Source organism: Acinetobacter sp. YH12046 (assembly GCF_013419905.1).
Classification (GTDB): domain Bacteria; phylum Pseudomonadota; class Gammaproteobacteria; order Pseudomonadales; family Moraxellaceae; genus Acinetobacter.
The window spans coordinates 1-57,671 of sequence record NZ_VOZF01000018.1; the positions used below are offsets into that span (position 1 = coordinate 1).

Genomic DNA, 57,671 nt, shown 5'->3' on the forward strand with positions numbered 1-57,671 from the left:
GCCGAGTCGTAAAGCTCAGAAAGCTAGCAATGAACAAAGAAATTTAAATCCTGTTCTTGACTCTTGCAGTTAAAAACAGGACATTTTAAATGGTTTATCGCATAGACATTTTAATTGGTGAATAACACACAAAAATCAAAAATGGGAGCCTTAAGCTCGCATTTTTATTGTATTTTTTTGAAAATTTCGTATAACGCCCATTATGTTAAATAGAATAGAATTTGAACGATAAAAAATTAACAGTCATACATTATCATTAACAAATAATAGGGGACATTTTTTATGGGTGATAAATTGAAAGAAATACCAGCACTTACTGGGTGTTTTATTGCGGGTACTCTAGTGCGTGTACAGAGGGATCTAAATTTACCACGGAGAATTTGGAAAAAAATCGAAGATATACAGGTAGGTGATCTAGTTTTTGATCCTAGACAGTATCGTGGACAACAAATCCCTCTAAATTCTTGAAATATTTCTGTTCAAAGGCTTCTGGGCTTAAACAGCCGTTTGCAGAATGTCTTCTGATTCGATTGTAATAAATCTCAATATAGTCAAACAAGACAGCATTCGCTTCTTTTCGAGTGGCAAATACACTGCCATGGACCACATGAACTTTCAATGTATGAAAGAAGCTTTCGGTCACTGCATTATCCCAGCAGTTTCCCCTGCGTGACATACTTTGAACGCAGTTATTCGTCAATAATAGCGCCCTAAAATCACGACTACAGTACTGTGAGCCTTGGTCCGAATGTACCATGACACCCATTGGATACCCCTGACGAGCCATTGCATAATGAAACGCATCACATACCAATTGACGGTCTATTCGATAGCTGGTTTGCCAACCGACAATACGACGGCTGAATAGATCCAGCATCACACATAAATACAGCCAACCTTGCTTAGTACGGATATAGGTAATATCTGTTGTCCAGATCTTATTGGGTTCATTGACCGTAAATTGACGATCTAACAAGTTAGGTGCTGTAGGCAAACGATGGTTTGAATCAGTCGTATGCTTGTATTTACGTGCAATCCTGCTACGTAAACCAAGCTTTTTAAGCATTCTTCCAACGGTTCGTTCGCTCATGCTGTAACCTAAATCATGCATGTCATGTACCAATGAAGGTGCACCCAATCGTGCATGATGCTGCCAATATACGGCTTTTAAATCATTATATTTCTGCGCTAGATTGGTCTGGCGCTTTCGCCAGGCATAATAGCCTGAAGTGCTGACACCCAGGCATTTACAGACAGAAGATACAGTGACTTCATTCACATCCAGATCTTGAATTACCGTGTACTTTTCTTGGCATGATCTGTCAGAAAGTACACATGCGCTTTTTTTAAGATGTCATTGACTTCCCTAAGCTGTTTGACTTCTTTCTCTAATTCCAATATCCGCTGTTGTTCTGGTGAAAGTTGACGTTTGCTTGAACCCACTGGATTGGCTTCACGAATCCATTTGTCTAAAGTTGAATAACCCACACCTAATTTCTGGGCGATTGCAGCTGTAGGCTCGTGTGAGTTTGAAAGTGCATAATCAATTGCTTGCTGTTTAAATTTGGGATTAAAACGTTTGGCCATTTCTTGGATCTCCAAAGTTAACGTTACGTTATCTTTAGAGGGAAGTACTGTCCATTATTTTGGCTAGGATCAACATGATGAAATAGCTCTCTTAAAATCAAAGGTTCAGCTTGATCAAATGCAATATCCCTAGTCTGAACGATCTGCTTCAAGAATTTATTCACATTGTTGTCGATATGAGTGACTGTGATCTCCTGCCAGATACTAGGCACAATCAGGGCTAAAGGACGTATTTTATAAAAATGAGAGGCAATATTAATCCCATACGGATCAAGATCACCATAAAATGCCAACAAGCAGTTATCCGATACTTGTTCTAATAATTTAACTACTGTTTTAATGTTGGCCCCATGCCCACGATAGACAAACAGGCTCGACTGCCACTCAAGAGGCAACTGCATATACCAATCAAATACCCTATTCATCATGGCACCATTTTCAATAATAATGATGCGCTGTATCGATTGTATGTCATCCCTGGATGAATTTGGTCAAAAGTGAGACGATAAATATCCTCAAATCAGTAAATCATGGCTTGCCAACTGGTCGAATCTCAACACGTTCTTTGCCTATCCAATGGACATTCGCAAGGCGATTTATACCACCAATGCAATTGAATCCTTGAACAGTGTCATTCGCCATGCCACCAAGAAAAGAAAAATCTTCCCAACCGATGAATCTGTGAAAAAAGTGGTATATTTAGCGATTATGGCAGCAAGCAAAAAATGGACGATGCCCATTCAGAATTGGAAAGCTGCCATGAATCGTTTTAGTATCATGTTTGATGAACGTGTAACCAAGTATTTTTAAAACCACATTTACACAGAATTATTTACACCCTCATTAAATAGTGTAATTATCAGTAGATACCAAATTTACAATCTTCAATGGCTTGCATTTTTTTAGTAGTTGACTCAGCCAACGTTTTACGTTGCTCTTGAATTGCAGGGTCACGAGTAAAAATAGGTAGTTCTTTAACTTTAGTCCGATATTCTGTTTCAATTTCATGACACACTTTAATATTTTCTATTGTTTTATTGACAAAATTTTCATCTACTTTTTTGTACTGATTTTTAGAAATACGTAATGTTTGACCATCATCAGATAAATGTAAGGGCATAGCAGCTAAACCATTATTAACCGCTAAAGTATCATCTTTTTTTTCCAATACGAGAGAACTTCCCTCTTTACCATTCACCACATTACTACGAGCAACCACATTTTCTTTAAGAATATAACTATCTTTACCCTCTTTAAAAATTTGCATAATGCGCTTTCCTTGCACATTTTCTAATTGCCAGTAGCCAACCATTTTGTCATGTTTATTACCACAAGCTGATAAAAAAACCGTCGACATTGATAATAAGATTACTAACTTTTTCATAAGTAAACCTCTGAAAATAATAAAGATTCTTCTAAGCACAACTTTTTATAACTATCACTAGTCGTTTTTAGGTTAAACTGAAATATATCAAAAAATAAATAAAATACATACATTTATTTTTAATTGAATTATTTCAAGTGGAAACTACACCCCAAATTTGCTAAATAGGTTTTCCAGCGTTTCAGTTATACAATGTTTTATGAGATCTGGACTAAATTCAACAGCATCATGAAAAGTTAGAACAACAAAATATCCGAAACTATTCCCAAAAGATGTCAAACAGGAAGCCCATTTGAAACTTTACTTAATGGAAAACGAATTTGGGCTGATAAGAATTTAGCCCAAATTTAACCTGACAGGCACAATAAAAAACGGGGAACTGTCAGATCAGTTTTGAGCTAGTATAAGTGAAGGGTTGTCCTTGTTAGCAGCAGTGTAAAAATGCCCCCTTGGTTATGGTTAATATAGCGGTCTTTTTGAACACTATCTGTACCCTATTCTTTTGAACTGGAAAGCTCTTCAGCCAACTGCTCAGCCTGTTCCAATACAGTTTCTGTAGCCAATAAAGCCATATCAGGTGGATAGCCATACTTCTTCAGCAATCTCTTCACGATGACTCTTAACTTTGCTCTAGCAGCTTCCTTGATCGTCCAATCCAAAGTCACATTCTTACGAATAGAATCAGTGAGTACGACTGCAAGTTCTCTCAATATGTCTTTCTGCATCAATTCTCGAGCACTGTCATTGTCTGCTACTGCTGAGTAGAACGCATATTCGTATTCAGTCAGGTTGAGTTCTTCAGCCAGTTTGTCTGACTCCTGAATTGTCTTAGCTAACTTGATCAGTTCATCAATGACTTCTGCTGCAGTAAGTACCTTGTTCTGATAACCCTTAATTGCTGAAATCAACATATCCATGAGCTTCTTACCTTGGGTGACACTGCGTTGCTCTCGTACCTTAATCTCATCACCAAGTAACTTCTTAAGTGTTTCAAGCGCAATGTTCTTATGCTTATAGTCTTTCATCTCCTGCATAAACTCATCAGAGAGAATCGAGATATCTGGTTTCTGAATCCCTGCAGCATCGAAGATATCTACCACTTGCTCTGTGACTAGAGCTTGGTCAATGGTTTGCTTTACCTTGGCTTCAAGCTCAGCATTACTTAAGCCAGAAATCTTGCCTGTACCATCACTAAACTTAGCAAGACGTGCTTTGACTGCTTGGAAGAATGCCACCACTGGTGCAGCTTCCATAGCATGTGGATGAGGTACAGCTAATGCGAATGCCTGTGACATCGCTGTGACTGCTGTCAGGAAGCGAGTCTTCCCTTCTCCTTGATCTACACCAAGGATATGCTCTTCCGCTTCTAAAATGATGTTGAGCTTACGAGAAGTATCTGCAGTGAAGTACTCTTGGTAGTTGAAGCCATGCAAAATGCCATCAAGCACTTCTAGCTTTTCTTGCAGGATCGTTGCAGCTTCATCCTGCACCAATGCAGGATCACCTTTACCACCTGCTTCTGAGTAAAACGATAAGGCTTCTTTCAAGTCAGATGCGATACCAAGATAGTCCACAACCAAGCCACCAGCCTTGTCTTTGTAGACACGGTTGACTCGTGCAATCGCTTGCATGAGGTTGTGACCTTTCATTGGTTTGTCGATGTAAAGGGTGTGCATACTTGGGGCATCGAAACCAGTCAGCCACATATCACGAACAATAACGAGTTTGAGCTTATCATCATTGTCTTTCATACGATCTGCTAAGCGTTGGCGCTGTTGCTTGGTAGTGTGATGTTTAGCAATCACCTCACCATCTGAAGCTGAGGCAGTCATCACAACTTTGATTACACCATCATTCAGATCATCACTGTGCCACTCTGGTTTGATCTTTACAATCTCGTTGTAAAGGTCTACAGCGATCCTGCGAGACATGCTGACGATCATGCCTTTGCCTTGGTTTGCATTGGCTTTAAGACGCTGCTCAAAGTGTTCTACGATGTCCTTTGCAATGGCTTTGATACGTTCTTTACTGCCGATCAAACCTTCGACTCTTGCCCACTTCGCACGTTCTTTTTGAGTTTGGTTTAAGTCATCTTCAGTAAACTGGTCATCAAAGTCTTCAATCAGCTCTTTGCCTTCCTCACTGATGGCAATCTTAGCTAGGCGGCTTTCATAGAAGATACGAACAGTTGCACCATCCTCCACTGCTTGCGAGATGTCATAGATATCTACATAGTTCCCGAAGACTGCAGGTGTGTTTACATCCGTCTTCTCAATTGGTGTTCCTGTGAAACCAAGGTAAGTAGCATTAGGAAGTGCATCACGCATGTACTTGGCAAAACCATAGACAGTACGTTTACCGACAACCTTGCCATCTTCATCTTTGACATCGACTTCCTTGGCATTAAAGCCATACTGAGAACGATGTGCTTCATCTGCAATCACGACAATGTTGGTTCGGTCTGACAGTTGCTCGTAGACGCTAGTGCCATCATCCGGTTGGAACTTTTGGATGGTGGTGAAGATCACGCCACCTGAACCCACCTTGAGTAACTCTTTGAGTTCTTCTCGGCTGTCTGCTTGTCGTGGTGTTTGTCTAAGGAGTTGGCTTGATGCAGCGAATGTACCAAAGAGCTGATCATCTAGATCATTACGATCTGTGATCACAACGACTGTTGGATTATCCAAAGCCAAGACAATCTTGCCTGTGTAGAAAACCATAGACAAAGACTTACCTGAGCCTTGGGTATGCCATACCACACCGGCTTTCTTGTCACCGACTGCTTGTTGCTGTACCAATTCGAGCTTACTTCTACCTTGATGTTGCATGGCAACTTCTGCTGATTTCGAGTCCGAGTTCACTGCAGACGCACGAATAGTCGAGAGGACTGCTGCATTCACTGCATAGTACTGATGATATGCAGCCATCTTCTTGATGGTCTTAATGGTGATTAAGCCATTGGTATCCTCGTGCTTCGTTGATTCATAGACAATGAAGTGTCGAATCATGTCGAGTAGTGTGACTGGATTCAGTAAACCATGAATCAGGACTTCTAGCTGTGCTTGTGTCTTCTTGGCTTTGGTTTGACCATTGTTTGTCTTCCACGCCATGTAGCGACTGTAGTCTGCTGAGACAGTACCTGCTTTCGCCTCTAAACCATCAGAGATGACGTTGAAAGCATTGTAGGTAAACAAGCTAGGGATTTGGCTTTGATAGGTCTGTATTTGCTTGTATGCGCCTTCTACAGTGGCATTCTCGTCTGTTGCATTCTTGAGTTCAATGACCACCAAGGGTAAGCCATTCACATACAAGATAATGTCTGGTCGTCTTGTCCAGCGATCTTCTTTGATGGTTACTTGATTGACGACAAGGAATTCGTTATTGGTTGGATTCTCAAAGTCAATCAACCAAGCATACTCACCTTGAGTGTTACCCTCTTTGCTCACCTCAATGTTAATGCCCTCAGTGAGCAGTCGGTGGAATGCTTGGTTATTACTGAGTAGATCAGGGGATTGAATATTGGTGACTTGCTTTAGTGCTTCAGTACATTTGTCTTGGCTTAAATGAGGATTTAAGCGTTGTAATGCATCAAGCACTTTGTCTTCCAAGATGACCTGCTTATAGCTTCGTAGAGGGTTAGTGCCCTTCGATTCAATCTCAGGTCCATACACATAGGTATAGCCCAATCCCTCTAGTTGCTCTATCGCCATCAGCTCAATGTCTGATTCGGTCATCTTAGTCACTTGATTATTTCCCCCTAAACTTATCCATATAACCTGGACTCATTAATTTTTTATATGATGTAAAGCTAAGAAACCTTATTCATCGTCCTGCACGTTATAGCCATACTTCTGCACAGCATTCTCAATAGCGCCCTCAAACTTATGGCAAACATATAGATAGAGTTCAGCATCTACCATCAGTACTCCAGGAACACCTAAACCATCATTGAGTGGAATCAGAGTCTTTTGTGAACCAATCTGAACTGTTGGTCGTTGGTATGAGCAATTCACAGTGACTTTATGTGGCGATCTATTCCAGTCAATTTTCTTGGCTTCCCACTCACGACTACCGCCCAGCAAGGTGACTTGAATCTTGGATTCAGTCGCTGTCTTATTCAGTTGTTTGTAAGAGACAAACTTGGCGACTGAACAAGGAGAGTGATAACAGGTTTCTATGACTTTACCTTTTTGTATGCCGCTATGATTGAATTTAGCCGGTGCTGCTTGAACGGTTGCAGCAAAGCTAACTACAGCAATCAAGCCAAATCCCATTTGAATCATGCGCTTTATCATTCTGTTTTTCCTCTTTGTTCTCTTTTACTTAATCCATCGGCACAGCGATCTTATTCACTTTCCAACTCAAACCATCACGAACCATTTTGACAGTGACGGCTTTGGAATCATTTGGATGTTGGATCACAACCTCAAAGTCACTGAATGAGGTATAGCGAGTTTTGTACTCTGCTTGATCTTCTTCTTTGGTTTCTGTTGTTGATGCTCCCTGTGATGAATGTGCTGCATCTTTAAGGTCTTTGCCTTGCATCATCATGGTCATCCCTTCAGGTGTGACAAAACCATCAATCATCTTGTCTACCATGGTAGATGCAAGCATGGCACCTAGTGCTGCGAAACCATCATCTTTATGGGTTGCCATCTCTTTCATCATCATGGCATTCATTTGATCTTTGAAGCTCTGACGCACACTTGGATAGTCGATGTACTTGGACACCTTTTCGCTATCACCTACTTGTGCAGCATTCTTGATGTTATTGATGGCAATGTATGGCGAAGCATACAAGTAGCCACAGATCACTACGACTAAGGCAATGATTGCCCCTATAATTTTTTTATTCAATTCAGCCCCCTGAATGTAAAAAAGGTGAAGCCATCAAATGACTTCACCTCAAATGTTATGCAACTTCTTCTGTTTGGTATTGGACTCTGACTTCGCCGCTCATCAGCTTAGGAAGCAAGGTATCTCGTAGTTGTTCAAGTGTTTGGATTTGCTTCTTGTTAGATGAAACCTTTTGCATCGAAGGAGTAATCAACAGCGAATACTCTTCAAGGTAGTCTAAACTTGGAGTCTTAAAAGAGATATTTAACATATCTTCTGGCTTAACCCTTTGATGACTGCCACTGGTTCCCGAAGCACTCATTGCTAATTCATCAATAACATCTCTTGAATTGAATAAGCTATACAAGAACATTAAATGAGATCCTACTTTAGGCTTCAAATTCTGAAACTCTGTTGAACATACATAATTATCTTTGACATCAGTTAATAACCATATACGAGGCACTCTTGGATTCAGCTTTGAGACTAAAATTGAGTTCTCACATACTCTGTACTTATTACTCAGAATTTCCGCACCCAATTCAATAGTAGGCTTTTCTCCTGAATCAAAAGCAGGCAAACTAAAATGATAGTATGTCTTAAGAGGATCTTTTGATGGGTTCACATTGTCTTTGATATGAGTAGCTATATCACTTACTAGTAAATCATCCCAATCCTCTTTCGCTTCCTCAATAAACCATTGACGAAACAGTGTTTCAGCCATGGCTTCCAAAGTCTTGTTCTGACAGTGCAGTAAGTCGATCTTGTCATCTAATGATGAAAGGATTGAGGCTATGGCTTTTTGTTCAGGGAGAGACGGAAAGCATATCTCTTCTTGATGAACATCATTACGGTTAACTCCAGGCACCGCACTTTTGTCACTAAATTTTTCCCAATCCAATGTTTGCAAAAAGTAGTAGATGAACTTTTTGTCATTCCCCTTAAAGTCGTTTACATAAAGAGATGTGTTTAATGGCCAAAATGGTACATCACTGAAAAAAACTGAACCAATGGTTCCATATCGGCCCGTCACAACACCTGATTCATTTACTTTGGCTTCATTATGAAAATCAGCAAAACCTGAAGAAGCAATGATGGGAACACTACCAGAAACACGAGATTGCTTTGGTAAGTCATAACCACGTTTTAGGGTAAAGAAGCTATCTAATCGCCCAACCTGCCACTCACTCATACAACCACCTTTGCTAAGTTCTCAGCAATGGCTTGGTTTAGCTTGGCTTCCTCAGCAAGCTGTGCTTCAAACTCTGCCTTTAAGCTTGTAAAGCGTACCTTGAAGTCGAACTCATCTTCATCATCAGCTAAACCAACATAACGACCTGGCGTCAGTACATAATCAAGCTCAGCGACTTTCTCAAGTGGTACAGATGCACAGAAGCCTGCAACATCCTCATACTCACCACCCTTGTTACGCCAATTGTGGTAAGTGTCTGTGATGAGCTTAATATCTTCATCAGACAAGACTTTGGTTCTGCGGTTAATCAGATGACCTAGGTTACGAGCATCAATGAACAGAATCTCATTGCTACGATCTTGGTATTGGCTTGAGTTAACACGGTCACGACGCATAAACCATAAAGCAGCAGGAATCTGTGTGTTCAGGAACAGCTTGGCAGGTAGGTTCACAATACAGTCGATGACATTGGCTTCTGAAACCAAGGCTTTACGAATCTCACCTTCACCACTGGTCTTAGAGGTTAATGCACCTTTAGCAAGCACAACGCCTGCCTGACCTTTAGGACTCATGTGATACAAGAAGTGTTGCATCCATGCGAAGTTCGCATTGCCTGCAGGTGGTGTACCTAGAGACCAACGAGCATCACCCACTAACTGCTCACCGCTCCAATCAGAGACGTTGAATGGTGGATTAGCAATGATGTAATCCGCTTTCAGGTCTTTGTGTGCATCATTCAGGAATGAACCCTCAGAGTTCCATTTCACATGCTCTGAGTTAATGCCACGAATGGCTAAGTTCATCTTGGCCAAACGCCAAGTTGTCTGGTTACTTTCTTGACCATAGATGGAGATGTCGTCCACTAAACCCTGATGCGATTCTACGAATTTCTCAGACTGTACGAACATACCACCTGAACCACAGCAAGGATCGAATACACGTCCTTTGTATGGCTCTAGCATTTCAACCAATAAGCTCACGATGGATTTAGGCGTGTAGAACTGCCCACCTTGCTTACCTTCAGCTAAAGCGAACTCACCTAGGAAGTACTCGAATACGTGTCCTAAAACGTCGGCAGAGCGATCTTTTGCATCACCTAGGGCAATGTTACCAATGAGGTCTATCAGCTCACCTAGGCTCGTAGGATCGAGATTTTGACGTGCATAGACTTTAGGTAGTACACCTTTGAGCTGAGGGTTCTCATTCTCAATGGCTTCCATTGCATCGTCTACAATCTTACCAATGGTGACTTGCTTTGCTTGGTTTAACAGGTATGACCAACGTGCGATCTCAGGAACGAAGAAGACGTTGTATGCAGTGTATTCATCACGATCTTCAGGATCAGCTCCTGCAAACTCTCCCTCACCTTCAACCAATAGGTTGTAGTGAGCTTCAAATGAGTCAGAGATGTACTTGAGGAAGATCAAACCAAGGACTACATGCTTGTACTCAGCAGCATCAATGTTCTTACGAAGTTTGTCTGCAGCTTTCCAAAGAATGACCTCAATGGGTTCTTGTTTGGTTTGCTTTGGAGTACGTGCCATGGAATTGTCCTGCAATGAATAGGTTATCTAGTTTTAGTTAAACCAATAGTACCCAATAATACGCTCGTGTGTAAGTATTGATACGTCATTTCTTGTCGTACAATTTAAGTATTAAAAAAGTGTAGCAAGTTGCTACACTTTTCAGACTAATCACAAACCCCACTTTAGCGATCGTTAAAGTGGGGGTATTTTCTAAACTTCTATCGCTTATTCATAGTGATTTATTTTTAAGCGTATTGATGGCTAAAAAATACAATAAAAATTAACTTCGATAAGTGCAAGGCGATTTTCTTCAAGTTTTGTGCTGTAACTGACAGTAAACATTGCTGCGTTACTTGCATAACAGAGACCCTGTAATTATTTTGCAACGGCAAAATTCGTTCAACAGTCTCCTTATCGGGACAATATAGATGCGCGACACGTTCATGAATGATATTGAGATCAATCGCTTTGTCTATTTTACGTATAAGATAATTTTTAGGAATAAACTCTTCTAGCGTAACCATATCAATTTCAGTTTGGGTGGTATAATTTTTCGCATGTGATAATTATAAAAAATTCTCACGTAAGTGTGAGAGTTTTATGAGCAAACTGAAAAGTGTAGCAAGTTGCTACACTTTTTCACTTTTCTGAATAAGCTGTTTTAAAAAATCTTCTAGTTGTAAAAGACTAGCTTCATCAATTTCTGAAATTTTAAGAGAGATATTGAGCTGTTTTTGATTCAGTTTGATATTTCCAGCAACCTTACCATCATATTCGATTTTTCTTACCACTGATGTCGTGGTTACTTTTTCTGGATCTTGACTCAATAGTTTTTCAGCATAAGAAGTAACTTTGCTTTGCTCCAGTTTTTTTTCTTTTAATTTCTCCCAAGCACCGAGTAAAGCTGTTTCCGCCTCCGAAAGTTGCTCTATATGATCCGATAAAAATTTCTTGAACGCTGTTGCAGCAGTACGACCGACTAGACCTGGCTCCAAATCCAGGTCATTCAACATTGCTTTAGGCAGCTTTTCATACGATAGATATTTGTACATATCTTCGCGATTTAAACCCAATGAATTAGCTAAACGTTGCTTGTTCTTCTTCAACTTTTCATCAAGTGAGTTCAAACCAATAAAAATTTCATAATCTGTCAGATCTTGACGCTTTAAATTTTCAGCTAGGGTTAACAAAGATGCTTCTTCATCATTAGCATCAATGATAATGGCTTCAATCACCGACTTGCCGAGTAATTGATGCGCCCGTAAGCGTCGCTCGCCTGCAATCAGTTCATATTTCAGATTATCAAGTTTACGCACTGTAATGGGCTGCAAAAGGCCGATTTCATTAATAGAATCCGCCAGTTCTTTTAATTGAGAATCTTCAAATACTTTACGCGGTTGGTTGGGACTGCGACTGATATCCTCAATAGGAACATTACGTCTAAATTCTTTTAGCTCTTTAATATTGTCTTTCTGTGCTTGCTGATGTTTTTCTGTATTTTGTTTCAATTTTTGAGCTAAAAGCTCTTTAGTGCTTGCCATAATACTCTCAGGTTTAAACTTTCGCTACAATTTCATAAGCAAGGCTTTCAAAAGCCTTACGTACTTTTGAATTTTTTTCTACTTTCAAAAGTGGCTGTTGCAGAATTGCTGCTTGATTAACTTTAGTACTTTGAGGAATGGTAGTTTGTAAAATTTTTCCAACCTGTTTTAAAGCTTCATCCCGAATCAATTTACAAACATTCTGACGTTCATCATGTTTAATCAGTAAAGCGCCTAAAAGCTCTAAATCTGGATTAATACGTTTTATCTTTTCAAGATGGTTTAAAAGATCTGTTACCCCATACAGTCCATATTGTGATCCAGATTCGATAGGGATAATGACATGTGTTGATGATGCTAAGGCATTACTGGTTAATAGTTTAAGACTAGGTGGGCAATCAATTAATATGAAGTCGTAAAGATCTTTTAACAGTTCTAGCTTGATGCTTAATTCTTCTGAAGGACGAGGAGCTTCTTCTTTAAGCTGGTCTTCAGTTTTTCCTAAATTTAATGAGCCATAAATTAATGATACTTTTTCAAAGTTTGTTTCTTCTTGTAATGCATCAGCTAATAATGAAATATCACCAACGAGTAATTCTGCTGAAGTAACAACAATTTCGCTTGGATGTTGGATCCCAATGTGTAAACTTGCGTTTGCTTGAGGATCTAAATCAATGACTAAAACTTTATTGCCAAGATTTGCAAGTTCAGAGGCTAGATGTACAACGGTCGTTGTTTTGCCACATCCACCTTTGTGGTTAGCAACCGTAATAATTTTTGCAGACATACGTGTCAGATGCTTCCGTATTTGAATGTTTAACAATATAAATAACTTTCACTCATCATACTATAGTTTTTAAATTTATAAATCTTATTTATTTAGGTGTAAAACAACTTAAAAAACTAATTTTTAAATAAGCTAGCTTAATTAATAATTAGTATAATTATTTATTTAGCTAATTAATAATTAAGACTGTTTTTTTGCTATATAAAACAAATGCTTATAAGTTTAAAAGTGGAGGGCTTGTCACCGTAAAGTGGAAGGTTTGTCACTCAAAGGTGGAAGGTCTGTCACTCAAAGGTGGAAGGTCTGTCACTCAAAGGTGGAAGGTCTGTCACCGTAAAGTGGAAAGTTTGTCACAAGAGTGGAAGGTTTGTCACTACTATTTTTAAAAAGGTTATATTTTTTAAAAAACTCTTGCAAAAATAAATACTTAATTTGTTGATAAAGTTGGCTAAACAATCTTTAAGGGTGGAAGGTTTGTCACTATGTGTTAGCACCCTGTGGATAAATTTTTTTTATTGGATATTTCCTGATGATTATCTATTCATTTATACCTTTCAAATCTAATGAAAGGTGGAAGCCTTGTCACATCTAGGTTTCTATCTGACATAGCATACCTAAATTTGGAAGAAATAAGTGAAAATGGGTATTTTGAACTGTTAGTTTAGAGCTAAAGGTGGAAGGTCTGTCACTATATGGTGGAAATAATATATTTCATTCCACTTTAAGGACAATAAATCGTCAAAAATGCATATTTCTGATGACAAGCCTTCCACTCTTAGATTCTTGTGGTGAAAGTCTTGAAAGTTTTTCCACTTTTGTATATAAAAATAGAATTAAATATATAAATATCACGGTTATGACAGAATCAGAATCATTGCAAGAAGAATTGAATCATATTCCTTACTGTATAGGCAATATTCGTCATAATGGCGTTGTTAGCACTAGTAACCGCTTAATTCGCCCAATTGAGTTATCAGCCAATGAATATAAGGCGCTCCTATATGCAATGGCTGTTGCAAATTATAGTGAGAAAAATAGGGTAAATGGTGAAATCACAGAACAAACCTATATTTATCTGTATAAGGATGATTTGGCAGATTTACTAGGATTGAATAAACGCAATTCGATTAATGTTGCAATAGACCGGATTTATAAAGAACTTTCATCTAGGGTGGCTCATTTTATTATTGAGGAACCTACTGATGATGGTAAGAGAAAGACTAAAAAAGTACATTCTGTCGTTCCTATTATCCGTGAGTTAAGATGGGAAGATGATTCTAAAAATGCCATTCAGATTCGTTTTACCAGTGAGGTGTTACCGTATTTCACGCAGTTGGCTGGGGGGAATTTCACCACCTATCAATTGAAACATCTGTTTGCCTTGGATTCTGTTGCTAGTATGAGTCTTTATACGTATTTCATTAAAAATGAATTCAAGTACGCAAGCCAAAAGAGTTATGAAGTCCCAATGCTTTTAGAAAACTTGAAAGCTCTGATTGATATTAATGAAACTAAATATGATCGCTGGGTAGATTTTAGACGCTATGTATTAGATAAAATAGTTGCAGAAATTAACGAAAATACAGATCTACAACTAGAGTATGAAACCATAAAAAAAGGGCGCCCAATTGTGGGGGTGAATTTTAAACTGCATCAGCGTATTACTGATAAAACACTAAATGAAACTGCTGTAATTGAAAAAATTTATCTTGATGTTCCATTTGAAGAGAATGCATTAGTAAAAGAATTGGGGGCAAAATTCGATACGAATGTACGTTCCTGGTACATTTTTAATAATGATGAAAAGTATTCGCAGTTCAAGAAGTGGTTTAAAAAAATTGGTTGTCTCACTGACTCTCAAGCAAATATTGTTATTAATGACACTTTATTCCAAATGGATTTTGCTGAAGTTGGTATGAGCTTGAATGACTTTAAACGTAATATGAAGCATAAACTAAAAAATAATCCGGAATTTGTACAAAGTATTCGTGATAGGCTGAATGATATTTTTGGTAAAGAGCTTGTCTAAGGAAAAGTGTAGCAACTTGCTACACATTTTTTAATGTATCACTGAAGAATTCAAGTACTAAGAAAATTGGATACAAAATATCTGTGTGTATAGCTGAATGAAAAATAGTTAAAAGAATAGATATTATTTTTAGATTTTACACTTTTGTTGTTCCTCATATATTTTTGCAGAAAAAAGTTTTTCAGTGCTCAAAAAATGGTGTGGTTAAGATAGGGAGATCAACCAAGTTTTAAGTATATAGAGTAATTTAGATAAAAAATTACTAAATATTTTTATAGCCTTTGTATAAAGCAGCGGATCATGAAAACTATTAAAATAGCCTAAGCTTATTAGCTTTGTTGTAAAAATTTACTCTGAGATGCTTCTTAAGCTAGATATTTGATGCTGTTGCGTCTAGCCACAAATGATAAGCTAAAGACCGTTTTAGCTAAAGATGATGACGATCAACTTGGCGATACCATTGATTTGTAAGTATCCTCTAAACTCTATGCCAATCTTTTAATTTGGATCACTTTGTATGTCGGCAACTTTTGCAGTACACCATTTAAATAGGCATACAGATCTAGACCATTCAACTTTGCTGACTGGATCAATGTCATGATGTTAGCAACTCGCTGACCACTGCGCAGTGATCCAACATACAACCAGTTCTTACGACTTAAAGCCCAAGGGTGCATTTGGTTCTCCACCAAATCATTGTAAATAGATAGATTACCATCATCTGAATAGCGGCTTAAGGCTTGCCAGCGCTTTAGAGTGTAATTGATTGCCTTAGCGGTGGTAGAACTTGATGGCACCATCAGATGATGTTGGTTGAGCAATTCATATAGTTGTTGCATCACTGGTTGACTATGCCGTTGCCGGTATTCGCAGCGTTGTTGCGCTGTACCGTCGGTCTTGTGCCTTAACTCTGCTTCTATCGCATACAATTTCTGAATCAGCACCAGTGCCTGTTCAGCAATCTGACTTTTCCCAGTGATATGCAGTTCATGGAATTTACGACATGCATGTGCCATGCAACCTACTTCAATGATCTGACCTGATTTGAAATGTGCTTTATAACCACTGTAATCATCACAGACCAGATGTCCCTGCCAGCCATTCAGGAATTCTTCTGCATGCAGACCTGAACGGTTTCTTGAAAGTCATAGATCACCCCCTTGCTGCAGCACCACCTGTTTTAAGGCATTGACCAGAGGTTCAAGTGTCTACACCACAGCGACCAATCCAATCTGACAGGGTGGATCTAGATAGATCTACACCTGCGCGCAGAAAGATCTGTCGCTGACGATACAGCGGTAAGTGATCAGCATATTTGGATACCAGCACATGGCTAAGTAACTCAAGTGTCGCAATACATTTATCGATCACATAGGCAGGCATCGTTTGCTGAGTCAGGGTGTCACATTGATCACAAACCCATTTACCACGCACATGCTGTTCTTTATAGAACTGCGCTGGTCTGAAATTCAATTTTTCACTGATATTCGCCGATACGACGCAGTGTGCACCCACAGATGTATTGCGTTGATGCAGATTCATGCTCAATACGTACGGTTGCTAAATGATCTGGGAGTAGTCGACGTTTATGTTTATTTATCCAATGAGCCGTAAAACACCCTCATTTATGGAGGTGATATAAGGCTCGATTTTTAATTCTAATGAGGTGATTGTTGTTGCTCGATGTATTGTTTAATAATTTCTAATGGCGCACCACCGCAACTTGAAGCAAAGTAACTTGGCGACCATAAAGAATCACCCCAAAGTTTGTTTTTAATTTCAGGAAAGTCTTTTCTAAGGTGGCGACTAGATAGACCTTTTAAGCTATTCACTAAATTTGAAATAGCAACTTTTGGTGGGTAATTAATTAATAAATGAACATGATCATCCTCCCCATTAAATTCAATCAATACAGCATCAAAATCCAAAGCCCGATATTGGCAATAGTCACCAACATAATATACATTAAATTGTATAAATTGCTGTGTATATAAGTACAATGAAATAAACAACTTACGTTTTCAAATATTTTTTATTGGAATTAATTTTTATTAAGATCGTTTAATTGTGGTCACATAAGTTTTTAAAAATTTACCAAATTATCACCAACATAATTTTGTGATGATTAATTAGGTAAACCGAATGGTAAAAAATCAGGTTGATGGAATTATATATGGCCAGCCTAGGCTTTTATCAGCATTAATTAACTGTATAACCCCCAAAAAAAATTAAAACAGACACTCACCATTAAAACTTAGGTGTAGCACGAGAGTTAAGCAGTATCCGTTACGATGATTTATTGAAGTCATTTTATTTCTAACTGCAATTGAGCAGGCCTACCAATGCAAGCCAGATGTAAACAAAATTTAAAAGCCGGTAGTGCTTTGCCTTGTTTTAAGGAATATAGCTGTAAGCGTGCATTATTTTCTTTTGTTGTTGGGTAACCTTCTAGTTTCTGATTTGCCTTGGCAAGTTTGAGTAGATTCGGCGTAATTTCTTTGTTTAAAAAATTAACCATATCTATTCCAAGTAAATGCCACATGTTGGCAGGAAACAGATCTTTGGCCGCATAGTAGAATTTTTCCAGATTCTGAATATTTTTCCGCGTTGAATGTAAACCTGTATGTGAAGCAGTTACGTGATTAATAAAGAATTCTAAGACATACCTAATATTTTCAGGTGACTTTTGATAGCAGGCTTGTAGATAGTTAAAAAAATGTGTGACCAATAAAAGGTCCTCATTAGTATCAATCATTGACGGTTTGATGTATTGCAGTTCGGTTATATGAAAAAGTCTTGGATTGTTTTTTCTAGATTTAAGTTGTTTGAGTTGGATTGCATTGTCATACCAATACTTGATGAGCTCATGAGATAGGCAAAGTTCTTGTGCTACGCGCTCCGTATCATATTTGTATAACTCTAATAAGCAGAGTGCCTTATAAAATAGATCAAGATCGATTTTAGATTCTGGAGTCGCGACAAAATAGTCAAAAATACAATGTTCTTGCGTTTGATTTACCTCTAATTCTGCATGTAGTGTGTGAGCATTGCTCGCTATCCATTTTTCTTGATTGTTTAGAAGGAGTTTACAGAGCGTTGTAGCATGCATTTCAAAATTGAATTCAGACTGATCATTGAGCGATTTTAGAAAATGTAACTCTTGTGTTGAATTGCTTATCCCCAGCATTTTCTTAACCAAACCATTGCTTAGTAATGGGCGATATTTGGAAAATTGATAACCTGCAATAAAGTAAGCTACATGAATATAACTTTTAAAGGTCTCGATGGGTTCGAGATGCCCCAAAAGATGTGCGATGATAATCCAATGATTTTGATCAATTGAATTACGTAATAACTCAGCCCTGAGCTGATTATATTCAACTTCCGTATAGTCTGTGAGGCTATCAGACAAAAAATGATAATCACATTTAAAAATTAATGCTAAATGATTTGCTGCAGAATGTCTAAATGAATGAAATGTATAGTGATGTTGCTTGAATAACTGATCCATAAAATTTTTAAAGGGTGCAGTCAGCATGTGCTGGCTGAGTTTCTTATTCTCATTGAACTGACTGAATAAATAATCATTCGGTTTTTTTGTTAACCGCTGTTTGACAACATATTGATGAAATTGTTGATACTCAGATGCTTTGAGTAAGCAATACACGGGCACGCTACGTTGCGCGCTGTCAGTCTTTAATCTGTGTTCATTGCCTATTTTTTCTGACCCATATGGCTTGACCAATAATGATATTCTGTTTAATCCTTCAGTATCTTTGATACGTAAACCAATCATTTCATTAATTCGCATCCCAGTTCTGTAAGCAAGCGTATAAATAAGACTAAGATTTTCATAGTCATGTTGAGAGATGATATTTTGTAGATGTGCTTGTTGAAGTTTTTTGATTAACAGTTGAAATGTGACTGGGCTGATAATACGTGTGCGTGGTCTGGTTTGTTGATCCAGCGTCTCTAAAGTGAATGCTGGGGCATCGAATAGTTGTTCTTGAAATTGATGAAAACGTTTGAGTGTTTTTACAATTTGAGCAGCCGATTTTTTAACAGTATCTTCGAGCAGACTTTCAGCAATACAGTTATTTTGATAAATCTGTGCATATATTTTTTGCAGGCGTGTTTCTTCATCGTCCTCAGAAAATTGATATTGTAAAGAATAGATTAGCCAAGGCTCACCAATTCGAGTGTAGTATGTGTAAATTGAGCTTTTGGCTAACTGGCTATTGTTGGAAATGATTTTAGCAAAAATTGTAGCGCAAAAATCAAATCTCTGAGCTAGCAGATCTATATCTTCTTGAGGTGGTTTAAAGAGACTAATTAACCACAGGGTGATTCGTTTACTGTATTCATTAAAGAGTTTTGCATTCTCCATACAATAATCGATCATGAGTTGATAGATTGGGGCATCTGTTTGGCGAAGACGAATAATTTTTAATAAGTCTTTATGAATTTTTAGTACATCTTTTAGTGCATCTTGCTCATGATGCAAATAAACAGTTTGTGGAGGTAAATTCTTAGACTGATGAATGACTTCAGTAGTGAGCTCATGCTTATATTTAAATTTTGGTTGCACAAAACGCTCAAACTCTTGTTCGGGTAAACCACAACTGAGTAAATTCCCGATGAGGCATTCAGAGAGCGCCGGATCTATATCTACGTTGGGAAGCTGTAACCAGTTGTAGCGAGCATGCTGAAGTAAATGCGATAAGCTATTTTTTTTAAACTTTTTCTTTATTTTTCGAAAGATATACTCAAGATAGCCCTCTACGGGAAGATGAACATGTCGAATATCTCTCAGATTAAAATGTATTAGCCACAGACGTGTGACGGGGTCTGGAATAAAATTTCTAGATTTTCGAACAGTATATTCATCAATAAAAATATCGCCATAATGATTAGAATGGGATTCTAAAAAAAGAATATTAAGGTCTTTATAATGGCGTACTTTTACTGGATTTCTGAGGTGTTCAAGCAAGGCATTAAGTTCAGCTTTTTCATTTAAGCCACCAAATAGAATGGCAGACAATATAATATTGCCCACGATTTCCTCATTTGAGAATGAGTCACAGCTTTCAGCCAATTCCCAATAATTATAAAGCTGTTGTACGAGGTCATTTATTTCATGACCATCGGCATTCCAGCTCATGGTCACGATAGGCTTATCTCTTTTAATATCTAAAACAGCATGAGGCAGCTCTAAATCCAAGCGATGCTGAGCATTTAACTCTTTGATGTAATCTTCAAAAAAATCATATGCAAACTTGATCCACTTTTTACTCGTAGAGTTTTTCTTGATGTGGCTATAAACCTCGCCGTAATCACCTAGCAAATGTGGATTCTGATCAAACTGCTGTTCTGAAAAATATTTGCGGAGTGAAGCATGAACTTCATTTTGAATTTTTTGTTCATTTAATTGTCGAGTAAGTTCTCGTTTCTTTTCGGCAAACAGTTGATCTGCTTTTTTAAGCGATGAGGACATTTAAATTCACTCCAATAATTTCAAAATATTCCTGCATTTCATTTAAATGTGTTGCGAGCGCGCGATATTGGTTCAGAGACAAACTAGAAAATGGATGTGCGGCTTCCTGTTGGAAGGCTTCATGTCCAAAAAGTGCAAGTATTAAAGGCTCGGGGATTTGTTTGTTGGTGAGAAAGGCACGTGTTGTATGGCGGTGCCAGTTGGGATGTGCTAACCCAACTTCAGGATGAAAGTCACGCACATTGGAAGGTGTAAGCGGAGTGAGTGTGCCATTTTGTAAAAGATTTAACAGAGGCTGTTCATTATTAAATATGGCATCAATTTGGGCTGAGATTTCGCGGTTAATCGCCATGTAATGTTGTTGGATATGTTCGAGGAAACGAAGATATTTCTTTAATTCACCGATGAGAAATGCACAAAGTGGAATCAAGCGTCCAAAGCCACGTCTACCACCGACCTCTTTGTCAGACAGCATAATTGTCTGTTGCTGAAAACTTATATTATTCAAAAAACCTGGAAAGTCCCGAACAGGTCGTGCAGCGGTAAACAAAAGTAGGATATGCCACATCCAAATGCTATAAGCATTAAAACTTTCTACCCAGTCGTTATCTGAAGTCGTATAAATTTTGGTGTAAAGATAGAAAAGGATGTCCTTTATGACATTTTTACTTGGTGCTTTTTGGCTACCAAAGCAGATGGACTGATCACTATAGACAATATCACCGTAGTCATTTTCAGCGAGCTGTGTACATAGTTCAGATAAAACTTTGACATAATTTTTTTGTAATTTATTTACATTGTAATGGCAGTAAGAGCTTGAAGAAGAGTGACTTGCATCTACACCAGTGATGATGTCAGCAAGTTGCCTATTGCCTGTTTTTTGCAAAATAACATGATGCAGTAATGAGCTAGTTTTTGATAAGTTCAGCTGAGGAATTTTGACTTCATCTTTTATTATTCTAATTTTTTTCTTTAGCTCATCTTCAGTGATGATTGGTTCTGCTTTGATACGATCAATAAAGTGATTTGGGATAGGGATATCTAAATGAACGGTGTTATTGATCAGTGACTCCGGATATTCAAACGTTGCATCTTCAAAAATGCTGAATTTGGTTGAGAGATAGTATTGGTCACTTTGCAATTTAATGACTTGGCGATGATTTAATCTTTTTACACGCCTTTTTTGAAAATTTAACCAGTCTTTAAAGCCAACGCCTGTGATTAAGCAAAGTAATACAACGAGCACGCTTTTATCATTATGTTTTTTATCATCATGATACAGGTATGTAATTAGGTCAGAAATAGTATAAACACTTGGGAGTAAACAACTTGCAGTGAGCAAATGATCTTGTCGTTGCATATGTTTTGGAATTAACGAAAGTGCCATACGTTGGGCATTTTTAGAATGTCTGGCAAGTGGTGTAATCTGATCTGCTTGAACAATAACAGAGGGGTCTTCTTGCTCGTCAAGGGCTTGCTCATTAGCTAAACCTCTATTACTTTTTTTAGTCTCAATGATTTCGTTAATAGTTCCATCGGTATCCCATGTACGATATTGCAGTTTACTATCTACACTTGATTTGGCAATTTTTGGACGGCTTTTTAGTACATAATTGAATGCAATACGTAATTCATCACAGAAATTTTTCTGAAAATCATTTAGTTCTTGATCTGCTTCAGGTTGAAGAGCAGACTCTACAAATTGCTCTAATGATAGAAATAAAGCAGGGAATTTAAGAGTTAAGAATGCTTGATAATCTAATGCGTGAGCATCTTTTTTTTTTGCAAAAAAAGACTTGTTTGCAACGCGGAAACGCTGAAATAAGCGCTTAATCGTATTGAGATGCTCTGTATGTTGTTTTTCAAATAAATCTGGTTTGATCTGCGGCAATGCTAATAAATATAGTGCTGCTTTAAGGACGAGCACATTCCAGGTGAGTAGTTCCGTGTGCGCATGATAAATGCTGGCAATACTGTTGATGTAATACGTGATTGGGGAATCACCAATTTTAGATTTTCTAGACGCTTGGAGAGTAGCGGGAATGCGAGGTGGTGAACTTGTAGAAATATCAGATTCAATCTCACTGAGAACAAGCCCCTTAAGATAATCTGAGCAGTCATGGTAAACCAATAGATCTGCGATAAAGTTAATATGTGCATGAAGACACAAATCCTCTGCATTAAAAAGCTTTTTTAATAAGTCTGATAATAAAATTTTGGGTTGAGGAAGGGGCTTAGTTTCACTTTCGTGCATATGAACAATTCCAAAAATCTGTTGGATTTGGTGAAAAATCATTTTGATTTAAATAATGATCGACGACTTTTGATTGCTTGCTGACTTCGTCAAGTAGATGCTGGCGACGTGCATGGATTTTTCTGTTTCTATTGTGGAGTTGTGTATGGCTAAAATTGAGTAACTTACCAAGCCCCTCAAGACTGAGCGTTTTATGTGCTTTGAATGAATGTAAGCGATTAAAGTCGAGTAAAACTTCAGTCGAAATATATCGGTTGATCGCTTGCTGAAGATGCTGCGGATTTAAATTGTGTATATCAAAAGTATTTGCTTGCAAAAAACTTAAGAATTCAAAGCTTGCATAGTGTTTGAGTTGTTGTTGTAAGTTGGCATCAGGTGGGAACGTATATACATGTAATTCCTGAGGTGAAGGCGGAAGCTTCATGTGATGCAGGTACAAATCAAAATTATCAGCGATCCAGAAATTGGATATTCCTGCTATAGACCAAACATTGAGTTTGTTTGATGCTAAACGAAAATGAGAAGTTAATCGTAGAGCTCGAAAGGCCATGTGATAGCAGTGATGAATGCCAGCAAAATCTGGATGAGTGTTTAATGCGAGTTTAGAAAGATCTCGCTTGAAGATAATTTTGGGGTTATCAAAATTAAATGAACATTCAGAAGTTACTTGTTTACGCGTTCCACGGCACATATTTAGATTATTAAAATATAACTATGATACATTTCTACTATTTAACTGTTTACTTTTCAAGTAATCTAACGGTATTTATTGTGTAAGTGTAGAAAAGTAGACACAATTTATAGTTTTGGTGTGCATAATTTAATTTGGTTCTATTTTTATTAGTAATATTTTTAAGCTATTACCGAGGTTGGGATTGATTGATTGTATGGCTGTGATTCCTGCTACAAAGTAGTAAAAGTTAGATCATAAAAATACCCCAACCTTGGCAAGGTCACCGAGATTTATTCCATTAAATGACCTTAATTATAAGTATATGATTTGATTACTGGTATATAGTTTTTGGTGGAGTAAAATTTTGATCAATTTAGATCATTTAATGTGGTTTTGGTCACTTCATTTTAGACATTTTAGTTTATAAAAGTCACCTATGTTTTGATGCTGATTTTCGTGAGAAATAATAACAATATATAGTTTAATATAATGATTATTAATAATTTATAAATCGACTACAACATGTAGTAGCGAAGATGCTCAAAATGCACTTACTACGTAACATCAGTTAAATAAAAGTCTCCCACAAACCCAATACGGTTCACTTGGGCCTATGCAGTCTGAAATAGGTTTATAAACTTAATCTGATCTTAAGAACTTAATCTTAGCTTTGTAGAGAAAATCTCTTGAAGGATGAAACGAGTGGATCAGCGAGTAGATGTACTAAATTTTAAAAAACTATTATATCTAATGAGCGTCTTGATCTTGATTAGCCTTGGGCTATGGTGGGGAAGTAAGCTGCTCTCGAATAAAAATATAGAGGCTAAAGTAGAGAGACAGGTTTCAGAGGCTGAGAGGAGTCCTGAAGTCTCAGAGCAACAAATCTTAATTTCTTCAAAACAAATTGAGCAAGTTGTGATCCTAGACAGTATCGTGGACAACAAATCCCTCTAAATTCTTAAAATATTTCTGTTCAAAGGCTTCTGGGCTTAACCAGCCGTTTGCGGAATGTCTTCTGACCCGATTGTAATAAATCTCAATATAGTCAAACAAGACTGTATTCGCTTCTTTTCGAGTGGCAAACACACTGCCATGGACCACATGACCTTTCAATGTATGAAAGAAGCTTTCGGTCACTGCATTATCCCAACAGTTTCCCCTGCGTGACATACTTTGAACGCAGTTATTCGTCAATAATAGCGCCCTAAAATCACGACTACAGTACTGTGAGCCTTGGTCCGAATGCACCATGACACCCATTGGATACCCCTGACGAGCCATTGCATAATGAAACGCATCACACACCAATTGACGGTCTATTCGATGGCTGGTTTGCCAACCGACAATACGACGGCTGAATAGATCCAGCATCACACACAAATACAGCCAACCTTGCTTAGTACGGATATAGGTAATATCCGTTGTCCAGATCTTATTGGGTTCATTGACCGTAAATTGACGATCCAACAAGTTAGGCGCTGTAGGCAAACGATGGTTTGAATCAGTCGTATACTTGTATTTACGTGCAATCCTGCTACGTAAACCAAGCTTTTTAAGCATTCTTCCAACGGTTCGTTCGCTCATGCTGTAACCTAAATCATGCATGTCATGTACCAATGAAGGTGCACCCAATCGTGCATGATGCTGCCAATATACGGCTTTTAAATCATTATATTTCTGCGCTGGATTGGCCTGGCGTTTTCGCCAGGCATAATAGCCTGAAGTGCTGACACCCAGGCATTGACAGGCAGAAGATACAGTGACTTCATTCACATCCAGATCTTGAATTACCGTGTACTTTTCTTGGCATGATCTGTCAGAAAGTACACATGCGCTTTTTTTAAGATGTCATTGGCTTCCCTGAGCTGTTTGACTTCTTTCTCTAATTCTAAGATCCGCTGTTGTTCTGGTGAAAGTTGACGTTTGCTTGAACCTACTGGATTGGCTTCACGAATCCATTTGTCTAAAGTTGAATAACCCACACCTAATTTCTGGGCGATTGCAGCTATAGGTTCGTGGGAGTTTGAAAGTGCATAATCAATCGCTTGCTGTTTAAATTCAGGACTAAAACGTTTAGCCATTTCTTGAATCTCCAAAGATTAAAGTTACGTTATCTTTAGAGGGACGTGCTGTCCATTATTTTGGCTAGGATCATTGGGATCAAATTACACACATTAGGTGCTTCTTCTACTAACATACAAAAACAAATTATTTTACAAGGGCAAGTACAGTGGTCACCAGAAAGCAAAGTTGTACTGACTAGTCCTGTTTCAGGAATGGTGCAGCAAGTTTTGGTACAACCCTTGGCAGAAGTTACCCGGAATCATCATGTACTTGCTGTACATAGTCCAGATTTAATTCAGATTCAAAATGAAATATTGCAGCTTCGTGCTCAACAACAATTAGCCCAGCAAAATTTAACACGTGAACGTAGCTTATATGCTGAAGGCATTATTGCCGAGAAGCGTGTGCAAGAGGCACAGAATCAAGTACAGCGTCTTAATATTAACTTAGGTGCAAAACAGCGAATGCTGCAATTTATGGGAGGAGGGCAGGTAAATAGTCTAAATTCCATTGTCTATGTTAAAAGCCCAACAAGTGGTTATATAGAAAACTTACAGGTTTCTACAGGTCAGTATGTTGAGGCTGGTACAGTATTAGGTCAACTTGTAAACGCTGATTCACCGTTACAATTGTTATTACAAGCTAATTTAGCTGACAGTAAATATGTGCATATTGGGGATGTTGTTCAGGTTGAAGGTTGTGATATTACAGGGCATATACAAAATATCGCTCCAGCACTTGTAGGGAATACACAAACTCAAAATATCATCGTACAAATGGATACCAAACATAATTGTTTGCGGGTGCAACAATTTGTCAAAGTTCATGTTCAAAGTAAGCAGCCAACAGTAATTGCAGCATGGCCAGTACCAAGTACTGCCATAACCTCACAAGATGGTAAACACATTATTTTTGTTAAAAATCAGAAGGGGTTTGAAGCTGTAACGGTTGAAGTTCTATCAGCTGATCAGCAGCAAAGTTATATTACAGCTGAAAAATTAAAACCCAAAATGCAACTTGCTATCAGTGGTGTAGAGCGTCTCAAGGCGGTGTGGTCTGGCTTTGGTGCAGAGCAAGCACCTATTAGCACTACAGAACGTTGAGGTGAGACATATGTTAAAACGTCTTATCGCCTTTTCACTTAGTCAGCGCATTTTAATATTATTGCTCACATTGGCGATCAGTGTGGCAGGCTACATTGCTTTTACGAAACTACCAATTGATGCTTTTCCTGATGTGTCAAGTACGCAAGTACAAATTGTGATGAAATCGCCCGGCATGACGCCCGAAGAGGTGGAAAGCCGTATTGTTGTACCCATTGAACAAGAAATGTTGGGAATATCTCATCAGACAGTAATGCGTTCGCAATCTAAATACGCGATTGCGATTATCACATTAGACTTTGCTGAAGGCACTGACCCTTATTGGGCTAGACAACAGGTGAATGAACGTTTAAGTAATGTGATGTCTGCATTACCAAGTAGTACGTCAGGTGGAATTGCACCCATGACGACCCCATTAGGTGAATCTTTTATGTTTACCTTACATGGGCCACTCAGTGATATGGAAAAACGAACTCTACTTGATCGGGTGGTTCGTCCACAACTTCGTAAAATTGAAGGGGTCGCCGATGTTAACGCTTTGGGGGGACTTGTTCGTACATTTGAAGTGACCCCTAATTTAGAGGCCCTGGCGGCACGAGGCTTATCTTTAACACAGCTACAACAGGCAATCGAGCTAAATAATGCCAGTGATGGTGCTGGGCGGCTTAATGAAAATGGAGAGTCATTACTGATCCGAAGCGATAGCCGCGTCAGAAACCTTGAAGAGTTAGGCGATATTATTGTTTCTAGCCATCAAGGAACATTGGTGCGGGTTAAAGATGTTGCACAGGTACATACTGGAGCACTCACACGCTATGGTGCAGTGACTGAAAATGGCCAAGGTGAGGCTGTCCAAGGTATTGTATTAACTTTAAAAGGTGCGAATGCACGTCAAGTCGTTCAACATGTTCGTGAGCATTTGTCCGACATTGAAAAAACTCTGCCACAGGGTACAACGATTGAACCATTTTATGATCGTGGTGAGTTGGTAAACCGAGCCATTCATACCGTAAGTAAAACGTTATTAGAAGCTATTGTCTTAGTCTTGATTTTACTTTTATTGTTCTTAGGAAACCTAAGGTCTGCTTTAGTGGTTGCGGCAGTTTTACCATTATCTGCACTAAGTACTTTTTTGATGATGCACCATTTTGGTTTAAGTGCCAATTTAATGTCTTTAGGTGGTTTGACGATTGCGATTGGTTTATTAGTGGATGCTGCAGTTGTAGTGGTTGAAAATATTGAAATGCAACTTGCTGAAGCAAAAGAGTCACCGCAACGTTCTTTTTTACCGCCATTAAATATGATTTACCGCGCAGTGTCTGAGGTTGCAGTACCAGTCACAGCAGGCATGATCATTATTATGTTAGTGTTTATTCCATTGGTCACGCTTGAAGGATTGGAAGGGAAGCTCTTTTCACCTGTGGCTTTAACAATTGTATTTGCTTTATCAAGTTCACTAATTTTTTCTTTGACAGTGATTCCTGTACTGTGTTCATTCTTTCTAAAACCGAAAGCACATCACACACCCTTTTTAGTAGCTAAATTAGAAACTGGTTACCGAAAACTTTTGAATCTGAGTTTAGCCCATCCTAAACAGATTTATGTCTTAGCAGGTGGTACCTTACTTCTGGCTGCATTGATTTTCCCATTCATTGGAAAGTCATTTATGCCAACCATGGATGAGGGAGATACTATTTTACAGTTAGAAAAAATCCCTTCGATTAGCTTACAAAACTCAATTGCATTAGATCTGGATATTCAAAAACGTATTTTGGAACAAGTGCCTGAAGTTGAAAGAATTGTGGCACGTACAGGTTCTGATGAATTGGGATTAGACCCTATGGGGTTAAATGAAACAGATAGTTTCATTGTGCTAAAACCACAAACGCAATGGCAAGTCAAAAATAAAGAGCAAATTTTAGAAAAAATTCGTCTTGTACTTCAAGATGTTCCTGGCGTGAACTTAACATTTAGTCAACCCATAGAGATGCGCACTTCAGAAATGTTGTCTGGAGTACGAGGAGATTTGGCTGTCAAAATTTTTGGAAGTGATTTAGACCAGCTTAATGATTTATCAAAGCAAATTGCAATAGTTCTACAAGGCATTGAAGGCAATGAAGATGTCATGACACTCGAAAATTCGGGAGTACAGTATCAAGAGCTGCGAATCCATCGTGATATGGCTATACGAAATCAATTGGACAGTCAAAATGTTCAAGCCCAACTCAAGATGCTCGTGGAAGGCAAAGAAATAGGTTCCATTATTGAACAGGGGCGCCCTGTTCCATTAATGATGAAAGGGGATCCACGTTTGGGAGAGTCGAGTTTTGAATTTTCCAATATTGCCTTGCCAATTGAGAATGCAGCTGCAGTGCCATTGTTATCTTTAGCAGAAGTGGTTAAGACTGAGGGTGTCGTAAAAATTGATCGTGAAAATGCATCACGAATGTCAGTGGTACGTGCCAACGTACGTGATCGTGATTTAGTTAGTTTTGTAGATGAAGCAAAACAATTGGTTGCAGAGAAAGTCAAGTTACCAACCGGCTACTCACTCAAATGGGGGGGGCAATTTGAAAACCAACAACGTGCGGCTGCTCGCTTAATGCTTGTTGTACCTGCTGCATTAACAATGATCTTCTTTTTACTATTTACGACTTTGGGTTCGGTGCGTCAAGCCGTATTGGTTTTCGTCAATATTCCCTTTGCGTTAGTCGGTGGAGTATTTGCATTAGCATTAACAGGTGAGTATTTATCTGTTCCTGCATCAGTTGGTTTTATTGCCTTGATGGGGATTGCTGTACTGAATGGTTTAGTGATGATTAGTTATTTTAATCAACTGATTTCTCGTGGTGTTGCAATTGAGGAAGTTGTTCGTGAAGGTGCTATGCGCCGTTTACGTCCAGTCATGATGACCGCGAGTATTGCAGCTTTAGGTTTGATCCCATTGTTATTTACTACTGGCCCTGGTGCCGAGATTCAACGTCCATTGGCGATAGTTGTGATTGGAGGGCTTATTTCTTGTACTTTGCTGACTCTGATTTTACTTCCTAACTTGTTTAAAAAATTTGGTTTAGCGCGAGATCATCATGTCTGAAATATGCCAACTCTCTATTAACGTGTCCTCTGATATTGCTGAAGAACTTATGGAGCATTTGTGGTTAATTCCTGAGTTGATTTCAGGGTGTACTTGTGTCAACGCACAAGGGTTTGGTAATCGCCAACATTATCGTAATGTTCAGGAAAAAATTCGCGGAGCAACTGAACGGAATCTTATATTGCTGATTGTACAACACGAATCTGTATCATTGGTTTTGGCGCATATTCAGCAAAAATTTAAATCAAGTGATTGTTTTTATTGGGTCATACCTACATTAATTTCTGGTTATATGAGCCAAGGAGCACTTGACTAATGACATTAAATATCAAATTTAAATCAACACTTCTAGGCCAAATTTGGTATCTGTTTGGGTTGGGCTATTGTTTTACAGTGGCTTCGACAGCAATTGCAAAACCTCAACTTGAAGCTGCTTTGCCACCACTTGAAGCAGTACAACAGAGTCTAGTAGAACATCCGAATGTGCGTGCTGCAATATCAGAGCAAGATTATGCAGACTTTGCCCGACAAGGATTAAAAGTAGGGCAAAATCCGTGGACTGTTACAGCCGGTATGCAAGTACGTAAGACGGATACACAACTAGAGCGAAAACAAGCCAATAGTTATGAACCTAGTTTGGGGATAGAAAAACAAATACGTTTGCCTAATAAATACCGGCTAGATCAAGATCTAGCACAACGTATTTCAAGTATTGCAGAAACCCCAACCTTGGCAATAGTCACCAACATAATTTACATTAAATTGTATAAATTGCTGTGTATATAAGTACAATAACATCAATAACTTACGTTTTAAAATATTTTTATTGGAATTAATGTTTATTAAGATCGTTTAATTTTGGTCACATAAGTTTTTAAAAATTTACCAAATAATCACCAACATAATTTTGTGATGATTAATTAGGTAAACCGAATGGTAAAAAATCAGGTTGATGGAGTTATATATGGCTGAACCGTACCGGGTTTGTCGGAGACTTTTTTATTTAAGTTAGGCCACCTGACCTAACGGGTTAATCTTATGCTGCTGTTAGGGTCTAAAAATAGCAGTTTTGAAGGGCTTTATCGAGTGATTTTTTCAACACTCTACGCAATTATGGATATCATAGTATCCACTTTATGTTTTATTTCGCTATAATGGATATAACTGTATCCATTTGGTCTTTGCGGATGAATTTTACCTTACTTGATGATACCGATGTAAGCCAAGCTTATGCGGCTTATTTACGTGAGTTACGCAAGCAGGCAAAGCTGTCGCGCGCTGCATTGGCTGAGCGAAGCTGCGTACCTGCGGCCACCATTAAGAAATTTGAGCTGACCGGGCAAATTTCATTTCGTCAATTGCTGTTGCTATGGCAGACACTTGATTCGCTAGATAGGCTTTATCAGCTCACGCAACTTAGCAAAGAACGCGCTGCTATACCCATGAGTATTGATGAGGTGCTAAAAGATGAGTTTTAAACCGATTCAGAAGCTTAATGTTACTCGTACGCTAAGCTCAGGTGAGCAGATATCTGTTGGAGTCTTGGCGCAGAATCGGCAAGGCGTTTTTTTTCAGTATACTGACGACTATTTGCAGCAGTTTGGCAATTTATCACCGTTTACCTTGCAAGCGAATACGCTAGTTCAAGCCGCACCTAAAGCGCCGCACCAAGGTGTACATGGCGTATTTGGGGATTGTTTGCCCGATGGCTGGGGCATGTTGTTACAAGATCGTATTTTCCGGCAAAAGGGCATCCTACCTAATCAATTAACGGCGATGGATAGACTGGCCTTTGTCGGTGATAAAGGCATGGGAGCGCTGTCTTTTGCTCCGGTGTCTGAGTTTTCAGCCACGACATACGCGGACATTGATTTAGCAACCTTGGGCTTAGAAGCACAAACGCTGTTCGATGCTTCAATGTCAGATTATATGGATGATAATCACGATGAGTTAGATGGGCATACGCAACAGGTGTTGGCCGCATTAGTCGCCGGTGGTAGTTCGGGTGGAGCAAGGCCTAAGGCGCAGATTTATATGCCTGCAGGGGAAACTCAGCATTGTCGAACCTTTGCTCAGCCTGGAGATGAGGCTTGGCTGATTAAGTTTACCTCGAAAAATCTCGCGCTCGGGCATGAAGAAGGGTTGTGTGAAGCGGTTTATTTGCAAATGGCCGAGCTTGCCAAGTGCCAACCACCAGTCTGGCAACTCATTGAAGCACCAACTACAAGCGGTGCGTCTGCCTGGTTGGCGCTTAAGCGTTTTGATTATGTCACGGAGCAGGCCCGTTTAAGCGGTAATCGCAGTTCAGGTCGCTTGCATATGCACAGCGCTTGCGGGCTGCTGGATGCAGACTTTCGAACGCCAAGTTTAGATTATATTGACTTGATCAAAGCCAGCCGTCAGTTGTGTAAATCTCCTGCTGCTGGGCAGCTGCAATTTCGCCGTGCCGTTTTTAACCTGCTGTCGTCTAACCAAGACGACCACAGTAAAAACTGGGCGTTTTTGCAAGCGGATGACGGTCAATGGAACCCTGCACCTTTTTACGATGTTACCTACAGCCCACATCCATTCAACGAACACGCCACTGCTTTCGGCGGTTATGGCAAAGCGCCATCGCTTAAGGTGATGCAAAAACTTGCTACTAGTGCTGGCTTTGCGAATTGGAATGATGCAAAGCAAGTTATTGAAGAAGTCGCAGAAGCCATCAGCCAATTTACGTATCTTGCCAAGCAACAAGGGATCAGTAAAACAACAATGTCCGTGATTGCTAAGACATTGGAGCAGCGTAAACAAGAAAATGCAGCGCTTTTTCTATAACAATAAGAAGGGACAGTAATGAAGCTCGGCCGAAACGATCCTTGCCATTGTGGCAGTGGTAAAAAATTTAAACGTTGTTGTATGAGCAGCGTTTCCAAGCAACATGCCCAAGTCTTCGATGATGTTGAAACCATGCTGGCAATGAACCCAAATTTGAGTCTTGATGAACTCAATGCCGCTTTGCAGCACAAAGTGCAAGAACGCAATCATCAACCTCATCCCGATTTTTGTGGCGTAACGCCAACGCAAATGGCCAATTGGCTTTATGCGCCTTTTGATGAATTAAAGTGGGTGACAATTTGCACTCCCGACTCTCTTTCTGCCAGCCCAATAATGCGTTATCTAGCCCTCATTCTTGATGAGGCCATGGCGCAAGAAGGCTCCTTCAAAGCCACGAGTAAAGGCAACTTACCGGCTAAGTTGGTTAAACAGGCCAGTGAGTTATTGCCTGAGTTTGCCGTTGCTCAATTAGAACGTAGTATAAGCATCAGCGAGTTTTCGGGCAGCAATGAAGACAAATTTAATGCCTTGCACTACACCCGAGTGCTTGCCGAAATTAGCGGTATTATTTATCGGCGCAGTGGCCGCTACCATGTAAAAAAATCAGCGCAAAAGCAGTATCAAGCGCTAGGCATACAGGCCTTTTTCAAACCTATGTTAGAGGCCGCTATCAGCAAATATAACTGGGGTTATTTGGACAGTTTCGAATACGATGTCGACTTGCGCACTTTTTGGTTGTTTATGCTGTGGCGTATTCAAAGCCACAACAGTGTGGAGCAGCTTGTGAAAGAGGTGATGACAGCTTTCCCTAATCTATTGCTGGTATTCCCTACGGATGATTACTTCTCGCCAGAAAGAAACTTAAGTATGCTCATCGAATCACGATTTATTGAGCGATTTTTGCAGTTTTGGGGATTTGTAACGATTGACCCAAGACGTTATATAAACGCTGAACAAGTCGCCAGAGTGATTCAGGTACAGCCTTTGTTAAAACAAACTTTTCAATTCACAATAAATAAATAGCAAGGTCACCGTGAGCGAATTTCAATACTATAAATTTGAGCGTCTGGATGGGTATTTAGATGCTAAAGCACGTCAAGCACTCAGAGCCATTTCAAGCCGTGCCGAGATCAGCGCTACGGCCTTTCAGGTGTATTACACCTACAGTGATCTAAAGGCCGAGCCTTTTGAGCTGATGTTAAAATACTTTGATATCGGTTTTTACTATGCCGATTGGGGCTCAATCGATGTATACATCAAGCTACCAGCAGGAACGCTTCCAGATGCGTTACTTGGCTTTTCAAGTGATGGACTTCATGTTCACGAAAACGATGAGTGGCAGTTGCTGATTTTTTCCCTTGAGGAGTGTGATGAGTATTTTGACGATGAGCATGCTGACGACTTTTTCCAGCATTTAGCCGCTTTACGCGGCGGGTTAATGCAAGGGGATTGGCGCCTTGTGTACTTAATGTGGCTCAAAGCGTTTGATTTTAATGATGGCGTTGAGCGAGTGCCGTTAATTCAATTCGATTTTGAGCACCTCAGGGAAGAGGAGCAGTCGTTTGCTGCGCTGTATGATATTCCCTTAGCATTGGTTAAGGCGCTCGCCATGGTGCTGAGCGAACAACCCAGTCACCAAGCCAAACAAACTCAGCTTACGCTTGATGCGTGGATCCATAATCTCTCGCAAGCAGAGAAAGACACGCTATTACGCACGTTGTTTGAGCAAGGCCAGCTAACCCGTCACCAAGCCTTAGCGCTGACGCGAAAAGAACCTGTCAACACAGACGAGATCTATCAATACTGGTTAACTTCCGCCGTCATTTCTCCTTTCATTGAGCAAGCGCAAAGTCAATTACAGCAAGAGCAAGCCGCAGCACTCGCAAAAAAATTAGCTATCGAAAAAGCGGAAAAAGAAAAAGCGTTGACGTATATCTACAATCAACGTGAGCACTACTGGCAGCAATCACAAGAGCAAGCGGATCGAACTTGCGCCAGTGGTTACGATGCGGCATCACGCTATCTGCATCAGCTGTTTGAGGCCTATCAGTTCAAAGCTGATGAAGCGGCGTTTGAACAACGTTTTAAGCGCTTTGTTGTGGCGAATAATAGCCGTAAAGCACTGTTAAATCGCTTGAGTGATTTGCTTTAAACGATGAGGCGATAGGCTGGCCAAATGACGTTAGCAAAAAACCGATTGAGGGTTGGTTGAAAGGTTGTAAGCCCACCAAAGGTCTACAAATTGTTACCTATGAAGTCACTTTGTGTAGACCTCGGGGTCTAAGTAACGCGCTTTTACCATCTCTGTGGTAAATACTGCGTGAAATACAAAGGCATCACGATATTGGTTTGCTCTAATGCGGATGAGCCTTGTGTACCCGTTAACTTAAAGGTTTTACTTGGAGTACATTTTTCAACGTAGGATGCCAACGATTTTGCTCTTGTACGTTTACCACTTTTGACCTCCACAGGGACGATATCGCCTTCATCGGTCGCCAAAATAAATTCGATTTCGGCACGGGCGTCATTCCATGAATAGCTTGGGTCAACGCCAATGGCAGTGAGCTCTTGTTGCACAAAGTTTTCAGCCACATAACCTTTGTATTCATAGTTTTGTTGCTTAATTTCTTTATAACTGCTGCCGAGCATATGATTAAGCAGACCCACATCAAACAAAAACAGTTTCACCATATTTTCTTTTTTATAGGCCGCTAACGGAGATTTCGGCAATCCTTCAATAGGGTAGTTTGGCAAAGCTAGGCGGCAGCAGTTAAGCCAATGGATCGCGGTTTCAAAATCGCTATAACGAGATTTACGCTCATGCACATGCTTAAATTTAAAGCGTTTAACCGACTCATCGCTGACAAGTGATAGCTGGGCTGGAATGCTATTAAATACCGATTCAATCAGTGTGGTGTCGACCTTGCCCGCGTACTTACCAAAATCGCGGCGATAACCTTCCACTAAATCGGCATGAATTTTTGTGACTTTTTCAACACGCTCTAGAATGCTTGAATCCTTATACTGATACCAAGCAGAAACGGCTTCCGGCATACCACCAGTAAAAAAGTAGTCAGTGAGTTTGTCCATCAATTTGGTGTGTACTGCCGGTGTGCTTGCTTGACTATCAAACGCTTTGATCAGCGCTTGCTCGTTGGATGCGTAAATAAATTCTTGGAAGGTCAGTGGTCGTAAATTGTATTGTTCTACCTTGCCCACAGGGAAGGTGTTGAGCAAACCAATATTCGAGCCGCTGGCAGCGACAAAATAGGACGGTGCTTTTTCAGCAAAGTACTTTAGTGAGGTAACGGCACGTTCACATTCGCCAATTTCATCTAATATCAGCAGATCGGTTTCTGGGTTGAACGCTTGGTTGGTTAACAACTCAATATTCATTACTAGCTCGTCAGGTGACAGAGAGCCATCGAACGCTTCTTTGTAGGCAGGGTTTTCAAGGAAGTCGATACGAAGGATGTTGGCAAAGGTATTCCCAAATAACTCTTGTAGCAGATAGGTTTTACCTGTTTGTCTTGCACCATCGATCAATAATGGCTTGCGCACCGGTTGATTTTTCCATGTTATTAGGGCGTTTAGTAAGTTGCGCTGCATTGTCATTTCCCGCCAATTAAGACTGTTAACTGCCTGTAGTATAACTCAGCCTACACTTTTACGCGCAGAAAAGTGCGGAATTTTACATTTTTATGCGCATAAAAGTGTAATTTGATGACCTTTGGCATTCAGGGATTCACATCATCGCCTTGGCCAACGCGCAAGCTAAACCTAAAAGTAGGATATAAATCCAATTATATTGAGTAAAGTGGGAATATAGTCCCTTTGGTTGGTGATATGGCTAAGCGTGACTTACACAATATATTGTTTCCAAAGCAGCGTAAAATCCTGACGCAGTTTGGTGAAGACTTGCTGTTGGCGATGAAAAGACGTGGTTTTACCAAAAAGCTACTGTGTGAACGTACTGGTTTTGATCATAAAACCGTGAATTAAGTCTTAGCCGGTGATCCGGGCGTTGCCATAGGCACTTACTTAAAGGTGATGGCCGTTCTTGGCATGGAAAGCAACTTTGCAGAAATGGCCGCCCATGATGAAGTGGGTATCAAGCTGCAAAACATAAAATTGCTGGAAGGTTCAAGATGAGCCGTGAAATCGTTGAAGTCTATGCCGACTGGCAGCCAATTGAAGCACCTTTGCTAATAGGGCTGCTTTCTTACAGCGATTCAAGCCGAGGTGGCGTGTTTAGTTTTGCCTACGATAAAGCATTTTTAACCTCAGCCTATCGCTTGCAAATTGATCCCATCCTGACCCTCCACTCCGGTGTACTCTAAAACGATGAAGTCGATAAAAGCTTCCGCGCATTTCTTGATTCATCGCCTGATAGATGGGGGCGTATTTTAATGCAGCGGCGTGCGGCGATTGAGGCGCGCAAAGGCATTCGAGCAACAAGTCGATTAAACGAATTGGATTACCTGCTGGGCGTAAATGACTCTTACCGGATGGGTGGTATTCGATTTAAGCGAACAGGCTCGAATGCTTTTTTGGACGACAATTCTGAATTTGCTGCGCCGCCAATGGCTTCTTTGCGAGAGCTAGAGCATGCAGCAATGCAGATTGAAAAAGACGATAACATCGACAGTGACGAGTATTACCGCTGGTTGAAAATGCTGATTTCTCCAGGCTCATCATTAGGTGGTGCAAGGCCCAAAGCTTGTGTCACAGATGAACAAGACCACTTGTGGATTGCTAAGTTTCCCAATTTAAACGATACCCATGATGTGGGCGCGTGGGAGATGGTCTGTTATGAATTGGCGTTAGCGGCAGGTGTTGACATGTTTCCAAGTGAGATGAGGCAATTTTCGTCACAGCACCATACCTTCTTAACAAAACGGTTTGACCGCGACGGTGACAAGCGGCTGCATTTTTCGTCGGCCATGACACAGCTTCAATACTATGATGGTGAACAATCTCAAGGTGCCAGCTACTTAGAGATTGCTGAATTTATTTCCAATTGTGGAGCACAAACCACAGCTGATTTAGCTCAGTTTTGGCGTATGGGGGTAAAGGCATGGGGAAGTGTTTAATGAAGTGCTGCTGTTTATTTTGGCTTGGTATTTGGTGAAGGGATGTTTTCTAATTTCAATGAAGGTTGCTTGTTACTGTTGTCATCAATGTACTCAAGGGCGTACCTCATAGCCTTGTAGCTTTTCTCGCGTTTTTTAAACATGCGTTGCAGCATAGGGAGAGTGCAGTCCACATAGTCGTGAATAGTGACTTGTGTTTTGCCTTCCGATTCACGATGAATACGACCGGCATATTGAGCCAATGTTCCTTTCCATGAGATGGGCATGGCCAAAAACAACGTATCCAGTCTTGGTAGGTCAAACCCTTCGCCTACATATTTTCCTGTTGCGACGACGACTTGAGCCGATTGCAGATGATTGTCAGCGTTCTTGCGTTCCGCAGCTTTCATGGCGCCTTTAAGTACGACAGTGCTTATACCCATTTCGGTAAGTCGTGAGTGTATGGATTCTGCGTGCTCTCTACGCTCTGTAAGGACTAACGGGTGTCCGCCATTTTGAACACACTCGTAGGCGTCTGAGACGATTTTTGAAGTGCGCTGCTCATTATTGACGAGCCAGCGGTAGGCATCGCTTATTTTGGGGCGCTCATCTGTTTTTATAAGCTCTGCTGCTGGTACATCGTAGAGCTGATGAATCATCACGGTTTGAGTAAATTGCTCATCAGGGCTTTGTTTCACTTTGTAGCGAATAGGCCCTGCCGCCATAAAAATGATCTTTTGATGACCATCTTGTCGCTCTGGTGTTGCTGTAAGGCCCAATACATATTTTGCTCTTACCTCGTTGAGTACCATTTCAAACCTTGGTGCAGATAGGTGGTGGCATTCGTCAACAATAATATGGCCGTAGTCTTGAATGAGAGGAGTGATGGAATTGTCTTTTTTATTAACCAAACTTTGGTAGGTGGCTATGTCGATAATGCCACTCGGCTTTCTTTTACCTCCGCCTATACTGCCAATGGTTACTTCGGGTAGGAACGTGCGTAAGCGCTCTTGCCATTGTCGAGCAGTTGTCGGCTATGAACCAGTATGAGGGTATTTACTTTGCGTTTTACGATCATAGCAATGGCAGTAACCGTTTTTCCAAATGCAGTTGGCGCATGCAAAATACCGAAGTCATGTTTAGATATTGCGGCCACTGCGTCACGCTGGTTCTTTCGCAAAGTGAACTCAGGGGTAAGCTTTAATAATGGTTTACCAATTTCACGCTTATCGTCAAATAGTGGCGAAATGTTTTGCTCTTGTAGCAAAGCAATCGCATCATCGAGGCAGCCTCGCGGTAGTGCTAGATAACCGTTTTCAATACGAGCACAGGAAATAAACCTCGGAATGCCATGGGTTGAAAAGCGCAACGCTTGTGTTTTAAAAAACACAGGATTAGAAAAACTAGCTAATCGCTTTAGTCCGGCCAGTAATGGCCCAGGTAACTCGCTCATCAAAAAGTAGATATGGTTGGCCAAGGTAATGGTCACGTTTTTCGGCAAAGACTCTAATTTTATTGGTGCGGCTTTGGCTGTGATTTCCCAAGGAGGGCGGTTGTCTGTTAGCCCTTGCTCGGACAGTAATAGGGTGTTGGGTGAAATAGTTGTTATGAGTTGGTCAATACTCGACTGAGTGAGCGTTTTAAGCTCAGCAAGGTACCGCCATTGATCATCGATGGCATTCAGGTCACTGTCAACAAAGCAACTACGACCTGAAAGGCGAGCCTCCTTTTGAAGTGGTAACGCAATGAGATTGCCAAACCCGCCTTCAGGAAGTACATCTTGGTTAGGAAAGAGCCTGTCATAGGAGTCAAACGATAGATTTGGAAATATTTCCATGGCTTTATCAAGCAAAGCGAAACCCAGTGCCCGAGCATGGTTCGCTGGGATATTGGTTTCAAAAAATATCCATAAGTGAGCCCCGTTGCCAGAACGCGAGATTTCTATCGCGTGCGGAATATCAAACGCTTGGCACACTTTAGACATTGCTTTGACTTCTTCTTGCCAACAGCCTTTGTCAAAATCGGCTGCCAACAAATAGCACGAATTATCTTTAAGTAGTGGATACAGACCTACCACTTGATGACCGGCAAGGTGCCTGTAAATAATGTGCTCGTTTAATTCGCTAAACTTTCGGTGTGAACAGTCTTGGCATTTAATGCGGGGTTTGTTGCATAGCCCGCTTACCCACTCATTATCACAGGCTACGGAATAGCCACTGCGCCCCTGTTGATTTTGCCAACGATTGGCAAAGATATCCTCTCTTCCACGAAATCGTTGTCTGAATAAGGCGACCTTTTGTTCTGGCGTGAATGTCTGTACTGAACGCTCGATTTGAGCGCTACGCAAAGCCTCTCTTAATGCGAGAAGCTGCTGCTTTTCATTTTCAAGCTCAGCTAGCCTGTTATCAATAGCAGAAATGTTTGGGTAGCGAGCGTCATTCATAACAAACTAATTTTGATTCGCAGCACTATAAAGCGCGAACTTGCGGTGGCTTGATCAGCGACTCTGCTGGAATACCTAACCCTTCATGAAGTTTCCAAATCATTTTTAGCGTGAGTGATCGCTTATGGTTTAGGATTTCATAAACACGATTGCTTTTACCTATCATGGGTTCAAGATCTTTAACGGTTAAGCCTTTGCGCTCCATCTCAAACTTTATTGCCTCAACAGGGTCTGGCAAATCCATTGGAAAATGCTTTGCTTCGTAGGCCTCGACTAACGTAACCAAAATGTCCAGCTTTTCGCCTTCGACGGTATCAGGCTCCGCCATCATTAGGTTTTCGATGTCGTTTAATGCCGCGCGGTAGTCGGCATCTGTTTTAATAGGTCTGATGTCCATTATATTTACCTCTTGTTACTACCTTTTGGCTTCAAATCGTTTGTACATCAATTTTATCGTATTGCGCATGGCTGCCGATAAACCGTATGTAAACCACTTTGTACGCATAATTGATCCAAGCAACTAACCGGTATTTATTACCGGCAATGTTAAACACGACACGCCCATCTTTGAGGATGCTGGCATTTCTAAAGTCCTGTTTCACATCCGCCGGTGCTCCCCAATCAGCGTTTAATGCATGCCTATACCAAGCTAACGTTGGCTCTTTAGCGTCAATGTATTCTGAGCTGTCTTCCCAAAATGTTTTTAAGGTTGATAGTGCGATAATTCTCATAAATAGATATTAGTCCCAATTTGGGACTTTTGCAAGTTTGGTATTCTTGATGCGGTTAGGAGTTGTTACCGCATCCCCAATTGCCCCATTCCTTGGGGCGGTTCACATCCCTCTTATTCACCCTCTTAAGCTCGGCATATCAAGTGTTGCCCCATTGTCCCAACTGCCACGGTAAGTGATCAAATGGGGGGCTTGCTATTTTCGCCTGATGGGCCTTTTCGACATGCGGCTGCGTTTGCCATCGAAGAAGGCCAATACTCTGAACCAATAGAGTGATTCTTCATACCCCAAGCTGTGCGTTGGACGTGCAGGCGGGATGAGCCCCAGTTTGCGTCCTAAACTGACAATCACGTAGAAGCGAACGGAAAATACCTATACGAGCCTGAAACTGTGGCTGAAGTTGAGCATATTCTAGGTGCTGTTGTTGTTCTATTAAGACAGCCGATTTATTCACTCGGTTTAGGCTGTGTGATTAATGTGTTTAGAACAGCCCAAGCTTTAAATATTGGGCTTGAAATTGGGGCAGAGAAGGATAACTTGTATCTCAAACCTGATCTGACAGTTACCCATTTTTTATTGTTTCTATCAGGTTAAATTTTCTAGATGTGTATGAAGGCTAATTGCAGAAATTTGATTGATATTGGTACACAAACTGAGTCTTTGTTGCTGTCGAAGTTGGTGCATTATATTGGGTTAAACCTTTTAAAGCACTGAAGCTTAAAGCAGCACGATCAACTACTTTTCTTGTGAAATTCGCATTGGGATCTGAATATTTAAACGAAATTTCTGCTAAAACAGGTTTTAGACTACCGTAAGGCAATAGGGTATACCATAAACTTAACTCTAAATCTGCATCGAATTCACCTAAATCAATCGTTGCACCACTATATTTTCGTTCATAGATAGTTAGACCACCAACTTGATTCAGGGCTAGACTATTATTAAAATTATAGTCATTTTTGAAGCCAGTAAATAGAATATTGATATCCTCAAAATCGTTAATGGTTCGCGAGGTTGGTACGGTTGTTGACTTGCTTGCAACTACAAGGAAACTCAAGTTATCTTTACGAGTAATGTCATCTTCTAGCTTAGTTTTTGCGCCTGATACATTGCTAGTCAAATCTTTGAAGTCAGCAATATAATGGTCATATCCACGATACTTTAAAGTTACTTCTTTTGTACCATTTTCATTACGCTCTCTGAAGCTGTATCCCATATTTTTTAAAGTACAGCTTCCTTGAGTATCGTAAAAGCGGATTTCTCTTTGTGTATCAAAGATCATAGCACCAGTTACGTCACGACTGATTTTATTTTCAATCGCATTTTTCACCGCTGAAAAATAGCTATTTATGCTGCTTGCTTCATTTCCATAATTAAAATTTATGGGATCTAATAGTACTTTGTATTCGCGAGATGTGGCTTTGGGAGATGCATAGCTCAGCGATGGTAGCACTGTAATTGCCAAGAAAGTTATCAAAGCCGATTGAGTTATTCTCATTTTTCTCTCTAGACAAAAGTTGAATTTAAAAAGCCCAAAAGTTTTAGCTTTTGGGCTTCATTCATTGTTATGGGTTGAAAAGATTTAACTTATCGGCAATATATAAGGTAGGTGTATCGACACGCATGCCCACATTATCCAAATACTTTTGCTCTAAACCATTGGTTGTCCAAAGACCCATGTCATCATCATTCACAATGCCAAGAGTTTGTCGGTTAATCAACCATAGACCTTCCATTTTGTCATGCGCATAACTTACACGTTTACCCATATCCAATACCAATGTTTTACTTACTGGCTGAATATTTAGTGCTTGTAATGCTTCCCATTTTTTATCGTTATTGATGAAATATTGCTCGAGGGTTTTACCTGCAATCGTTAAACCAAGTTTAGGATCTTGCACTAGATCGCCCTGAGTTGCGATATCCTCCAAATTGGTAGCATCCTTCAGATCAATACGATAAACATGTTTCATGATATTCGGATCGTCTTTAAGGAATTTGCCATCACGTTCCAGTACTAAAAACTCATGATCATTAATCGCAATAATAGCTGAGTTTGAGTTAGCATCAATTTCTTGACGATAGAGATACTGAGCAACTTTTCCTGTTTCAAGATTGATCGTCACAATACGTGTTAAGGTTGATTTATTAACAGCTTTAGTCGGTAAGTCCATTGTCGATTGCATAATCCCAACCAATGTTTTTTGGTCAGGTGTAATAGTTAAACCTTCCATACCACGGTTGGCACGACGATAACTAAATTCTTGCGGTAAAGTGAAGGTATTGCGCACATCATTTACAAAAGGATTAATACGACCAATTTCTTTTCCATTGGCATCATAGTGCACAATGTGAGGACCATATTCATCACTCACCCAGAATGTACCATCATTCAATGCTGCCAAACCTTCAGAATCGAGACCGTAATCATCAAGTTTGATAGGGTTCGTTATTGGGTCATAAGGCTTTGATGGATCTTTAGCGATGACCTTGCCATGAATATCGTAAGGTGTTTCGCCTGTACCACCTAGTGCAGCAGTATTCGGTAATCCACTAATATTATTTCCATCACGATCTTTTAATAAAATCGTTTTGATGAGTTTGATTGAGCCATCATCTTGTACCTCAAACAACCCAATTTTAGGTATATAGTCTGGCATTGGAAAAATCTTACCAGCACCATTCACGCCATCATTATAGTCAGCATTTGGGCCACGATCTGTGATTGCGTAAAATTGTTTATTGTTCGTAGGATGGGCAGCAACATCAGAGCCAAAGCCACCCTGTCGAAGTGTAAATGCACTCGCAATAGTTGTTCCATTCGCCTTAAAGCTTGTTAAGTTTTGGTAAGGCAATGCAACCCCTTGGGCAAATAAGTTTGGACCACACTGGATGGAGCTTTGCTGGATTTCATTCGCATCCAACTCACCATTTTGATTTTTATCCAAACCACTTTCAATACGTGTTCCAGCACTCCAGCAATCATCATTTCCAAGTACTAAAGGCGTCTGTTGAATCAAACTATTCAATCCATTTTGACCATTGTCCCCATCATCAGTACATGCGGTTAATAAAATTGTCGAAGCTAATAAAGCTAAGGTTAGTGGTTTTTTTTTCATTTTTTTGAAGCATCATGTTTAAAAAGCTTCATCATAAGAAGCAAAAATGACAATTACATGAATGAAATATGATCAATGTAAAATTTTAGCAAATTAAAAATATCAGTAGTTTGTGGGGGTTATATCTAGGTTTTCTTCATTATTTATCAAATGTGGTTTGAGGTAAAATTAAAATAAAACTTTAAACTGCCACAGTATTCTAGATATAAGCAGCCTTATTATGAAGCTGTCTCATAGGGCAGGGTTATACCAATGCTAAGTTTGAAGTGATTGAATCATCCTACTTACTAACGACACAATGTGACGTGTCGAAATTTATGTTTATTGAAAATTCCCCCAAATAATTTAAATTACTGTAATATTTTCCAATAGTTAAAACATTGCTAGTAGCATCATCAACTTAAATGTACTGTGTTGCAGGTAATAGAATTAAGACATCAGAAATAGCTTCAGCACCATGACTAAACCACAGGCAATGGTGATGACAGTGGTTCAACAGATTATCAAAAGTTACTTCCAACTGTCGCTTTAGGCTGGGATATATTACCTGAGCTTTATACTTATGCTAGCTATGGCAAAGGCTTCGAAACACCAACCTTTACCGAGATGGCCTATCTTACAGTAGGGACTTCAGGCATTAACTTTAATTTAAAACCTGCGACCAGTGATACCGTAGAACTTGGCTTAAAATCGCAGAATACCTTAGGGTTATTTACTTTTGCTGTATTTCATACTGAAACTAAAAATGACATTGTGCCTGACGATGCCAATGGCGGGCGAAGCACATTTCGTAATGCAGAAAAAACCTTACGTGAAGGCTTAGAGTTATCGTGGCAAAAACAGCTCTGGCAAGCACTCAATATTCGAACCAGTTATAGTTATTTAGATGCGACTTTTGATGCTGATATTCCAGCGACCACAACCAAACCGCTGATACAAAAAGGAACATATATTCCAGGTATTGCCAAGAATCAAGCTTTTGTAGGCTTGGCATGGCAACCTGAGCAGGGATTTCAGGCAGGCTTAGAAGCACGTTATATGGACAAGATTTATGTCGATGATATCAACTCTGATACTGCACCAAGTTATACGGTCGTTGCGGCAAATGTTGGCTATTTGTGGGTCAATAAAGACTGGAAAGTAAATACTTATGCACGACTAGATAATTTATTAGATCGAAACTATGTGGGTTCCGTGATTGTCAATGATAGTAATAATCGTTTCTTTGAGCCCGCAGATAGACGAAATTTTAATGTTGGACTATCGATAAAAAAATATTCTAACATAGGCTTTGTTGCATAAATACATAACCAACTGATTTTGTTCATTAATTTTTAGGTTGAAATTCATACAAACCTATTTAAATCAGAAGCTTACAAAATCTTTATGCAACAAAGCCGTGGAACAGCCACAAATAAACTCAGTAATAAATTTTTAAACATATTAATCCCCCGTTAAGTAACGGATTATAACAGCCGTAACTATCTAATCACATGCAAAAAGTAGCCGTTTCGCCTTTTCCTGTCCTCACATGATGCAAGCGGACCATACATCTTAATCAGATAGAAATCGAGTCGAGGTAAATCAATCCATCACAAATGGAGCAGAAATTATGCTTGATCACACTCTTGGTTAATGCTGAAAAGTCTTTGAGTTTTAATTAATAAATAAGTGTATCCATGTCTACCCTCAACTTTACTTATTTTCAGATAGCAACCAATCGAGAGCACTCATTTTTACAATACCATTATAATTCGCTTCAGTCCCTATCGTGTCTAAGGTAAGCAAATACTTGGGATACGAATCAGAAATTTTCTGTAATGGACGTAACTCTCGGCTGAGTGTCTCCTCATTGAGCGTTTCTAATGCCACCTGATAATAAGTTAAATTCTGTAAAGTATCGACAGCAACAAAATCAATTTCATATTCATCAACCCGCCCTACATAGACCGTATAACCTCGTCTGACAAGCTCAAGATAAATCACATTTTCTAAGATATGACCTTGATCAGCATTAGCATCAGGCAACATAATCCGGCGCAATCCGACATCAACTAAATAGTATTTTTCAGAGGATTGTAATAACTCACGCCCGCGTACTTTAAATTGTGCGGCACTATAAAATAACAAACTGTCCTGTAAGCCCTGAATATAGCGTTTTACTGTTTCAAATGAAATTTTAACCCCACTTGAAACAAAGGTATTTTTAATTTTATTGATGGAAATAGGTGAGCCTGTCACGCTTGCCAAATATCTTGCGACACGCTCGAGAGAGTTAATATCGGCAGTATTCAAACGGGGAATAACATCTTTAAACATTACACTGGCATAGACTGCTTGCAAGTAATCATAAGTTTCCTGCTGGCTAGTCATGGCAAGCGTATAAGGGAAACTACTGCGCGTATACATGGCATACAAATCACGATTTGATAATTGTTGGATGATCGGATTATTTTCAATATGCCACTGTTTAAATTCTTGGAATGACAGAGGTAGAACATGTTGCTCGATATAGCGTCCTGTAAGTAAAGTCGCAAGTTCTCCACTTAGAAAGAATGCATTTGAGCCTGTAATATATAAATCGATATAATCCCGAACATATAAAGAGTCGACTACTTTCTCAAAATTTGTAACATGTTGTATTTCATCTAAGAAAACATAGTTTTTTTTACTTTTATCAACTTTGGACAATACATAATCATGTAGTTTACGGTAATCGGTGAGTTCTTCAAATTCCATAAATTCGAAGTTGATGGCAATGATGTTTTCGGCTTGTACACCCTGTGCTTTTAGGATTTGTTGAAACATTGCCAATAAGGTGGATTTTCCAGAGCGACGCACACCTGAAAGTACTTTAATGACATCACGGTCTTGCCATGTATTCAGAAATTTTAAGTAGCCATCACGTCGAATATTAGCGCTTCTCATTATTTACACTTGGAATCTAAAGTTTTAATAAATTATATCAAATTTTAGAACGTATATGTAAATATATTTAATTTTAAAAAAAGTTTAAGGTTAAGTGAAACATTCAAAGCTGCTGTTGAAGTATACGGATAGTAAATGTAATAAAAATCCAGATTCTATCTTTTTTGACTCTGTACACGACAAAAAACCTAAATATGCCTAATATCGTATCTGGGTCTACTCCTTAGATGAGCAATGGTGATGCCTTGTTTTCGGATTTGTTGAGACTGTAAATAAAACTATGTAAACGCTTAAACTCCCCCAACGTTGTTGGGGTCAAACAAAAGGTGTTTACCATGAAAGATGAAGCAATGTTGGCACTCGCTAAAGAGTTAGCCAAGAACCTAAAAACCGAACTCGATCTCAATAATTTTAGTCGGGCTTTAAAGAAATTGACTGTTGAAACTGCCCTTAATGCGGAACTCACCGACCATTTAGGTTACGAAAAGAATAGTCCACGAACAGGTAAAAATGCTCGCAATGGTTACACAACGAAGCGTCTACTGACTGATGATGGTGAGTTTGAACTAGATACCCCTAGAGATCGTGAGGGTAAATTTGAGCCACAGCTTATCAAGAAAAATCAGACCCGTATCACAAAGCCAATTTCTGCTTTTGAGTGAGGTAAAGCAATTTGAACCGTTAACATATTAGTAGAAATAGGATCTAATGGTGCAGAGCAGGATAAGGCAATAAATGCAGGTTTATTCGGTGGTGGTGAGCGATCATTCTTTGGTTTACCATCAAATAAGCGAATCCATTTGGATACAAGATTTGCATTCAATCCATGTTGCAAAGCGACCGAAGCAATTGAAACGTCAGGTGCTTTACAAGCCTGAACGATCTGCTGTTTAAATTCAGCACTGTATGTTCTTCGTTTTTTCGCTAGAGATGCGATGGATGTCTGATTATTTGTCGTCATAAATTTAAGTCCCCACTTGTTTTTAAGTGGGGACTAAATTAAGGCTTATAGGATGAATTCATAAGGTGTGTTCAGCGGACGCTTACGAAAAAACAGCCAAGTGCTCATATGGTACAGTTATATCAAGAACAATGGTCAGATTGGCTATCAACGACACATGTGGCAAGTGAAGGTGTCCTGCAGAATGAAAGTTAAGTGTCTATTGAGGGGTACAATCTAATGGGAGAAATTGAAAAATAAAATACCATTGAATATTTGGTCATTATTTGTTAATTTCTGCGCAAAATTTAACATGCAATAAATTTATGTTCAAAAAAAATATAGTATTAAAAAGTATTTTGCTTACTTTGGGTGGTTTTGTTGTTACTCCTTTTGCATTTGCAGAAACATTTGATCCAGCGATAGATGGTTTGATTCGAAACCAGCAGCGCCAAGCAGAACTAGAAAAAATTATACAACCAGAACGTGATGTTAATTTAGATGTCATCCAAAAAAAAGAAGCTGTACAACTTACCGACCTTGAAGATCAGAATTGTTTTGAAATCAAGACAGTTGAACTTGATGGCGAAATGAGTAAGCATTTTGATCAATATGTGCAACAAGCGTTAAAAGATTTAAGTTTTACTCCAGGTTTATGCATGGGTGAGCAGCGAATTAATCTGTTGATGACGCAAACGCAGAACATCATCATTGGCCGAGGCTTTACTACGACACGAATATTGGCTGCACCTCAAAACTTAAGTACAGGCGTATTAAAACTCACCGTCATTCCGGGATTAGTTCGAGAAATCAAACTCGATTTAAGTGATGAGGAAAATACCCGAGCAGGCCGAATTCAATATGCCAAAAATATCTTTCCAATGAAGAGTGGCGATATTCTCAATTTACGTGACTTAGAGCAAGGCTTAGAAAACTTAAAAAGACTGCCTACAGCGGAAGCTGATATTCAAATTATTCCTGCAGATGCGCCCAATCAAAGTGATGTTATCGTCAAATGGAAACAGCGAAAAATTCCAATTCGCGTGACCTTAAGTGCTGATGATGCCGGTAGTCGTCAAACCGGTAAATACCAAGGTAACATCACCGTTTCAGTCGATAACCCTTTATTTAGAAGTGACTTATTTTACGTCACCATGGGCCGTAACTTAGCAGATCAGCAAGAGATTACGGATCAAAATGGAACCACTGTGAAGAGCGGAACCCATAACTATGCCCTTCATTATTCAGTCCCTTATAAAAACTGGCTGATCAGCGCCAATGCGAGTCGATACAATTATGACCAAGCTGTTGCAGGCACCAATAATGTCTATAACTATAATGGAGAAAGTCAGACTCAAGACTTAGGCTTGACCCGATTGCTTTATCGGGATGCCAAGCGTAAAACCTCAGCGACCTTGAAAGGCTGGCATCGAGAATCTAAAAGCTATATTGATGATGCCGAACTGACCATACAGCGCAGAGATGTTGCGGGTTGGCAGTTAAACCTTGATCATCGTGAATATATTCAATTTGCAGTGCTGGATTTGAGTCTAGGGTATAAGCGAGGCACAGGTGCATTCGATTCATTACCAGCAGTTGAGGAAGCGCTGAACGAAGGTACATCACGGATGAAGATCTGGACGCTAGATGCCAATCTGAATGTTCCGTTCCAATTTGAGAACCAGCAATATAGCTACTCAAGTGCCTTTAGAGCGCAATACAATGACACCCCGCTGACCATCCAAGACCGGCTTTCCATTGGTGGAAGGTATACAGTACGCGGTTTTGATGGTGACCTAACCCTAGCAGCAGACCGTGGCTTCTACTGGCGCAATGATTTAGCCATGTCTATTTTTCCCGCACATCAATTCTATATGGCCTTGGATGCTGGGCATGTTGATGGTCAATCTGCCCAATGGCTTTTAGGTAAAACCCTTGTGGGTGGTGCGATGGGGCTACGTGGTCAATTTAAGGTGGGTGGCACTTTTTACTACGATATATTTATCGGTAAACCAATCAAGAAGCCTGAATATTTCCAAAATTATGATTTGAATTATGGTTTTAGTGCCAGTTATTCATTCTGATCTAAAGAAAAGTACAAACTAAAAAATGAGCTCGTAGTATTAAAGCGAAAAAATCTCCCAAATAAAGACACATTGGTAATTGAAAAATGAATAAGAACTGCTATAAAACGATTTTTAGTCAAACCCGTGGTGAAATGATTGCTGTTGCAGAAAATGTCGCAGCTGCAGGACAAGCCTCAACACAGAATAATAAAGCGGTTGATCTTGAAACACCAGTCGTTGCTTCTGAAAAAAGTTTAGCTTTAAAAGTTCTTTCATTTTCATTGATGCTGATTACAGGCACTGCCCTGATCAATGCATCTATTGGTGTATCGCACAGCAATGTTGTTGCAGACTCGAATGCGGCAGGCAATCAGCGTCCAACGATATTGAACAGTGCCAATGGCACAACGCAGGTGAATATTCAAACCCCAAGCAAAGCTGGGGTATCGGTGAATCACTACCAGCAATTTGATGTGAATCAGAACGGTGTCATTTTAAATAACAGCCGCCAAAATACTCAAACGCAGCTTGGGGGTTATATCCAAGCCAATCCGTGGCTTGCAGGCGGTGAAGCCAAAGTCATTGTTAATCAGGTGAACGGCAGCAATCCAAGTCACTTAAATGGCTATGTAGAGGTCGGTGGACGTAAAGCAGATGTGATCATTGCCAACCAAGCTGGGATTAATGTCGATGGTGGCGGTTTTATCAATGCAGGTGGGGTGACTTTAAGTACCGCCAATCCGAATATTCAAAATGGACAAGTGACAGGTTATCAAGTCCGTGACGGGGTGATTAACATCACAGGTCAGGGCTTGGATGCCAGTAAAGCCGACTATACCCAGTTACTCAGCCGTGCTGCACAGATCAATGCGGGGATTTGGGCTAAAGAATTGACGGTGGTTGCTGGACAAAATGATATTGAAGTTAATCCGCAGGCTGGTGCGATACAGGCGGCTTCGGGGTTGGCAGGCACTGTGCCACAGTTTGCCATTGATACCAGTCACTTAGGCGGAATGTATGCGGGCAAAATCAGTTTAATCAGTACCGAACAAGGGGTTGGGATTAACAATGCAGGGCAAGTGTTTGCTTCAGCCGGGCATATTAAAATCAGTGCCAATGGCGAGCTGCAAAATAGCGGTGCAGTAGTTGCAGAAAATAAAGTCGATAGCACCCCAGCGAGTTTAAATCTTCAAGCAAAAGATTTAAACAATAATGGCAAGATATTAAGTCTAGGCGATCAACGCATTCAGGCTGAAAACGTCAACAATACCGGCCTCATTAATAGCCAAGGTTTAACTCGTATTGATGCCAGTCAAGGCATCCAAAACGTGGGTACAGGTCAAATCTATGGTGACCATATTGCCCTGCAAGCCGCGCATCTTCTCAATGCAGAACAGCAAACCAATGGCGATGTCAAAGCAGGCACGATTGCGGCACGTCAACGCTTAGATATTGCAGGCGGAAAAATTGAAAACCGAGAACAAGCCTTAATTGCCAGCGAAGGTGCGCTGACTGTTGGTGGACAACTCAATGCAAACCATATGGCAGAAGGCTCTGCCGCATTATTAGACAATGCCAGTGCACGTATTCAATCCGTGGGTGATATGTACTTAGGCGTGGATATTTTGACCAACCGAAATTTGCATTTCAGTTCAAGTGTCAAAGAAATACCAGAAACCCGCAAAGATGTGACCGCTTATCAAGGTGCTGGAAGCGCTGAAATTCTTGATTCATCGCATATTACAGGTCGTGGCAGTTATGACAGCATTTATCTGGATGGTCAAAAATATGAAGACTATACCCGATATATCTACAACCAGTACGAAACCCAACACTATGTGGATTCCAGTGCACCAGCGGAGATTATTTCAGGTGGCACACTGACGCTAAAAGGCCAAAGCCTGACCAATGACAAGAGCCAAATTCTAGCGACGAAAGGCATTAATATTGAACAAAATGAAGTGAATAATATTGATGCTGAGGGTGAGCATCGTGTGATTAAAACGGGGACATCACAGTATCACTATGTAGGTTGGAATACATTAGGTACAAGTAAACGAAGTAAGTGGAACAGTGTTAAACCCTATAATCCAGCTGATATCGTAACGCCAATAAAACTTGATGTGGTGAAATATGATGGTGCTCACCAAGGCACATTAAATGGTGATACCTCAGAACTCAGCTTACCGCTGCAATCCTTATACAGCGTTAATAAAGAAAATAATAACCGCCCTTTGATTGAAAGCAGCGATGCCTTTACCAATTATAAAAATTGGTTAGGCAGTGATTACATGCTGCAAATGTTCGCGACCAACCCACAAAATATGCAAAAACGTTTAGGGGATGGTTATTACGAGCAAAAACTGGTCAATGACCAAATTGCACAACTGACGGGTCAAGTTTATTTAGATGGTTATACGAACTTCGAGGATCAATTCAAAGCCTTGATGGATTCTGGGGTAAGTGCTGCCAAAGATCTTAATTTAAGTGTTGGAGTGAAGCTCTCAGAAGCACAGATTGCTCGATTGACCAGTGATATGGTGTGGCTGGTGACAGAAACCATTACCGTTGATGGCGAAAAAATCCAAGTCTTGGTACCGAAAGTGTATGTTGCGGTACAGTCGGGGGACTTAAACAACAAAGGTGCCTTGATTGCAGGCGAGACGGTCAATTTAAAACTGAGTGGGGATTTAAACAACCAAGGCAGTATTGCTGGACGCCAATTGGTGAGTCTTGAAGCCAATAACATTAATAACGTGGGTGGCTTAATACAAGGTCGAGATGTCTTTGCGACAGCACACACCGATATCAATAATATTGGTGGGACAATGACCGCCAATCAAATCCTTGCCCTTGATGCGGGCCGAGACATTAACAACATCACCACGACGATTAAAACTGAAAATAAGCACGGTTTAAGTGAATTTAGCGCTGAAAACATTGGCCGTGTTGCTGGGCTGTATGTACAAGATGCGGATGGTCAGCTGGTTGCCAATGCCAAGAATAATATCAATCTGACTGCATCAGATCTACAAAGCCAAGGTAGCATTGCGATCCAAGCGGGACAAGACCTGAATCTTTCTACGGTGAATGTCAGTCGCAGTGATTTAAGCTCAGCAGGTGACAAGGATCAGATTCTGAATGCTTCGAGTCGAGATGTAGGGACGCAGATTCAGGCGAAAGGAAATATTTCCCTGCAAAGTGGTGCCAATACTCAGATTAAAGCCAGCACCTTGAACAGTACGTCGGGCAATGTAGTGATTGATGCTGGACAAAATGTCTTGATCGAAAATGGACGAGATGAACGCAGTTCTCAGCTTGCAGCCCAAGAAAAAGGTGGCTTCTCTACAACAGATAAAAAAATCCAATCTTCGACCAGTCAATCGATTGCAACCGACATCCAATCGGGTGGCAATATCCTGATCAATAGCCAAACAGGAGATATTCAAGCCACGCACCTGCAAGCTGGTGCGAAAGACAGCATTCAAATTACGGCAAACCAAGGCAATGTAAAACTTTTGTCAGATATTGATACTGATATAAAGAGCACGGAAACAGCCAAGAAAAATACAATTCAATTTAAAAACCGTCAATCAGGATATATCGACGAAGATGTTGCACAAACACAGCTCAAAGCTGGCAAAAATGTTGATATCAATGCCGGTAAAAATATCGAGCTGCAAGCCAATGATATACAAGCTCAAGACAATATTTATATTGGCAATAAACAATTCGAACGCCAAGCGGATGGCAGTTTAAAATCCAAAGATGGTAATGCCCTGCCCGAAAATGTCAGTCTGACGACATTAGAAACCAATGATCAGCAATGGGATGAAACCCAAAAAGGTTATCGTGGCATTGCCAAAGACTTAATGAAAGTGACTGCTGTTGGCTTAGCGGGTATTGAGGCTTTAGCTCCGGGATTAAAAGCACCGAAGATCACGATCGGAGAATCATCGAGCACACGGACTGAGCAAAGAACACAAACAGGGACCGATCTTGGTGCCAATAATGTCTATGTGGGTTCAGCAGGTCAAACGACACTGACCAGTAGCAACATTGATGCACAGAACACGGTCTTAGCGGGCAAAAAAGTCACGCTCGATGCAGCAGAAGAACAACACAAAACTGTTACGTCAAACAGCAAAGAAACGGTACAAGGTCTTGGGGTTAAGCTGAATAAAGACAGCATTCGAGTGGGCGGCTTTGTACTTGAAGACGCAGAGAATACCGTTAAAACTACAGCCACAACGCATAAGTCAGGCAATATCAATACTGAAAATTTAACAATTCAAGGTGCAGAAGGTGTAGATATCCTCGGCCAAAATATCACAGCGACAGGTGATACGATCATTGATCATGGTCGAGGAAATCTTAACATAGGCGGTTATGAAAATAAAACCACCACAGAAGAAAAGACTCATACTGAAACCATCAGTACAGAAGTCGGCATTCGCAATGCCTATTTAGATGCAATCTTAGCGGTAGAAGCTGTTGCAGATGCAACTAAAGCCTTATCTAAAGCTAAAGATGATTATAGCCAAGCACAACGTGACTATGCAGCGGGTCGAATTACCAAAGGAGCCTTAGATGACAGCAAAGCCAATGTCGCAATGGCAACGGCCAATGTGGCAAGTGCACAGATTGCTGTAGGGGCAGCAGCCGCATCTGCGGCTGCAAGCAGTGCAACCTATGGCTTTACTATTGGTGCCAATGGTGAAAGGATTGAAACTACGACGACCACGAATACAGAACAAAGCCAATGGCAAGGTAGCAACTTAGATTTAAATAACCTTCAGCTTAAATCAGAAGGCCAAGACATCAATATCCAAGGCAGCCGAGTGAATGCAACAGGCACCACGACCTTTGATGGCAGCAAAGACCTCAATGTGACTGCAGGCGTCGAGCATAGTAAACAGGACAGCAATAGTAAAACCAATAGCCAAAGTGTGAGCTATACCTATGGCGGTGGCGGCAGTGCTTCAATAGGCAAGCAAACCAGCCAATCACAAAACGAAAGCCTCACCCACGTAAATAGTGAAGTTGTGCTGAATCGTACTGAAGGTGCAATAGACAAACTGAATATTCAGGGCGGTGAGGTTTCTATCGCTGACCGAGGTAATCTACAAGTAAATCAGATCCATGTAGAAAGCTTGCAGGATACAGAGACTAGCAGTAATAGCAGCAAAGGCGGAAATATTGGCTTAGGTTTTGGTTCTAACGGTAAAGCCAGCAATATCAGCGCTGGCTATAACCAAAGTAAGGGCAGCATTGACAGTGCATGGGTAAATGACACTAGTAAGCTGCTGATTGGCAATGCGCAGAACGATGCTGATCTAGATGCGATGGGTGTTAAAAATATTACCAGTATTGGTGGTGTGATTGCCAATGCGACGAAGAATGAAGACGGCACATTAACGGATCACGGTAAGCTGAACTATTCAGGCGAACTTGCGCTGAAAGACATAGAAGATCATAACTACAACAGTAGCAGTGGTTTTAATGTATCAACGACGATAGGCAAAACCACGAACAACAAAGATGGAGAAAAATCCAAATATCCAAACGGTTCAACCACCATTGGCCTTAACAGCAGTGGACAAGAAACAGAACAATTGACTAAGGCAACGATGGGTCAAGGGACTGTTGCAAATGCCTCAGACAGCACCAATCGGGACATTAATAATACGCAAGAAATTACTCGTGACCAAGTGACGGGCATGCTGGATGGTTCTGTGACGGTTGATCAGCGTTTACTGAGTAAGAGTGGACGGGCGGAGATTATTCAAGAGCAGAAGGAATTACCTGAAAATTTCCGTCAAAGTGCTGAAAATATTGTGAAGCAAATGCCTGAGGGAGAATATAAAGAGAAGGCTTTACAAAGTTTAAATAATATACAAGCAAAACTTTATAGTTTACCAGCAGATTTTGAGGGTTTAGAGGAATATGGGCAGCAAGTTGCAGGGGAGCTATTGAAAAATGGTCTTGAAATTAAAGAGGTCGAAAAGATTATAGATACAGATAATTATTGGTATGCAATTCAAAAATTATCTGCTGTCCAAGAACAATTAGATATTTTGAGTCAGAATGGTAGTGGCATTGAACAGATTCTTAATTCTGAGCTCTCTAAAGAGCAACCAATAGTCAACTCAAACTCCTTAATTAGTATATTAGCTGAAAATACAGATAGTTCTCTTGCTGTAAAAGAAACGGATTTACTAGGTTTTAAATTTTTACATGCGGCAGCAGAAATTAGTAAAAATATAGAAAAAATTTCTGTAGATAGTGGTGTTGACATTGAAAAAATACAACTTGCTGCTAGCGTGTTGTTAGGAGGGCCTGTAAAAGCAACAGCAGGATATATAGTTAATCAATTTAGTGGAGAATATATTGATTATGCTACAAATGCGGTATCAGATCATTTAGTAAAATCACTCTACGGACTTTCAGATGGTCTATATGATGATTGGAGTCGGTCTGAAAAAATTAGTGAGTTGAAACAGCTTGGACTAAGCGATGATGATTTTCAACGAAGTCTTAATTATGCGGAATCACTGCAAAATGCAAAGCTAGGTGCTACTTTTATTGTTGGTATAGCTGCTGAGACACTAATTTCAGGGAAAGGAAAAGCTAAAAATAGTGATGAAATATCAGTAAAACCTACTGTTCCTGATTATGTTACTCGTAATGATCATGATTTTTCTGCTACAGAAAATTATAAAGGTAAACCAAAAGCTTACATAAATGACAAAGGTGATTTGGTTGCTGCAAACCCTGAAGGAACAGGATCTGTTCAATCTCATATTAGAGGTGGTAATTCTGAGAATACACCATACATTTCAACAAGTGATCCAGCAATAGCTATTGATTCTAAAAATTATGGTGGTGAGCAAATTAAGATTGATACGAAGCGATTGCAGGAAGATATTGATGCAGGTAAGATTTCTGGTAGTCAGATTGTGACACATACCGAAGTTAGAAAGGAATTACAATCTAAAGTCGATGCAGCTCAGGCGAAATATGATCGTAATCCTAGTAAAAAAAATCGAGATAAATTAAGAGATGCAAATAAAGATTTGAATCATGCTATTAGAGATGGGGAATGCTTAATCAAAGGTTGTGTTCCATCAGAATACATAAAGAAATAGTTTGTAAGGAGTATAGAGTTGGAACAGAAGATTATAGACTTATTAAATGAGATTCCTGATAGTGTCAATTATACAGATATAGCAGAGGACTTAGATGCTGAAGATATTTCAGTTAGCCGTATAGAACAGTTAAGAGAATTATTAACAAATTCGGATGACTATATTGTATTCCAAGCTGCTAAATTGTTGACATTTTGGGGAGATGATTATGGTTTTAATGCTTTAACTGCATTATTTGAAAACAATAAATTAAATGGTTTTATTGATCATAGGCTAAATGGTTATGATGATACATTGCAACATGTTCTTAGAGCATTTATTCGTTATTGGGCTGATAAATCTGACCATGGTCTAGGTACCTTAACAAGAAAAAAATTGTTTCCATATATTGTCAAAATAATAGAGCTTGCTAATACTCAACCTTTTGGAATAGATTCTTTATTTGGTTTAATAATCGATGAGGACTTCAAAGAATATATTCCATTTTTAAAAGAACATTTAATTTCAATCATTGATCATCCAGAAATACATGGTTGGAAAATTCATGATGTTATTGAGTTATTTTTAAAAATTGAACCTGATTTTGTATATAAATTATTGGATGAAAAAGGAAAGACGTTAAAGGATTTTAATTTTTGAAATTAATGTATCGACCAGTATTGGTATTCCACAAAAGGGAACTAAAGAAGCTTCTACAGCTCCAAAAGGTTCAACGACCATTGGTATCAATAGCAGCGGGCAAGAAACAGAACAACTGACCAAGGCAACCTTAGGTCAAGGTACTGTGACGAATGTGAAAGATACGGTAATCCCCCCTAAAAATAATAGGATCTAAAAGTAGAA

At 39.8% G+C, this 57,671-nt stretch carries 37 protein-coding genes and 8 pseudogenes; 18 read left to right on the plus strand and 27 right to left on the minus strand.

From position 1 onward, the window contains the following. Positions 1 to 427: 427 nt before the first annotated feature. Positions 428 to 1,587, minus strand: a protein-coding gene (locus FTU03_RS10760; RefSeq protein ID WP_154320140.1) for an IS3 family transposase whose coding sequence is annotated in 2 segments (ribosomal slippage) — positions 428 to 1,353 and positions 1,353 to 1,587 — 1,161 coding nt in all. Because the reading frame shifts where the segments join, the coding sequence is not laid out codon by codon here. A gap of 23 nt (positions 1,588 to 1,610) precedes the next feature. After that, entirely contained in the window at positions 1,611 to 2,057 is a 447-nt protein-coding gene (locus tag FTU03_RS10765; RefSeq protein WP_228291712.1) for a Wadjet anti-phage system protein JetD domain-containing protein, read from the minus strand. Positions 2,058 to 2,088: 31 nt separating this feature from the next. Between FTU03_RS10765 and FTU03_RS10770 the strand changes: the two are divergent. Continuing rightward, positions 2,089 to 2,397, plus strand: a pseudogene (locus FTU03_RS10770) (transposase); the annotation flags it as partial. A gap of 49 nt (positions 2,398 to 2,446) precedes the next feature. Here FTU03_RS10770 and FTU03_RS10775 read toward each other — a convergent pair. From FTU03_RS10775 to FTU03_RS10815, 9 genes are all read right to left on the minus strand, one after another. Beyond that, the gene (locus FTU03_RS10775) at positions 2,447 to 2,971 is read right to left on the minus strand and encodes a hypothetical protein (protein ID WP_154320138.1); all 525 of its coding nucleotides are present in this window, start codon (positions 2,969 to 2,971) and stop codon (positions 2,447 to 2,449) included. Positions 2,972 to 3,465: 494 nt separating this feature from the next. Further along, a complete protein-coding gene (locus tag FTU03_RS10780) occupies positions 3,466 to 6,705 on the minus strand; it encodes a type I restriction endonuclease subunit R (RefSeq protein ID WP_154320137.1) in 3,240 nt (1,079 codons plus the stop codon). Positions 6,706 to 6,789: 84 nt separating this feature from the next. After that, positions 6,790 to 7,254 carry a hypothetical protein gene (locus FTU03_RS10785; protein WP_257218586.1) on the minus strand — a complete coding sequence of 155 codons (465 nt, stop codon included), beginning with the start codon at positions 7,252 to 7,254 and terminating at the stop codon, positions 6,790 to 6,792. A gap of 40 nt (positions 7,255 to 7,294) precedes the next feature. Continuing rightward, positions 7,295 to 7,828 carry a DUF2939 domain-containing protein gene (locus tag FTU03_RS10790; protein WP_167846516.1) on the minus strand — a complete coding sequence of 178 codons (534 nt, stop codon included), beginning with the start codon at positions 7,826 to 7,828 and terminating at the stop codon, positions 7,295 to 7,297. A gap of 55 nt (positions 7,829 to 7,883) precedes the next feature. Then, positions 7,884 to 8,999, minus strand: a complete 1,116-nt coding sequence (locus FTU03_RS10795) for a restriction endonuclease subunit S (protein WP_104915058.1) — start codon at positions 8,997 to 8,999, stop codon at positions 7,884 to 7,886. Continuing rightward, on the minus strand, positions 8,996 to 10,543 hold the full coding sequence (locus tag FTU03_RS10800) for a class I SAM-dependent DNA methyltransferase (RefSeq protein ID WP_154320136.1): 1,548 nt from the start codon (positions 10,541 to 10,543) through the stop codon (positions 8,996 to 8,998). The genes FTU03_RS10795 and FTU03_RS10800 overlap by 4 nt, the downstream gene beginning before the upstream one ends. A 227-nt stretch (positions 10,544 to 10,770) precedes the next feature. After that, entirely contained in the window at positions 10,771 to 11,049 is a 279-nt protein-coding gene (locus FTU03_RS10805) for a hypothetical protein (RefSeq protein WP_070153138.1), read from the minus strand. Between the two features lie 105 nt (positions 11,050 to 11,154). Continuing rightward, positions 11,155 to 12,066: a ParB/RepB/Spo0J family partition protein gene (locus FTU03_RS10810; protein ID WP_070153141.1), complete on the minus strand. Its 912-nt coding sequence runs from the start codon at positions 12,064 to 12,066 to the stop codon at positions 11,155 to 11,157. 13 nt (positions 12,067 to 12,079) lie between these two features. Next, complete coding sequence (locus tag FTU03_RS10815) at positions 12,080 to 12,853, minus strand: ParA family protein (protein WP_094069344.1); 774 nt, start codon at positions 12,851 to 12,853, stop codon at positions 12,080 to 12,082. A gap of 856 nt (positions 12,854 to 13,709) precedes the next feature. On the opposite strand from FTU03_RS10815, the gene FTU03_RS10820 reads away from it, so the two are divergent. Then, positions 13,710 to 14,882 (plus strand): replication initiation protein, encoded by a 1,173-nt coding sequence (locus tag FTU03_RS10820; RefSeq protein WP_094069347.1) that lies wholly within the window; start codon positions 13,710 to 13,712, stop codon positions 14,880 to 14,882. Between the two features lie 485 nt (positions 14,883 to 15,367). Here FTU03_RS10820 and FTU03_RS10825 read toward each other — a convergent pair. The 6 genes and pseudogenes from FTU03_RS10825 to FTU03_RS10850 all read right to left on the minus strand — a co-directional run. Then, positions 15,368 to 16,479: pseudogene (locus FTU03_RS10825) on the minus strand (IS66 family transposase); the annotation flags it as partial. A 61-nt stretch (positions 16,480 to 16,540) separates the two neighbouring features. Next, positions 16,541 to 16,858, minus strand: coding sequence for an IS200/IS605 family transposase (tnpA, locus tag FTU03_RS10830; RefSeq protein ID WP_257229519.1), 318 nt, complete (start codon positions 16,856 to 16,858; stop codon positions 16,541 to 16,543). A gap of 329 nt (positions 16,859 to 17,187) precedes the next feature. Then, on the minus strand, positions 17,188 to 20,376 hold the full coding sequence (locus FTU03_RS10835; protein WP_154320135.1) for a tyrosine-type recombinase/integrase: 3,189 nt from the start codon (positions 20,374 to 20,376) through the stop codon (positions 17,188 to 17,190). Next, positions 20,360 to 22,630 (minus strand): hypothetical protein, encoded by a 2,271-nt coding sequence (locus FTU03_RS10840; protein WP_070153152.1) that lies wholly within the window; start codon positions 22,628 to 22,630, stop codon positions 20,360 to 20,362. The genes FTU03_RS10835 and FTU03_RS10840 overlap by 17 nt, the downstream gene beginning before the upstream one ends. Continuing rightward, the gene (locus FTU03_RS10845; protein WP_094069346.1) at positions 22,617 to 23,321 is read right to left on the minus strand and encodes a hypothetical protein; all 705 of its coding nucleotides are present in this window, start codon (positions 23,319 to 23,321) and stop codon (positions 22,617 to 22,619) included. The genes FTU03_RS10840 and FTU03_RS10845 overlap by 14 nt, the downstream gene beginning before the upstream one ends. A 903-nt stretch (positions 23,322 to 24,224) precedes the next feature. Next, a protein-coding gene (locus tag FTU03_RS10850; protein ID WP_087554624.1) for an IS3 family transposase occupies positions 24,225 to 25,384 on the minus strand; the annotation gives its coding sequence in 2 pieces (ribosomal slippage) (positions 24,225 to 25,150 and positions 25,150 to 25,384; 1,161 coding nt in all). 45 nt (positions 25,385 to 25,429) lie between these two features. On the opposite strand from FTU03_RS10850, the gene FTU03_RS10855 reads away from it, so the two are divergent. From FTU03_RS10855 to FTU03_RS10890, 8 genes are all read left to right on the plus strand, one after another. Continuing rightward, positions 25,430 to 26,470: an efflux RND transporter periplasmic adaptor subunit gene (locus FTU03_RS10855; RefSeq protein ID WP_373684502.1), complete on the plus strand. Its 1,041-nt coding sequence runs from the start codon at positions 25,430 to 25,432 to the stop codon at positions 26,468 to 26,470. A 10-nt stretch (positions 26,471 to 26,480) separates the two neighbouring features. Next, the gene (locus FTU03_RS10860; RefSeq protein WP_004974298.1) at positions 26,481 to 29,564 is read left to right on the plus strand and encodes an efflux RND transporter permease subunit; all 3,084 of its coding nucleotides are present in this window, start codon (positions 26,481 to 26,483) and stop codon (positions 29,562 to 29,564) included. Next, positions 29,557 to 29,880: a DUF3240 family protein gene (locus tag FTU03_RS10865; protein ID WP_004974301.1), complete on the plus strand. Its 324-nt coding sequence runs from the start codon at positions 29,557 to 29,559 to the stop codon at positions 29,878 to 29,880. Before FTU03_RS10860 ends, FTU03_RS10865 begins: the two co-directional genes overlap by 8 nt. Beyond that, positions 29,880 to 30,350, plus strand: a complete 471-nt coding sequence (locus FTU03_RS10870; RefSeq protein WP_228291711.1) for a hypothetical protein — start codon at positions 29,880 to 29,882, stop codon at positions 30,348 to 30,350. The genes FTU03_RS10865 and FTU03_RS10870 overlap by 1 nt, the downstream gene beginning before the upstream one ends. A gap of 401 nt (positions 30,351 to 30,751) precedes the next feature. After that, positions 30,752 to 31,042: a helix-turn-helix transcriptional regulator gene (locus FTU03_RS10875; protein WP_070153163.1), complete on the plus strand. Its 291-nt coding sequence runs from the start codon at positions 30,752 to 30,754 to the stop codon at positions 31,040 to 31,042. Beyond that, on the plus strand, positions 31,032 to 32,381 hold the full coding sequence (locus FTU03_RS10880) for a type II toxin-antitoxin system HipA family toxin (protein ID WP_154320132.1): 1,350 nt from the start codon (positions 31,032 to 31,034) through the stop codon (positions 32,379 to 32,381). The genes FTU03_RS10875 and FTU03_RS10880 overlap by 11 nt, the downstream gene beginning before the upstream one ends. Before the next feature lie 18 nt (positions 32,382 to 32,399). Further along, positions 32,400 to 33,404: a YecA family protein gene (locus FTU03_RS10885; protein ID WP_070153169.1), complete on the plus strand. Its 1,005-nt coding sequence runs from the start codon at positions 32,400 to 32,402 to the stop codon at positions 33,402 to 33,404. A gap of 10 nt (positions 33,405 to 33,414) precedes the next feature. Continuing rightward, on the plus strand, positions 33,415 to 34,533 hold the full coding sequence (locus tag FTU03_RS10890) for a hypothetical protein (RefSeq protein WP_179989052.1): 1,119 nt from the start codon (positions 33,415 to 33,417) through the stop codon (positions 34,531 to 34,533). A 143-nt stretch (positions 34,534 to 34,676) separates the two neighbouring features. Here the strand turns inward: FTU03_RS10890 and FTU03_RS10895 are convergent, their stop codons facing one another. Next, positions 34,677 to 35,990, minus strand: coding sequence for an ATP-binding protein (locus FTU03_RS10895; RefSeq protein WP_070153175.1), 1,314 nt, complete (start codon positions 35,988 to 35,990; stop codon positions 34,677 to 34,679). Between the two features lie 237 nt (positions 35,991 to 36,227). Here FTU03_RS10895 and FTU03_RS16320 point away from each other — a divergent pair. Continuing rightward, positions 36,228 to 36,533 (plus strand): annotated as a pseudogene (locus tag FTU03_RS16320) (transcriptional regulator). Continuing rightward, positions 36,530 to 37,444, plus strand: a pseudogene (locus FTU03_RS10905) (type II toxin-antitoxin system HipA family toxin); the annotation flags it as partial. The pseudogenes FTU03_RS16320 and FTU03_RS10905, both read left to right, overlap by 4 nt. Positions 37,445 to 37,488: 44 nt before the next feature. Here FTU03_RS10905 and FTU03_RS16225 read toward each other — a convergent pair. The 4 genes and pseudogenes from FTU03_RS16225 to FTU03_RS10920 all read right to left on the minus strand — a co-directional run bounded on the left by FTU03_RS16225 (position 37,489) and on the right by FTU03_RS10920 (position 40,627). Next, a complete protein-coding gene (locus FTU03_RS16225) occupies positions 37,489 to 38,265 on the minus strand; it encodes a DEAD/DEAH box helicase (protein ID WP_257219781.1) in 777 nt (258 codons plus the stop codon). Next, positions 38,266 to 39,896, minus strand: a pseudogene (locus FTU03_RS16235) (DEAD/DEAH box helicase family protein); the annotation flags it as partial. A 25-nt stretch (positions 39,897 to 39,921) separates the two neighbouring features. Then, positions 39,922 to 40,293: a type II toxin-antitoxin system HigA family antitoxin gene (locus FTU03_RS10915; RefSeq protein WP_000354814.1), complete on the minus strand. Its 372-nt coding sequence runs from the start codon at positions 40,291 to 40,293 to the stop codon at positions 39,922 to 39,924. Between the two features lie 31 nt (positions 40,294 to 40,324). After that, entirely contained in the window at positions 40,325 to 40,627 is a 303-nt protein-coding gene (locus tag FTU03_RS10920; protein WP_154320130.1) for a type II toxin-antitoxin system HigB family toxin, read from the minus strand. Positions 40,628 to 41,017: 390 nt separating this feature from the next. Between FTU03_RS10920 and FTU03_RS10925 the strand changes: the two genes are divergently transcribed. Further along, positions 41,018 to 41,221 (plus strand): hypothetical protein, encoded by a 204-nt coding sequence (locus tag FTU03_RS10925; RefSeq protein WP_094069354.1) that lies wholly within the window; start codon positions 41,018 to 41,020, stop codon positions 41,219 to 41,221. Between the two features lie 22 nt (positions 41,222 to 41,243). Here the strand turns inward: FTU03_RS10925 and FTU03_RS10930 are convergent, their stop codons facing one another. After that, on the minus strand, positions 41,244 to 42,125 hold the full coding sequence (locus FTU03_RS10930) for a hypothetical protein (RefSeq protein ID WP_179989051.1): 882 nt from the start codon (positions 42,123 to 42,125) through the stop codon (positions 41,244 to 41,246). A 67-nt stretch (positions 42,126 to 42,192) separates the two neighbouring features. Then, positions 42,193 to 43,746, minus strand: a complete 1,554-nt coding sequence (locus FTU03_RS10935; RefSeq protein ID WP_167846514.1) for an esterase-like activity of phytase family protein — start codon at positions 43,744 to 43,746, stop codon at positions 42,193 to 42,195. Positions 43,747 to 44,220: 474 nt separating this feature from the next. On the opposite strand from FTU03_RS10935, the pseudogene FTU03_RS10940 reads away from it, so the two are divergent. Beyond that, positions 44,221 to 45,048, plus strand: a pseudogene (locus FTU03_RS10940) (TonB-dependent receptor domain-containing protein); the annotation flags it as partial. Positions 45,049 to 45,316: 268 nt separating this feature from the next. Here FTU03_RS10940 and FTU03_RS16325 read toward each other — a convergent pair. Both FTU03_RS16325 and FTU03_RS10945 read right to left on the minus strand, forming a co-directional pair. Continuing rightward, positions 45,317 to 45,403 (minus strand): annotated as a pseudogene (locus FTU03_RS16325) (HNH endonuclease); the annotation flags it as partial. Positions 45,404 to 45,441: 38 nt separating this feature from the next. After that, positions 45,442 to 46,674: an ATP-binding protein gene (locus FTU03_RS10945; protein ID WP_094069408.1), complete on the minus strand. Its 1,233-nt coding sequence runs from the start codon at positions 46,672 to 46,674 to the stop codon at positions 45,442 to 45,444. 335 nt (positions 46,675 to 47,009) lie between these two features. Here FTU03_RS10945 and FTU03_RS10950 point away from each other — a divergent pair. Then, positions 47,010 to 47,312, plus strand: a pseudogene (locus tag FTU03_RS10950) (transposase); the annotation flags it as partial. Here the strand turns inward: FTU03_RS10950 and FTU03_RS10955 are convergent. Continuing rightward, positions 47,297 to 47,635, minus strand: a complete 339-nt coding sequence (locus tag FTU03_RS10955) for a transposase (RefSeq protein WP_154320127.1) — start codon at positions 47,633 to 47,635, stop codon at positions 47,297 to 47,299. The pseudogene FTU03_RS10950 and the gene FTU03_RS10955 overlap by 16 nt on opposite strands. Before the next feature lie 305 nt (positions 47,636 to 47,940). On the opposite strand from FTU03_RS10955, the gene FTU03_RS10960 reads away from it, so the two are divergent. The 3 genes from FTU03_RS10960 (at position 47,941) to FTU03_RS10970 (ending at position 57,467) form a co-directional block, all read left to right on the plus strand. After that, on the plus strand, positions 47,941 to 49,698 hold the full coding sequence (locus tag FTU03_RS10960; RefSeq protein ID WP_154320126.1) for a ShlB/FhaC/HecB family hemolysin secretion/activation protein: 1,758 nt from the start codon (positions 47,941 to 47,943) through the stop codon (positions 49,696 to 49,698). A gap of 86 nt (positions 49,699 to 49,784) precedes the next feature. Further along, entirely contained in the window at positions 49,785 to 56,828 is a 7,044-nt protein-coding gene (locus FTU03_RS10965; protein WP_179989050.1) for a hemagglutinin repeat-containing protein, read from the plus strand. A gap of 18 nt (positions 56,829 to 56,846) precedes the next feature. Next, positions 56,847 to 57,467 carry a hypothetical protein gene (locus FTU03_RS10970; protein ID WP_154320123.1) on the plus strand — a complete coding sequence of 207 codons (621 nt, stop codon included), beginning with the start codon at positions 56,847 to 56,849 and terminating at the stop codon, positions 57,465 to 57,467. The last annotated feature ends 204 nt before the right edge of the window (positions 57,468 to 57,671 follow it).

Coding starts and splice junctions, on each gene's coding strand:
- FTU03_RS10920 (WP_154320130.1), bottom strand. CDS start 40,627: ATGAGAATTATCGCACTATCAACCTTAAAAACATTTTGGGAAGACAGC.
- FTU03_RS10775 (WP_154320138.1), bottom strand. CDS start 2,971: ATGAAAAAGTTAGTAATCTTATTATCAATGTCGACGGTTTTTTTATCA.
- FTU03_RS10945 (WP_094069408.1), bottom strand. CDS start 46,674: ATGAGAAGCGCTAATATTCGACGTGATGGCTACTTAAAATTTCTGAAT.
- FTU03_RS10805 (WP_070153138.1), bottom strand. CDS start 11,049: ATGGTTACGCTAGAAGAGTTTATTCCTAAAAATTATCTTATACGTAAA.
- FTU03_RS10800 (WP_154320136.1), bottom strand. CDS start 10,543: ATGGCACGTACTCCAAAGCAAACCAAACAAGAACCCATTGAGGTCATT.
- FTU03_RS10930 (WP_179989051.1), bottom strand. CDS start 42,125: ATGAGAATAACTCAATCGGCTTTGATAACTTTCTTGGCAATTACAGTG.
- FTU03_RS10875 (WP_070153163.1), top strand. CDS start 30,752: ATGAATTTTACCTTACTTGATGATACCGATGTAAGCCAAGCTTATGCG.
- FTU03_RS10785 (WP_257218586.1), bottom strand. CDS start 7,254: ATGATTCAAATGGGATTTGGCTTGATTGCTGTAGTTAGCTTTGCTGCA.
- FTU03_RS10860 (WP_004974298.1), top strand. CDS start 26,481: ATGTTAAAACGTCTTATCGCCTTTTCACTTAGTCAGCGCATTTTAATA.
- FTU03_RS10965 (WP_179989050.1), top strand. CDS start 49,785: ATGAATAAGAACTGCTATAAAACGATTTTTAGTCAAACCCGTGGTGAA.
- FTU03_RS10880 (WP_154320132.1), top strand. CDS start 31,032: ATGAGTTTTAAACCGATTCAGAAGCTTAATGTTACTCGTACGCTAAGC.
- FTU03_RS10835 (WP_154320135.1), bottom strand. CDS start 20,376: ATGTCCTCATCGCTTAAAAAAGCAGATCAACTGTTTGCCGAAAAGAAA.
- FTU03_RS10795 (WP_104915058.1), bottom strand. CDS start 8,999: ATGAGTGAGTGGCAGGTTGGGCGATTAGATAGCTTCTTTACCCTAAAA.
- FTU03_RS10915 (WP_000354814.1), bottom strand. CDS start 40,293: ATGGACATCAGACCTATTAAAACAGATGCCGACTACCGCGCGGCATTA.
- FTU03_RS10960 (WP_154320126.1), top strand. CDS start 47,941: ATGTTCAAAAAAAATATAGTATTAAAAAGTATTTTGCTTACTTTGGGT.
- FTU03_RS10845 (WP_094069346.1), bottom strand. CDS start 23,321: ATGTGCCGTGGAACGCGTAAACAAGTAACTTCTGAATGTTCATTTAAT.
- FTU03_RS10885 (WP_070153169.1), top strand. CDS start 32,400: ATGAAGCTCGGCCGAAACGATCCTTGCCATTGTGGCAGTGGTAAAAAA.
- FTU03_RS10820 (WP_094069347.1), top strand. CDS start 13,710: ATGACAGAATCAGAATCATTGCAAGAAGAATTGAATCATATTCCTTAC.
- FTU03_RS10895 (WP_070153175.1), bottom strand. CDS start 35,990: ATGCAGCGCAACTTACTAAACGCCCTAATAACATGGAAAAATCAACCG.
- FTU03_RS10780 (WP_154320137.1), bottom strand. CDS start 6,705: ATGACCGAATCAGACATTGAGCTGATGGCGATAGAGCAACTAGAGGGA.
- FTU03_RS10840 (WP_070153152.1), bottom strand. CDS start 22,630: ATGCACGAAAGTGAAACTAAGCCCCTTCCTCAACCCAAAATTTTATTA.
- FTU03_RS10865 (WP_004974301.1), top strand. CDS start 29,557: ATGTCTGAAATATGCCAACTCTCTATTAACGTGTCCTCTGATATTGCT.
- FTU03_RS10870 (WP_228291711.1), top strand. CDS start 29,880: ATGACATTAAATATCAAATTTAAATCAACACTTCTAGGCCAAATTTGG.
- FTU03_RS16225 (WP_257219781.1), bottom strand. CDS start 38,265: ATGGTACTCAACGAGGTAAGAGCAAAATATGTATTGGGCCTTACAGCA.
- FTU03_RS10815 (WP_094069344.1), bottom strand. CDS start 12,853: ATGTCTGCAAAAATTATTACGGTTGCTAACCACAAAGGTGGATGTGGC.
- FTU03_RS10935 (WP_167846514.1), bottom strand. CDS start 43,746: ATGAAAAAAAAACCACTAACCTTAGCTTTATTAGCTTCGACAATTTTA.
- FTU03_RS10955 (WP_154320127.1), bottom strand. CDS start 47,635: ATGACGACAAATAATCAGACATCCATCGCATCTCTAGCGAAAAAACGA.
- FTU03_RS10810 (WP_070153141.1), bottom strand. CDS start 12,066: ATGGCAAGCACTAAAGAGCTTTTAGCTCAAAAATTGAAACAAAATACA.